Consider the following 56543-nt stretch of genomic DNA (forward strand, 5'->3'; position numbering starts at 1 on the left):
GCAAGGGCGACGACAACCGCGAGACGGGTGCCAACCGCAACCGGCAGTTCGATCAGGGCGGCTGGTTCGACTTCTATGGTGCAAATCTGCAGCGCACCTACGGCGCGCCGAAGTGCGTTGAAGTCTCCAAGCCTGTTGATCCGGCGGACGACGAAGACGAAACGCCAGCCAACACTGCAGCCACTCCAGCAGCGGCGACCGCGTCAACTGGCGACAGCGCTGACGGTCAGACCTTGCCAGCGCCTCAGCCTGAAAAGCCCGCCACATCTGCGCCTGCAGTCGAATGCAAGCCGGTGATCGTCGACCGCAAGCGCTGGGTTGATCACACCCTGCAACGTTTGCAGGCGTGGGGTTTCAACACCGTCGGCAACTGGAGCGAGCCCGCGCTGCAAAACCTCGAAAGCAGCAAGAAGGAACGCGTGCCCTACACACTGCCGCTGTCCATCGTTGGCGACTACGTCAGTATCAGCACCGGCTTGGATTGGTGGGGCGGCATGCCTGATCCGTTCGATCCGCGTTTTGCCATGGCCACCGAGCGGGCCGTCGCCATCGCTGCTCGCGACCATCGTGATGACCCGTACCTGATCGGTTACTTCGCCGATAACGAATTGGCCTGGGCTGCGCCGGGCAACGCTCCGAAGGATCGCTACGCATTGGCCTACGGCACGCTGAAGCTGACCACCGATGTGCCGGCCAAGCGTGCCTTCCTCAAGCAGTTGCGCGACAAGTACCGCAACGAAGAGGGGTTGTCCAAGGCGTGGGGTATTCACCTGGCAGCGTGGGAGTTGATGGAAGACCCGGGCTTCGAGCCGCCGCTGCCCAGCGCAGAGCACCCGGAGATCGAAAACGACTTCAGGTATTTTCAGCGTGTGTTCGCCGAGACCTATTTCAAAACCATTTCCGACGCGCTCAAGTGGCATGCGCCGAACCATCTCCTGCTCGGCGGGCGCTTTGGCGTCACCAGCCCTGAGGCGGTCGAAGCCTGCGCCAAGTTCTGCGACGTGCTGAGTTTCAACTTCTATACGCTCAAACCTCAGGACGGCGTGGACTTTGCAAAACTGCACGTCCTCGACAAGCCTGTGCTGGTCAGTGAGTTTCACTTTGGCTCTCGTGATCGCGGGCCGTTCTGGGGCGGGGTGCTCGAAGTGCCGCGTGAAGAAGATCGCGGCCCGGCGTATGCCAATTTCCTGAAGAGCGCGCTGGCCGAGCCTTCCATTGTCGGTGTGCACTGGTTCCAGTACCTGGATCAGCCTGTCACCGGCCGATTGCTCGACGGTGAAAACGGCCATCTCGGACTGGTAGGTATCACCGACGTGCCGTACTCGGGCTTCGTCGAGGCGGTGCGCAAGGCCAACGGACAGGTCGTGGACGTGATCGGCAAGCGCCCTTAACCGGACGGTTCCCAAAGCGCCCAATCGCTGGAACAATGTGCGCCATTTTTGCAGCCCGACCGGAGAGCCAGACCGTGCAGATTCAAGGCCATTTCGAGCTTCAGTTTGAGGCCGTTCGCGATGCATTCGCCGCGCTGTTCGACGATCCGCAGGAGCGTGGCGCTGCGCTGTGCGTGCAGATCGGCGGGGAGACGGTGCTGGATCTGTGGGCGGGCACGGCAGACAAGGATGGCGGCGAAGTCTGGCACAGCGACACCCTCGCCAATCTCTTCTCCTGCACCAAAACGTTTACTGCCGTCACGGCGTTACAGCTGGTGGGCGAGGGCAAGCTGAATCTCGATGAGCCCGTGGCGCGTCTCTGGCCCGAGTTCGCCGCCAACGGCAAACAATCCATCACGCTGCGCCAGTTGCTCTGCCATCAGGCCGGGCTTCCGGCGATCCGTGAAATATTGCCGGCTGAAGCGCTTTATGACTGGCAGGCCATGACGAGCGTATTGGCTGCCGAGGAACCTTGGTGGACGCCGGGGCAGGGCCACGGTTATGCCGCCATTACTTATGGCTGGCTGGTGGGCGAGATGATTCGTCGTGCTGACGGGCGTGGTCCGGGCGAGTCCATCGCTGCGCGTATTTCGCGGCCCTTGGGCCTGGATTTCCATGTCGGTTTGGCCAATGAAGAATTTCATCGTGTCGCCCACATTGCCAGGGGCAAGGGCAATGTGGGTGATGAGGCCGCGCAGCGCCTGTTGCAGACCACGATGCGCGAGCCTGCTTCCATGACGGCGCGGGCGTTCACCAACCCGCCCTCGATCATGACCAGCACCAACAAGCCGGAATGGCGGCGCATGCAGCAACCTGCCGCCAATGGCCATGGCAACGCCCGCAGTCTGGCTGGTTTTTACAGTGGCTTGCTGGATGGCAGTCTGCTGGACGGCGACCTGCTCAATGAACTGACCCGCGAGCACAGCATTGGGCAGGACAAGACGCTGCTCACCCAGACCCGCTTCGGTCTGGGCTGCATGCTCGATCAACCGACGGTGCCTAACGCCACGTTCGGGCTGGGCGCCAAGGCATTTGGCCATCCCGGCGCAGGCGGCTCGGTCGGCTTCGCTGATCCCGAGCGCGATGTGGCGTTTGGGTTTGTGACCAACACCCTCGGTCCCTACGTGCTCATGGATCCGCGCGCGCAGCAACTGGTGCGCGTGCTTGGTGAGTGTTTGCAATAACTATCGCCGTTAAGTGCTTGTTCTACCGACTGTCAGTTAAATCTGGATAACGGAGCCGTAGGGCGGTTTCTTTTTCCAAAACAGTCTTTATGCGTGTTATATGAGCGCTGCTTCGTTCATTTTCTGATCAATTATTCATGTGGGTCACCCATGTCAGCTAACAAAAGCCTCGCATTCGCCATCTGCCTCGCCGTCACCGGCTGTGCGCAAACCCCTCAGGATCAGTCGGCCAGCAATGACCACTGGTGGTCGTTCGGTTCAGGCAAGGGCGCCGATGCCGCTCCTGCAACCCCGGCGCCAAGCCCGGCGGCTGCACAAGTGGCCAAAGCTCAGACCGAAACCGGTACGCGCTGGTACTGGCCGTTCGGCTCTGACCATGGCGAAACCGAGAAGAAACCGGAAATCGCCGCCACTCAACCGGCTGCAGCCCCGGCCGTTGCCCAGGCCGGCGACGCCAACAAGTGGTGGTGGCCGTTCGGTGCAACCGACGCCAAAAAAGACGCCGCACCTGCTGTTCCCAAAGTCGACCCGAAAGTGACCCAGGCCTGGCTGGATCTGAACGAGCCGAAAGTCCGCGAAGCGATCAAGGACAGCCAGTTCCAGCTGGAGCGCCGTGACGACATCCTCGTGGTGACCGCGCCGGTCGACAGCACCTTCAATCCGAAGCGCCCGGAAATGCTCCTGCCGACCAATCTCGGCCCGATCAGCCGCATGGCCAAGATCGTTGAAGTCGACCCGCGCGCCGCCGTTCTGGTGCTGGGCCACAGCGATGTCGCCAGCGATTCCGATCTCAAGATCAGCCAGCAGCGCGCACAGTCGGTCGCGGCGATTTTCCGCCTCAGCGGCCTGCAGCGTAACCGTCTGAGCCTGCGTGGCATGGGCGCCGATATGCCCCGGGCAGCCAGCGATAGCGTGCCGGGTCGCGCACTCAACCGTCGTGTGGAAATCATCCTCACCCCGCAAGACACCATGGTTGCCCAGATGGCCAAGTACAACTTGCCGCCAGCACCGACCCTGCTGGCCGTGCAAACTGCCAACGCGCCGGCCCCTGCACCCGTTGCTGCACCGACCAAGGCTGCGGCGCCTGCCAAATCGGCCGCACCGGTGAAGAAAGCTGCGGCGACCAAGGCTTCCGCAGCCAAAGCGCCTGCGGCCAAAAAAGCACCGGTGAAGAAAGCTGCACCGGCGAAAGCCAAGGCAGCGCCTGCGAAAGCTGCGGCCAAAAAACCTGCGCCGGATGCTCAAGCCGGCAACTGAGGTTAAGATCGGGGTTCTGTTCACGGATCTCGATTAAGGAAGGCAGTGATGAGCCAGCGTCTGGCCGATATGCGTCGTAACTACGCCCGCGAAGGGTTGACCGAAGCCCAGTCTCCGGAAGAACCCTTCGCACTGTTTCATCGCTGGTTCAACGAAGCGGTCGAAACCGAGCAGGCGCCGGTCGAGGCCAACGCCATGACGCTGGCGACCGTCGACGCCGACGGCCGCCCGCACTGTCGGGTCCTGCTGCTCAAAGGTCTGGACGCTCAGGGATTCACGTTCTTTTCGAACTACGAGAGCGCCAAAGGCCAGCAGTTGAATGCACGTCCTTTTGCCGCCATGACGTTTTTCTGGCCCACGCTGGAACGTCAGGTGCGCATTGAAGGCCGCGTGGCCAAGGTCAGCCACGAAGAATCCGACGCCTATTTTCAGGTACGCCCCCTCGGCAGCCGCCTCGGTGCCTGGGCATCGCCGCAAAGCCGGGTGATTGCCGACCGTGAAGCGCTCGAGGGCTTGCTCAAAGCCACCGAGGCGCGTTTCATGGACGCACAGCCTGACTGTCCCGATCACTGGGGCGGCTATCGTCTGGTGCCCGATCGCATCGAATTCTGGCAGGGGCGTCCAAGCCGCCTGCATGACCGCCTGAACTATCGTTTAGTTGAAGATGAGTGGCAGCGCGAGCGCCTCGCGCCCTGATTGCCGGTCTTTGAACAGCCGGCTTCAGCGTCTCTGTCACACTTTTCTTTGAATCAATTTCCGGCGCTGTCGTCCACTGAGGTAGACGTCGGGGTGTTGCTGTATAACGCCTGAATAAACGTAAATTATCGGTACAGGGCCGTGACATCGATTGGCGTCGCAGAGTCTAATGGCTACCTGTTCCTATGGAGATAACTGTTATGCGCAAGTCTGTTTTGTTGGTTGCTTCGTTCACCGCCATGGCGCTGACGCTGGGCGGCTGTACTTCAAGCCTCACCGGCGACTCGTACTCGCGCGACGAAGCTCGTCAAGTGCAGACCGTACGCCTGGGTACCATCGAATCGCTGCGTCCGGTGAAGATTGAAGGCACCAAAACCCCGATCGGCGCGGGTGCCGGTGCCATCGTCGGTGGCGTGGGCGGCAGTGCCATCGGTGGCGGTCGCGGCAGCATCGTGACGGCCGTGATCGGTGCGGTCGCCGGTGGTCTGCTGGGCTCCGCGGCGGAAGGCGGCCTGACCCGTGCTCAAGGCGTCGAGATCACCGTGCGTGAAGACGACGGCACCATGCGCGCTTATGTGCAGGAAGTTCAGGAAAACGAGATCTTCCGTGTGGGTGAACGTGTTCGCATCATGACCGTCAACGGTACCAGTCGCGTCAGCCACTAAACGCCGATGCACGTCCTGAAGCGCTGCATGGCTCGAAGCCGAGTCTAGTGCCCGCTCATGAAAACGCCCCGATCATTCGGGGCGTTTTGCATTTCAGTACGCGCTGGCGGGGAGGGGAGTGCTGGGCTTAACCAGCAATGCCCAATATGTCGCGGGCCAGTGCTTCGGCGATGCGGATCCCGTCGACACCGGCCGACAGGATGCCGCCGGCATAGCCTGCGCCTTCGCCCGCCGGGAACAGACCCTTGACGTTCAGGCTTTGCAGGTCTTCGCCACGGGTGATGCGCAGGGGCGAGGAGGTGCGCGTTTCGATGCCGGTGAGGATCGCGTCGTGCTGCGAGAATCCTCTGATCTGCTTCTCGAACGCGGGCAGCGCCTCACGAATGGCTTCGATGGCGAAGGCGGGTAGCGCGTCGGCAAGGTCGGTCAGCTTTACGCCCGGCTTGTAGGAAGGTTCAACGGTGCCCAGCGCCGTTGACGCTTTCCCCGCGATGAAATCACCCACCAGCTGCGCCGGGGCTTCGTAGGTTTCGCCGCCCATGAGGTAGGCGTGGGACTCCAGACGCTCCTGCAGCTCGATGCCGGCCAGCGGGCTGCCCGGATAATCCTGCTCGGGCGTGATGCCCACGACAATGCCGGAGTTGGCGTTGCGCTCGTTGCGCGAGTACTGGCTCATGCCGTTGGTGACGACACGGTTGGGCTCCGAGGTTGCTGCCACTACGGTGCCCCCGGGGCACATGCAGAAGCTGTACACCGAACGGCCGTTCTTGGCGTGGTGCACCAGCTTGTAATCGGCAGCGCCAAGCTTCGGGTGACCGGCGTACTTGCCCAGTCGCGCGCGGTCGATCAAACCCTGAGGGTGCTCGATGCGGAAGCCGACCGAAAACGGCTTGGCCTCCATGAACACGCCGCGGCCGTGGAGCATGCGGAAGGTGTCCCGGGCGCTGTGGCCCAGCGCCAGAATCACGTGCCGGGAGTCGATGCGCTCGCCGCTGTCGAGCACAACGCCCTGCATCTGGCCGTCTTCGATCAGCACATCGGTGACGCGCTGCTGGAAACGCACTTCGCCGCCCAGCGCTTCGATCTGATGACGCATGTTCTCGACGACGCCGGTCAACCGGAAGGTGCCGATGTGCGGCTTGCTGACGTAGAGAATTTCTTCCGGCGCGCCGGCTTTGACGAACTCGTGCAAGACCTTGCGGCCAATGAATTTAGGGTCTTTGATCTGGCTATAGAGCTTGCCGTCAGAAAACGTTCCCGCGCCGCCCTCGCCGAACTGCACGTTGGACTCCGGGTTAAGCACGTTCTTGCGCCATAGGCCCCACGTGTCCTTGGTGCGCTGACGAACTTCCGTGCCGCGCTCCAGAATGATCGGCTTGAAGCCCATCTGCGCCAGCAACAGGCCGGCGAATATCCCGCACGGGCCGAAGCCGACAACCAGCGGACGCTGGTTCAGCTCGGCAGGGGCGTGGCCGACCATCTTGTAACTCACGTCCGGGGCCGGGCCGATGTGTTTGTCGTGACTCAGGCGCTGAAGCAGGGCGGCTTCGTCGCGCACCTGAAAGTCGACGGTGTAAATGAACTGCAGCTCAGTGGATTTCTTGCGCGCATCGTAGCTGCGCTTGAACAGGGTGAAATCCAGAAGCTCGTCGCTGCCGATGGCCAGGCGCTGCAGAAGTGCGGGGCGCAGTTCGTCGTCCGCATGGTCCAGCGGCAGTTTGAATTCGGTGATTCGTAACATTGAAAGATCCGGTTTCGGGCCGCAGGATCGGCCCGGCAGCACTACAAGAGCGCGCGATTATAAGCCACATTAGGCAGGGAGCGGTGGCCCGAGCGACGACATCTGCCACTCCATCAATCGTTACGCATCGCCCCGAAATACGCGCAGCCGCGCTGAACCTGGCCATTGACCCGCAGTTCGGCGGTCAGGTGCTGGACCGAGCCGTTTGACGGGTCCACACAGCGCAGCGGCGCGACGTAGAGCTCGACGTGTTGATTGTTGGCGTCGGTGATCAGGTTGAAGCGGCCCTCGGGCATCTGCTCTTCCATGTAGGGCACAGCGAACGGCTCTTTGCCTTCGCGCTCAAGCACCAGACCCTTGCCGCTGGCGTTCAGGTTCCATTTCGGACCGTTGCCGCTGGCATGAATGGTCAGGCGCTTGAAGTTGGGGTCCTCGCAGGCACCGCTCGGGCGCTCGACGCGGTAGAGCTGATAAATGTCAGCCTGACCGTCACTGCCCTGGGCCTTGCTCGCGACGAAGTTGCCGCGAACATCGGCGAACGCTTTGCCGTTCTTGTCCACCACCGAAGCGGCTTCCTGCAGGACGCCGGTGTTGCCCTTGTCGGTCACTGCATAGCGGCGCTGTTCATTGCACGGAGCGAAGAACAGTTTGCCGCCGTCACCGCTGAGGGTGCCCTGCATGCGGATCATGCCGGCCGTCGACACCTTGCTGTCATTCGACGACAGGGGCATCAACTGGCAGCCGGCAAACAGGGGCAACAAGGCAAACATCAGGGCGGAACGAGCAGCGGACATGGGACGGTCTCCAGACAAGTGCCGCCACGTTACTCAGCCTGCTCGCTCATCACAAGGGGTGATTAACCGACGCGATACGTCTGTCCGGTTTGTAGCCCTTCGACACTTTTTGCATACGCCAATGCGACATCCGCTGCCGGAACAGGCTTGAAGCCGCGGAAGTATGGCGCGTAGCTGTCCATGGCTTCGACCAGCACGTTGGGGCTGACCGAGTTGACGCGCATGCCGCGCGGCATCTCGATGGCGGCGGCGCGCACGAAGGCGTCGATGGCACCGTTGACCAGGCTGGCAGACGCCCCGGTGCGAATCGGATCGATGCTGGTGATGCCGGTGGTGAAGGTGAAGGACGCGCCGTCGTTGGCGAATTCCCGGCCGATCAGCAACAGATTGACCTGACCCATCAGCTTGTCGCGCAGGCCCAGGGCGAAGGAATCGCCCGTCATTTCGTCGAGCGGCGCGAAGGTGACATTGCCGGCCGCGCAAATCAATGCGTCGAAAGGGCCCGTCCGTTCGAATAGTTTGCGGATCGAGTCGCTGTCACTAATATCGACGTGCTCGTCTGCGCCGGTTCTGCCGATGCGAACGACCTCGTGGCGTGGCGCCAACTCTTTCTCGATCGCCGAGCCGATGGTGCCGCTGGCGCCAATCAATAGAATTTTCATGATGCGGTTTCCCCTGGTATGGATCAGGCGCTCAGTGTGAGTCGCCATTTCCCACGGATACAGGGGCTAAACGGCAATCCCGGTTTGTCAGAAAGGAAACAATCATGAGCGAAATGGACGACCTGGCCGCGTTCGCGATGCTGGTGGAGGCCAACAGCTTCACCCTGGCCGCGCAATGGCTGGACACCAGTACCAGCCAACTGTCCAAGCGCATCAGCAAACTGGAAAAAAACTTCGGCGTGACGCTGCTTCATCGTACCACCCGCAGCCTGACCCTGACCTCGGCGGGCGCCATTCTCCTGCCCGAGGCCCGCGCGCTGCTGGCCCAGCGCGACCGCGTCCGCGACGCCATGGCCTACCTGAGCGAAAGCCTGATCGGCACCGTGCGCCTGACCGTGCCGGTGTCATTGGGGGAAACCTTTTTCGAAGGCCTGCTCAGCGAATTCGCCCACACCTACCCCGATGTGCAGGTTGAGCTAGACCTCAACAACCACTTCCGCGACATGCGCCGTGATGGCTTTGATCTGGGCATACGCTCCAGCGTGGGCATTGACGAACGCCTGGTGGCCAAGCCGTTGCTGTCGCTACAGGAACTGACCTGCGCCAGCCCGAACTACCTCGCCAAACATGGCACCCCGCAAACGCCGGAAGAACTGCGCGTGCACCGATGCCTGCTCAACAGCCACCACAGCGGCCGTGAGTCGTGGGCTTACCACCAGAAACACGAACTGACCCGCGTCAACGTCCGCGGCACCTTCGCCAGCAACCACTACGGCCTCCTGAAAAAAGCCGCCCTCGTCGGCGCCGGCATCGCCCGCCTGCCGTCCTATATGGTGCATGAGGAACTGAAAGCCGGGCGGCTGCACTGGCTGCTGCGCGATTACCAGACGCCGGTTTCATCGCTGTACCTGGTCCATCCCTTTGAGGGACGACTGCCGAGAAGGGTGAAGGTCATGGCTGACTACCTGACCGAATGGTTCGAGCGCAGCACTGCGGTGCTGGAAGCGCTCTGACGGCGCGAAAACTGGCATCGCTGTTTGGGCGACAACAGAGCTAACGCAGAGCGTCAAGGGATGCATTAACGATCATCAACAGGTCGAGCGGGGGGCGATCAGGCAGGTTTTAACATTCAAAATTGATGGCGCAACCACAGGCCTCTTCCCGGCTAAAGCCGGTCCTACAAAGGCACCGCGTACCCCTGTAGGACCGGCTTTAGCCGGGAAGCTTTTGATCTTGATCTTCGGACGCGATTGACCAGACACCACAAAACGCGACTTTGGTGCAGGCTGAACGCAGGTTTCGCGCAGTGGGCCGAGCCGCATGGATGCGGCGAGAGCGCCGTCAGGACAGGGATGTCCGTTCGGCGCGGGCCCTCGGAGCGGGACCGGAGTGAAGGAACCCGACGAAGTCGGGCCCAACCGAGAGCAAGCCCCCTTGGTTACTTGGGGGGCTTTTTCCAAGTAACTCGCCGAAGGCGAAACGTCTGCCCTTAGGCAGACGCCCTTGATCTTGATTTAGATCCGGACCCATCACCCGCCGAGATAAGCATCCCGCACTTTCGGATCGACCAACAACTCCGCCCCCGACCCCTGCATCACCACCCGGCCATTCTCCAGAACATACGCACGATCAGCGATCTTCAACGCCTGATTCGCATTCTGCTCCACCAGAAACACCGTCACCCCATCCCGCCGCAACTGCTCAACAATCTCGAAAATCTGCTGAATAATAATCGGCGCCAGACCCAGCGAAGGCTCATCCAGCAACAACAACTTCGGCTTACTCATCAACGCACGCCCGATCGCCAGCATCTGCTGCTCGCCGCCGGACATCGTCCCGCCGCGCTGATTGAACCGCTCCTTCAAGCGCGGAAACAACTCAAGCACCTTATCCATCTGCACCTGATAATCGGCCTTGTCCGTAAAGAACCCGCCCATCGACAGATTCTCCTCCACCGTCAGACGCGCAAACACCCGACGGCCCTCCGGCACCACCGCAATACTCTTGCGCATGATCACCGACGACTCCAGACCCACCAGCTCCTCACCCATATAACGGATGCTGCCACTGTGTGCGCGCGGCGAACCGCACAGCGTCATCAACAGCGTCGACTTGCCCGCGCCATTGGCGCCGATCAGCGTGACAATCTCGCCCTGCTGCACATCGATGCTGACACCGTGCAAAGCCTGGATCTTGCCGTAGAACGTGGAAACGTTATCGAACTGCAGCATTTACGCTTCCCCCAGATAGGCTTTGATCACTTCAGGATTGTCACGGATCTGCTCGGGTGTGCCATCGGCCAGCGGCGTGCCCTGATTGATCACCACGATATGGTCGGAAATACTCATGACCAGCTTCATGTCGTGCTCGATCAACAACACCGTGGCGTTGTGCTCGTTGCGCAGCACGCCAATCAGCGCTTTCAGGTCTTCGGTTTCTTTCGGGTTCAGACCGGCTGCCGGCTCGTCGAGCATCAGAATGCGCGGGCGCGTCATCATGCAGCGGGCGATTTCCAGACGGCGCTGCTGACCGTAGGCCAGCGTGCCGGCAGGACGGTTGGCGAATTCCTTCAGATCGACCGCTTCCAGCCAGTGCTCGGCGTACTCCATCGCCTCGCGCTCGCTTTTGCGATACGCCGGGGTCTTGAACAGGCCGGAGAGGAAATTCGTGTTGAGGTGGCGGTGCTGGGCCACCAGCAGGTTTTCCACCGCCGTCATTTCCTTGAAAAGGCGCACATTCTGGAACGTTCGCACCACGCCTTTACGGGCGATTTCATGGCCAGCCAGGCCCTGGATCGGCTCGCCGTCCAGCAGAATCGTCCCGGAGGAGGGTTTGTAGAAGCCTGTCAGGCAGTTGAACACAGTGGTCTTGCCGGCGCCGTTCGGGCCGATCATCGACACCACCTGTTTCTCGTGGACGGTCAGACCGACGCCGTTGACGGCCAGGAGACCGCCGAAGCGCATGCACAAGCCGGACGCTTGCAGAAGTGGACGGCTCATCAGCGCTCCCCCTTGAGTTTCATGACGGGACGCTGCATCGGCAGGAAGCCCTGGGGACGCCAGATCATCATCAGCACCATCAAGGCGCCGAAGCCGAGCATCCGGTATTCGCTGAATTCGCGAAGCAGTTCAGGCAACAGAATCATCACGACGGCGGCGAGAATCACCCCCAGCTGCGAGCCCATGCCGCCCAGGACCACGATGGCGAGGATGATCGCCGACTCCAGAAAGGTGAACGACTCCGGCGTGATCAGACCCTGACGCGCGGCGAAGAAACTGCCGGCGAAACCGGCGAATGCAGCGCCGAGGGTGAAGGCCGACAGCTTGATGATGGTCGGATTCAGACCCAGCGCGCGGCAGGCGATTTCGTCTTCACGCAAGGCTTCCCAGGCGCGGCCGATGGGCATGCGGAGCAACCGGTTGATCACGAACAGCGCCAATAGCGCCAGCAGCAGGGCGATCAGGTAGAGGAAGATCACCTTGTTGATGGAGTTGTATTGCAGGCCGAAGTATTCGTGGAACGTCTGCATGCCTTCTGCTGCCTTGCGCTCGAACGACAGGCCGAACAGCGTTGGCTTTTCGATGTTGCTGATGCCGTTCGGGCCGCCGGTGATGTCGGTCAGGTTACGCAGGAACAGGCGAATGATTTCACCAAAACCCAGCGTCACGATGGCCAGATAGTCACCTCGCAGCCGCAGGACCGGGAAGCCCAGCAGGAAGCCGAAAGTCGCCGACGCCAGCCCCGCCAGTGGCAGACAGATCCAGAAGCCGAAGCCGAAATAGTGCTGCAGCAGGGCGTAGGTGTACGCGCCCACGGCGTAAAAGCCGACGTAGCCGAGGTCAAGCAGACCCGCCAGACCGACGACGATGTTCAGGCCCAGGCCGAGCATCACGTAGATCAGGATCAGGGTCGCGATGTCCACTGCGCCGCGCGAACCGAAGAACGGCCACACCAGTGCCGCGATTACCAGCGCGCCGAGGAACCAGCGCTGGGTCGAAGGCAGGGTCAGAAAGTTGCTGGTCTTGTCGGACATCAGCTGTTTCTGCGGACGCGAACGCCACATGGCGCTGATCTGTTCGTTGAACAGCACGCGCAGGAACATCAGAAACGCGGCGGCGAAAATCACCAGCACGGTGGTGGTGCTGGCGCCGACCACCGCAAGGTTGATCCCGACGATATCCAGTTTGAGCCCGAGGATCGGGTAAGCGACGGCCAGCACCAGCACTGCGCTGAAGAGGGCCGATTTGAGATTCCTGGTCATACTTTTTCAACCTCCGGACGGCCGAGCAGGCCGGTTGGCCGGAACAACAACACCAATACGAGAAGACCGAACGCCACCACATCCTTGTACTGGTCGCCGAAGATGTCGGCGCCAAAGGCTTCGGCGATGCCCAGCACCAGACCGCCGAGCATCGCGCCCGGGATACTGCCGATGCCGCCCAGTACCGCGGCGGTGAAGGCTTTGATGCCGACGAGGAAACCGGCGTTGGGGTTGATCACGCCGTACTGCATGCTCAGCAGGACCGCAGCGACCGCCGCCAAAGCCGCGCCGATGACAAAGGTCAGGGCGATGATGTTGTTGGTGTTGATCCCCAGCAGGTTGGCCATCTTGATGTCTTCGGCGCAGGCACGGCAGGCGCGACCCAGGCGAGAGCGGGAGATGAACCAGGTCAGACCAAGCATGGCCACCAGCGTGACGATGAAGATGAGGATCTGCATGTACGAGATCACCACTTCATGGGTGCTGCCGGGGCCGAAAACGAAGTTGCCGGGAATGAGGTTGGGGATCGATTTGTCTTTCGAGTCCTGCGACAACAGCACGGTGTTCTGCAGGAAAATCGACATGCCGATGGCGGAAATCAAGGGGATGAGGCGGTTGCTGCCGCGCAGCGGGCGATAGGCCACTCGCTCGATGGCGTAACCGTAGGCGCTGGTCACCACAATACTGGCGACGAAGGCTGCGGTAATCAGCAGGGGCAGGCTGTCCAGGCCAAGCATGGTCAAACCGGCCAGGGCGATAAACGCCACATACGACCCGATCATGTACACCTCGCCGTGGGCGAAGTTGATCATGCCGATGATGCCGTAAACCATGGTGTAGCCAATGGCAATCAAGGCGTAAGTGCTGCCAATGGTCAACCCATTAACCAGCTGTTGAAGAAAGTGATAGAGATCTATCGGCATTGCTGAGTGCTCCTAAAAACCTGCCTGGTGTTTCACTGGTGGTGTCTTTTTCCCGCTCGCGCGTCGTGATCTACGTCCGCGTCCGGCACGAGCCCAGTGGTTCACTGGTGCGGTTTCAAGATGTTCAGGGATCGGAATTCTTATGAAATTCGCTGCCCAGCTAAAACAAAGCCCACTGCGGTTGCAGTGGGCTTCGGGTAAGCATGAAGGCTGCGTTATTTCACAGGGGCTTCAGTCTTGGTGCCATCTTTGTGCCAGGTGTAAACGACGAATTTGAAGTCTTTCAGGTCACCCTTGGCGTCGAACGACAGATCGCCGGTAGGGGTCTTGAACGTACCGGCGTGGATGGCCGCTGCCACTTTGGCGGTGTCTTCGGACTTGGCGGTCTTGATCGCGTCGGCAATCACCTCGACAGCGGCGTAGGCCGGGAACACGAACGGACCGCTCGGGTCTTCTTTCTTCGCCTTGAACGCGGCGACCAGCTCATTGTTGGCCGGGTCCTGATCGAAGGATTTCGGCAGGGTGACCAGCAGACCTTCGGACGCGTCCTGAGCGATCTGCGAGATGGACGCATTGCCCACGCCTTCCGGACCCATGAAGCCGGCTTTCAGGCCTTTTTCTTGTGCCTGACGCAGGATCAGACCCAGTTCAGGGTGGTAGCCGCCGTAGTAGACGAAGTCAACGTTGGCTTGCTTCATCTTGGCGATCAGCGAGGAGAAGTCCTTGTCGCCGGCATTGATGCCTTCGAACAGCGCGACTTTCACGCCGTCTTTTTCCAGGGTCTGCTTGACGGCGGTGGCGATGCCTTCACCGTACTGCTGTTTGTCGTGGATGACCGCAACGATCTTCGGCTTGACCTGCTTGGAAATGTACTCGCCAGCGGCCGGGCCCTGGGCGCTGTCCAGGCCGATGGTGCGGAAGATCATTTTGTAACCGCGGGCGGTGATTTCCGGGCTGGTGGCCGCCGGGGTCACCATGATGATGCCTTCGTCTTCGTAGATGTCCGAAGCTGGCTGAGTGGAGCTGGAGCAGAGGTGACCGACCACGAACTTGACGCCGTCGTTGACCACTTTGTTGGCGATGGCGACCGCTTGTTTCGGGTCACAGGCATCATCGTAATCAACCGCTTCAAGCTTCTTGCCGTCGACGCCGCCTTTGGCGTTGATCTGGTCGATGGCCATCTTGGCGCCGCTGAACTGCATGTCGCCGTATTGGGCCACAGCACCGGTTTTCGGGCCGGCGATGCCGATCTTGATGGTGTCAGCTGCGAACGAGTGACTGGCAACCCCCGCCAGAACCAGTGCGGCAAACAGCTTGGAAATCTGATTAATACCCTTAGTCATGATGCTCCACTCTTGCGTTGTAGTTTTTATAATCCTGACGGCCGAAGCGGCAGGACCGGATTGAATCTCCAGGCCGCACCCCCAGCAACTGTACCGGAACAGTTTAGAGCGCCGGTCGAGCGCTTGAATAGCTGGCTGCGAGGGACAAAACCTGCGGATGTCGCTTAATCGACAGAAAGATACACAATCAGGCTGGTGGTTCCGCCTTGTCGGACGACGAACCGGTTGGCCTGCGTGAACTTCTCTGCAATCAATCACTTGAATCCGGGTTTGTCGGTACGAAAGGCGGCGCTATGATTGCGCCGATTTCCAATACGGTGAAAACCCATGACGCAAGAACCTAGCACCCTCTATGCCAAACTGCTTGGCGAAACCGCTTCGATTACCTGGAAAGAATTGCAACCGTTCTTTGCGAAGGGTGCCCTGTTGTGGGTCGAGCCGACGCTGGATTTGATCGCCGTGGCACAGGCATTTGCCGAGAACAGCGAGGCGCAAGTGGCGGCATGGGTTGCGAGTGGAGAAGTCGGCAAGGTCTCTGAATCAAAGGCTCTGGATCTTTTGGAGCGCGATCCGACGCTGTGGGCCGTGGTCGTTGCACCCTGGGTGCTGATCCACGAAAGGGCGTGACGCGCTTCTGTGCTCAAAAAGGGTGCGTCCAATGATGGCGAAGTGGGTAGGGCGGTAACTCCCCGTGTGTCCCCGGTAGCGAAATCGCTTACCTGACTGCTCACATAATCGGGCGCCTCGCGTCCTGCAGAGTCGGGATTGCTGCGTGATCGGGGCGGGTCTTACATGGGCCGGTATCAGCGGGGCGAATGTTCACAGACAGAGTGCCAAGGGGTGACTAGATTTCAGGCACACCGGAAACGTCAGCCGGGACAGCCTCCGCTAACAAGAAAGAGATCGCCCCATGGACCACTCAACTCAGGCAAGGAACGCTTGGCGCGTTCTGTTTCTGCTGTTTCTGGCCAACCTGTTTAATTTCTTCGACCGCACGATTCCCGCGATCATCATCGAGCCCATCCGCAAGGAATGGTCGCTGAGCGACTTTCAACTCGGCATCATCGGCACCGCCTTCACGCTGGTTTACGCCGTGGCCGGCCTGCCGTTGGGCCGCATGGCTGACAACGGCTCGCGGCGCAAGTTGATGGGTTGGGGCCTGGCGGTGTGGAGTGGGCTGACGGCGGTGAACGGTCTGGTCGGCAGCTTCTGGGGGTTTCTGCTGGTGCGCATGGGGGTGGGCATCGGCGAGGCCAGCTATGCACCTGCGGCCAACTCGTTGGTCGGCGACCTGTTCCCGGCCCACCGCCGGGCCCGTGCCATGGGCATTTTCATGCTCGGCCTGCCACTCGGGCTGCTGCTGGCATTCTTCACCATCGGCGCGATGGTCCAGGCGTTCGGCAGTTGGCGCGCGCCGTTCTTCATCGCCGCGGTGCCGGGGCTGGTGCTGGCGGTGTTCATGTTCTTCATTCGCGAACCGGCCCGGGGCGCCGCTGAAAGCGTGGCCATTTCCCAGGATAAAATCGACCGACCCATCCGCCGGGTGCTCTCGATTCCTACGTTTCGCTGGCTGGTGCTCGCCGGTCTGGCGTTCAACTTTGCCACCTACGCGTGCAACTCGTTCATGGTGCCTATGTTGCAGCGCTACTTTTTGCTGCCTTTGCAGGAAGCGGCAATGGCGACCGGCATGATCGTCGGCGTGACCGGGCTCGTTGGCCTGACGGTCGGCGGCTGGGTGGCGGACAAGCTGCACCAGCGCTGGAGCAGCGGCCGTCTGATGTTTGCCGCCCTGAGCATGGTGGTCGCGACGCTGTGTACCGGTTATGCGCTGCACGCCGGGCGCATCGAGATCGGCGTGTTCGTCGGGGTGTTCAGCCTCGGCTGGCTGTTCTCTTATAACTTCTACACCTGCGTTTACACCGCCATTCAGGACGTGGTGCAGCCCCGGCTCCGCGCCACGGCCATGGCGCTGTTTTTTGCCGGTCTGTATCTGCTGGGCGGCGGGTTGGGGCCGGTGGTGGTAGGGCTGCTGTCGGACCACTTCGCCCACTCGGCCATGTACGCCGCGCAGGTCGAACAGATGACCGAACCGTTCAAGGCGGTGGGGTTGCACGATGCGATGTACCTGATACCGGTGGCGCTGTTTTTCGTGTTGGTGTTTCTGGTGAAGGCGTCGACGTGTTTCAGCGCCGATGCGCAGCGGATGCGCGAGGGGATGGTGGCGGATGAGCCGGTGGGGCGGGGGGTGAAACCGTCGGTGGCTTGAAGCGAAAAGGGGACAGATTTATTTACGGTGAAGCGCTGTAAATAAATCAGTCCCCTTTTACGGCCCTAGTCTTGTTGGTTTAGCCGGCGACAAGCACCCGAATGGCTTCGAGGCGCAGCGCTGCTTTTTCCAGCATGGCCAGGCCTTGCTCACGTTGTTCACGCAATGCCGCCAGTTCGCTGTCGCGGACCGTCGGGTTGACCGCTTGCAGGGCCGTCAGACGCGCCAGTTCTTCTTCGGTGTCTGCCGCCAGACGTCGCTGTGCTTCCGCCACACGTTCAGCGTGCTTGGGCGCGATCTTGCTTTCGGCGGCGTTGATCTGCGGGTTCAGCACGTCACGCTGGGCCTGGATGAACTTGTTGGCGCTGGCCCGGGGCACGCTTTCCAGCTGACCGTTCAGGGTGGTGAAAGACACACGGCCCGACAGGTCGTTGCCGTTGCCATCCAGCAGGCAACGCAGTGCAGCCGGCGGCAGGTAGCGGCCCAACTGCAGCGAACGCGGCGCGACCACTTCACTGACGTAGAGCAACTCCAGCAGCACGGTGCCGGGTTTCAGCGCCTTGTTCTTGATCAATGCCACCGCGGTGTTGCCCATCGAGCCGGACAGCACCAGATCCATGCCGCCCTGCACCATCGGGTGTTCCCAGGTAATGAACTGCATGTCTTCGCGAGCCAGCGCCTGATTACGGTCGTAGGTGATGGTCACACCTTCGTCGTCGCCCAGCGGGAAGCTGGCGTCGAGCATCTTCTCGCTCGGCCGCAGAATCAACGCGTTCTCCGAATGGTCCTCGCTGTCGATGCCGAACGCGTCGAACAGGGTTTCCATGTAGATCGGCAGGGTGAACTGATCGTCCTGCTCAAGGATGGCTTCCACCAGCGCTTCGCCTTCGCCCGCGCCGCCGGAATTGAGCTCCAGCAGGCGGTCGCGGCCGGTGTGCAGTTCACTCTCCAGACGCTCGCGCTCAGTACGGGCTTCGTTCACCAGGGCCTGCCAGTCATCCTCGTCACCGCCATCGAGCTGCGGCAGCAGGCGCGGGCCGAACGTATGCTGCAGCGCATTGCCGGTCGGGCAGGTGTTGAGGAACGCGTTGAGGGCTTCGTGATACCACTGGAACAGCCGCTCTTGCGGGCTGGTTTCCAGATACGGCACGTGCAGCTCGATGATGTGCTTCTGGCCGATCCGGTCCAGACGACCGATACGCTGCTCCAGCAGATCCGGGTGCGCGGGCAGATCGAACAGCACCAGATGATGGGAGAACTGGAAGTTGCGGCCTTCACTGCCGATTTCCGAACAGATCAGCACTTGGGCGCCGAACTCTTCGTCGGCGAAGTAGGCCGCCGCGCGGTCACGCTCCAGGATGTTCATGCCTTCGTGGAAGACTGTCGCCGGGATGCCGGAGCGCACGCGCAGCGCGTCTTCCAGGTCCATCGCGGTTTCGGCGTGGGCGCAGATGACCAGCACCTTCACGCGCTTGAGCATTTTGAGCGTGTCGATCAGCCATTCAACCCGCGGATCGAAGCGCCACCAGCGTTCTTCTTCGCTGATCTCGCCTTGGGCCTGGAAGCTGACTTCCGGGTACAGGTCGGCGTGTTCGCCAATCGGCAGCTCGAGGTATTCGGCCGGGCAGGGCAGGGGGTACGGGTGCAGTTTGCGCTCCGGGAACCCTTGCACGGCGGCGCGGGTGTTGCGGAACAGCACGCGGCCTGTGCCGTGACGGTCAAGCAGTTCACGGATCAGACGGGCACTGGCTTCGGCATCGCCGGCGGCAACAGCGGTCAGCAGTGCCTCGGCTTCGGCGCCGAGGAAACCACGGATGGTCTCGTTGGCCTTGGGCGACAGCGTGCCTTTGTCCAGCAGCTCCTGAACGGCCTCGGCCACCGGGCGATAGTTTTCGCTCTCGGCGCGGAAGGCGTGCAGGTCATGAAAACGGTTTGGGTCCAGCAGGCGCAGACGGGCAAAGTGGCTGTCCTGACCCAGCTGCTCAGGGGTTGCCGTCAGCAGCAGAACCCCGGGAATCACTTCGGCCAGCTGCTCGACCAATGAGTATTCGCGGCTGGCCTTTTCTTCGTGCCAGACCAGGTGATGAGCCTCATCGACCACCAGCAGGTCCCAGCCCGCCGCAAACAAAGCGTCCTGGGCCTTCTCGTCTTCAACCAGCCATTCCAGTGACACCAGCGCCAGCTGGGTGTCTTCGAACGGATTGCTGGCATCGCTTTCGATGAAGCGTTCGGCATCGAACAGCGCGACCTGCAGGTTGAAGCGGCGGCGCATTTCGACCAGCCACTGGTGCTGCAGGTTTTCCGGCACCAGGATCAGCACCCGGTTAGCGCGGCCCGACAGCAACTGGCGGTGGATGACCAGACCGGCTTCGATGGTTTTACCCAGCCCCACTTCGTCCGCCAGCAAAACCCGCGGCGCGATACGGTCGGCGACTTCACGAGCGATGTGCAACTGGTGCGCGATCGGTTGCGCACGCACGCCGCCCAGGCCCCACAGCGAGGATTGCAGCTGGCGGCTGGTGTGTTCGAGGGTGTGATAGCGCAGGGAGAACCACGGGAGTGGGTCGATCTGCCCGGCAAACAGGCGGTCGGTGGCCAGGCGGAACTGGATGAAGTTCGACAGCTGGGTTTCCGGCAGGGTCACCGGCTGGTTTTGCGCGTTGAGGCCGTGGTAGACCAGCAGGCCGTCGACGTCGTCGACTTCGCGGACGGTCATCTTCCAGTTTTCGAAGTGGGTGATGGTGTCACCCGGCGAGAAGCGCACCCGCGTCAGCGGCGCATTGCGCAAAGCATACTGGCGCGTGTCGCCAGTGGCCGGATAGAGCACGGTCAACAAGCGGCCGTCCTGTGCCAGAACGGTGCCCAAACCCAGCTCGGCTTCGCTGTCGCTAATCCAGCGTTGCCCCGGTTGATACTGCTGCGACATGCTGCCTGACTCCCGCCTTGAAAAAGCCGACTATGTTAACGGAACAAGGCGCCCAGGCCAAAGCCACATTGTAAAAACCCCCGGATATAGTGGGGGGCGTGGCTGAACGGGCACTTGCTGCGAAAAACATAGTCGAAACTCGCGCTTGAATCGGCTCAAGTCGACGAAACGGCAGCCGACAGCTTGATAACAGGAGACCATTACCATGCTGCCACCGCTGATCCCATTGAGCGCGGCCCCCGTGACTTCGCAGCTGGACCCGGTCAAACCCACCCCGGACATCCCGCCGGTGACGCCGATTCAAAAGAGTTCGAGCGAAACCAATATCGACATGGGCGAACGTGACCGTGAGCAGGCCGAATTGCTGCTGCGCGAAGAACAACGCCGCCATCAACGCCGCCGCAGCGACCGGCGCGTGGCAGACCGTCACCCCGATCTGCAAGAAGGCCCGGCCATTCCCGGGGATTTCCTCAATGCCGACGACACTGTGCCGGTGGTCCCGATCATCGACGACGAGCCACGCCAGGGCCTGTGGGTCGACCTGAAGGTCTGAGGCGCTGGTCAGCGCCGCTGCGATTGCGCATTATTGGCGGCAACAGGTATTCACGAGCGATACGCCATGAGCGATGACGACAAACTGGTAGACCTGAGTGCCGAACGCGCCAAGCGTGTTCACGACCTCAATGACAAACGGCTGAACGAAGTCCGAAGCGCGTTTGAACAGGCCATGCCGTTGGGCAAGGGCAAGAAGAAAGCCAAGAGCAAACCGAAAAAACGCTGACCACGCCTCCCGTTCGGCCCCCGCCTGCCGTCTGCTGTTTGCGATTCACGCCGGCATTGACCTGAGTCAATTTCTCCCGCTACCCCTCTGGTTACTCTGCGCCTGTCAAAGGCTGAAGCAGAGGGCACGCGCATGTTTCTCGACCACGCAGTGATAGCCGGCGTCATGGCGGTGGGGCTGATGATGGTGATTTATTCAAGCGTCGGACTGTTCATCTGGAAAGACTCACCCCCGCGCGGCAGACGCTGAGTTTTCTATACAAAGAGCACGCAAGGCATTTTGGGCAACTTCGGTTGCCCATTTTTTTTGCGCGGTGGCTGTGCGTGCTGATTGCTGCGCCGGGAGGATGCTGGCGGCGGCTCAACCCACGGTGATGGGCGGCAGATCGGCCAGGGTCACGGTCTGCAGCTTGCGTGGCGCAAGGATCTCGGCCTCGCCATCCACCACCAGTTCATCGTTCTGATTGAACACGCGAGTGGCGATGCGCACGCGGAATTTTGGCAGTTTCTCGAGGATCTCCAGGCGCACGGTCAGGGTGTCGCCGATCTTCACCGGCTTCTGGAAGGTCATCTGCTGACCCAGGTAAATAGTGCCCGGGCCAGGCAGTTCACAGGCCACTGCCGCGCTGATCAATGCGCCGCTGAACATGCCGTGGGCGATGCGATCCTTGAACATGCTCTTGGCCGCGAACTCAGCGTCCAGGTGCACCGGGTTGCGGTCGCCGGACATCTCGGCGAACAGCTGGATGTGACGCTCCTCGACGGTTTTGCTGTAGCTGGCGGTCTGGCCGACTTCAAGGGATTCGTACGGCGTGTTGGTGACTTGGGTCATGGGGTGTCCTGTGACAGTTGGGAAAGATGAACCACCGGGGTCATTCGCTGCGGCGCGGCCTTGGCTGCTGTAGCGCCTGTTCAAGCCAGGCAAGCAGGTCATGGGTGACCTCTTCACGATTGATCTCCAGGAAAATCTCGTGACGCGCCTGCGGGTAGACCTTCAGCGTAACAAACGGGTGGTCGGTGCCGCTCAGAGCGTCGGCCAGATGCGTGAGACGCTTGCCATCGCTCACCGGATCACATTCGCCACCGATAATCAGGATTGGCAGTCCGGAATCGATCTGCGCCAGGTTCGAACGCTTGCTGATCTGTTGCAGGCCGCCAAGCAGGTCCATCCACAACTGATTGGTGCAGCGAAAGCCACACATCGGGTCATGGCTGTACGCGTCGACCTCGGCCGGGTCGCGGTTGAGCCAGTCATAGCAGGTGCGTACGGGCTTGAATCGTTTGTTGAACGAGCCGAACGACAGGTGCTCGATCAACGCGCTGCGACCTGCCGGCCCTTGGCGCCAGCGTTCAAAACGAGCAACCAGCGCCGCCGAGCGGTAGAAGGCGACCGGATGGTAATTCGAGCCGCTGAGAATCGCCCCTTGCACACTGGCGCTGTGGTGTAACAAATACCCCTGGGCGATGTAACTGCCCATGCTGTGACCGAGCAGGAACACCGGCACGCCCGGATGGCGCACCGCAATCGACGCTTTCAGCGTGGCGAGGTCGCCGACCACTTTGTTCCAGCCGTCCTGATCGGCGAAATGACCCAAAGTGCCATGGGAGGCCGAATGGCCGTGGCCACGCTGATCGGCGGCATACAAGGCGAAGCCTGCCCGCATCAGTGCCCCGCCGAGTCTGTCATAGCGCGCGCCGTGCTCAGCCATCCCGTGGGAAAGCATGACCACCGCCCGGGCATTGCCCATCGGCCTCCAGGTCCGCACATAGAGACGACTGTGATCTTGAGCGTCCAGCCAAAAAGCTTCGTGTTCCATCGCGTTTTCCTGGCCCCTGTAAAAAGTTGTCTCAAAAAACGCAGTGGCGAGCGCTTTGCTTGAGTGTATAGCGGTAGCCGGATGGCAGGCTGGTTACCCGCAAGATTCACACCGGTGATGACGTGGCGACGACTATTTGCCTTCTATGCCATAGCTGCTAACGTCCGGCAAACGCCCGTTTAAATACCACGGGGCCAGTACACTCAGGTAAGAGGATAAAAACAACATGCAACCTGAATTCTGGAACGACAAGCGGCCCGCTGGCGTTCTTTCTGAGGTGGACCTGCAGGCGTACACATCGGTGATCGAAGTGTTCGAGCGCAGTTGCCGCCAGTACGCCGATCGGCCGGCCTACAGCAACATGGGTGTCACCCTGAGTTACGCAGAGCTTGAGCGCCAATCGGCGTCGTTCGCCGGTTACCTGCAACAGCAGACTGACCTCAAACCCGGCGACCGCATCGCCGTGCAGATGCCCAACCTCATCCAGTACCCCATCGCCGTGTTCGGTGCCATGCGCGCCGGCCTGATCGTCGTCAACACCAATCCGCTGTACACCGCCCGGGAGATGCGCCATCAGTTCAAGGATTCCGGCGCCCGCGCACTGGTCTATCTCAACGTCTTCGGCAAGAACGTGCAGGAAGTGCTCGCGGACACCGATATTCAGTACCTCATCGAAGTGAAGATGGGCGACATGCAGTCGGCGGCCAAAGGCTGGCTGATCAACACCGTGGTCGAAAAGGTCAAGAAGCTGGTGCCCGCGTACCACTTGCCCCAGGCCATCCCGTTCAAACGTGTGCTCAAGCTGGGCAAGGGCGATCGTCTGCAACGGGTGCCAATGGCGCTGGATGACGTCGCTGTGCTGCAGTACACCGGCGGCACCACCGGTTCGCCGAAAGGCGCGATGCTGACCCACGGCAATCTGGTCGCCAACATGCAGCAGGTCTATGCCTGCATGCAGCAGCACGGGCCCGACGGGCGGCCGATCTTCAAGCAGGGCAGCGAGATCATGGTGGCGCCGCTGCCGCTTTATCACATCTATGCGTTCACCTGTAATTGCATGTGCATGATGGTCAGCGGCAATCACAACCTGCTGATCACCAACCCGCGGGACATCAGCGGCTTCATCAAAGAGCTGAAGAAGTGGAAGTTCTCGGCGATGCTTGGCCTCAACACGCTGTTCGTGGCGCTGATGGACCATCCCGAATTCAAGAATCTGGATTTCTCGACGTTGCGCCTGACCAATTCCGGCGGTACCGCGCTGGTCAAAGCCACCGCCGAGCGCTGGCTGCAATTGACCGGCTGCCCGATCGTCGAGGGCTATGGCCTGACCGAAACCTCTCCCGTCGCCACCGCCAACCCCTATGGCACTCAGTCCAGGCTGGGGACGGTGGGCATGCCGGTGCCGGGCACCACGGCGAAGGTCATCAGCGACGACGGTGCCGAGCTGCCTGTGGGTGAGCGCGGCGAGCTGTGCCTCAAGGGGCCGCAGATCATGCTCGGTTACTGGAACAAGCCAGAGGCCACCGCCGAAGTGCTGGACAGCGAAGGCTGGCTGAAAACCGGGGACATCGCGGTGATCGACCCGGACGGGTTCATTCGTATCGTGGACCGCAAGAAGGACCTGATCATCGTTTCGGGCTTCAACGTCTACCCGAACGAGATCGAGGACGTGGTCTCGCGGCATCCGAAAGTCGCGAACTGTGCGGTGATCGGCGTTCCGGACGACCGTTCGGGCGAAGCTGTGAAGCTGTTCGTGGTGCCGAGGGATGCCACGCTGACCAGCGAGGAGTTGAAGGCATACTGCAAGGAGAACTTCACCGGCTACAAGATTCCCAAGCAGATCGTGCTGCGTGAGTCGTTGCCGATGACGCCTGTGGGGAAAATCCTGCGGCGCGAGCTGCGGGATATCGCCTGATCCGGCATCGCTTCTTTCCCCTGAGCTTTACCCCCACAAAACGGCGTGATGATCACGCCGTTTTTTTTGCCCGGTGTTTGGCTGCAGGGTTTGAGGGGGCCGCATAAATGAACATCACCGTAGGATATTTCCGACATTTAGGTTCATTGCTCTAAACGTGACCGTGGCCTATTCAAGAGTCAGGTATGTGACTGGAGAGCCCGCTTTTGGCTCTAGGCGGCTTTTGGCAAAGCTGATACGCTCGCCCCGCTTTTTGTGCCAACGGTCAACAAAAAGCGGTTACTACAATATTCCAAACACAAGAAATCATCGCATCAAGCGGTGTGTAGAAACGCTGTTGCTGAGGAGTCGGCTTTTATGCTCGAAAACTTCTGGAAGGATAAATATCCGACAGGTATCGCTGCCGATATCGATCCGGATCAGTATCCGAACGTACAGGCCGTATTGAAACAGTCCTGCGAGCGTTTCGCCAACAAACCTGCGTTCAGCAACCTGGGCAAGACCCTCACCTACGGCGAAATGTACGCGCTGTCCGGTGCCTTTGCGGCGTATCTGCAACAGCACACCGACCTGCAACCGGGCGATCGCATCGCCGTGCAGTTGCCCAACGTGCTGCAGTACCCGGTCGCGGTGTTCGGTGCCATTCGTGCCGGGCTCATCGTGGTCAACACCAACCCGCTGTACACCGCGCGGGAAATGGAACACCAATTCAACGACTCCGGCGCCAAGGCGCTGGTTTGCCTGGCGAACATGGCGCACCTGGCCGAGAAGGTCGTGCCCAAGACCGGCGTCAAGCACATCATCGTCACCGAAGTCGCCGACCTGCTGCCGCCCCTCAAGCGCCTGCTGGTCAACAGCGTCATCAAGTACGTGAAGAAGATGGTCCCGCCGTTTCACCTGCCCAAGGCGGTCAAATTCAACGCCGTGCTGGCCAAGGGGCACGGTCAGCCGGTGCGGGATGTTTCGCCGACCGGCGACGACGTCGCGGTGCTGCAATACACCGGCGGCACCACCGGCGTGGCCAAGGGCGCGATGCTCACCCACCGCAACCTGATCGCCAACATGCTGCAATGCCGGGCGCTGATGGCGGCCAACCTCAATGAAGGCACGGAGATTCTGATCACGCCGTTGCCGCTGTACCACATCTATGCGTTCACCTTTCACTGCATGGCGATGATGCTGAGCGGCAACCACAACGTGCTGATCAGCAACCCCCGTGATTTGTCGGCGATGGTGAAAGAGCTGTCGAAGTGGAAGTTTTCCGGCTTCGTCGGGCTCAACACGCTGTTCGTCGCGCTGTGCAATAACGCCGACTTCCGCCACCTGGATTTCTCCTCGCTCAAGCTCACCCTGTCGGGCGGCATGGCTTTGCAAACCGCGGCGGCCGAGCGCTGGAAAGAGGTGACCGGCTGCTCGATCTGCGAAGGGTACGGCATGACCGAGACCAGCCCGGTGGCGTCGGTCAACCCGTTCCAGAAGATCCAGATGGGCACCATCGGCATTCCCGTGCCTTCGACCCTGTGCAAGACCATTAATGACGCTGGCGAAGAGCTGCCGGTCGGCGAAGTGGGCGAGCTGTGCATCAAGGGGCCGCAGGTGATGAAAGGCTACTGGCAAAATCAGGCCGCCACCGACGAGATGCTCGATGCGGACGGTTGGTTGAAGACCGGTGACATCGCAATCATCCAGCCGGATGGCTACATGCGCATCGTTGATCGCAAGAAGGACATGATTCTGGTCTCCGGTTTCAACGTGTACCCGAACGAACTGGAAGATGTGCTGGCGACCCTGCCCGGCGTCCTGCAGTGCGCGGCCATCGGTATCCCGGACGAAAAATCCGGCGAGGCGATCAAGCTGTTCGTGGTGTGCAAACCGGGCACGACCCTGAGCAAGGATCAAGTCATGCAGCACATGCGCGCCAACGTCACGGCTTATAAAGTGCCGCGTAGCGTGGAATTCCGCGACGCCCTGCCGACCACCAACGTCGGCAAGATCCTGCGCCGCGAACTGCGTGACGAAGAACTGAAAAAGCTGGCGCTTAAGAAGCCGGCCTGAGTCAGCCCTGACACCAACAGACCCCGCCAGCGTGGTCGGCCTAACGGCCTCGGGTTTCGCCTTCGGCGAGTTACTTGGAAAAGCACCCCCCTCTCGGTTTTAAAGAGCAGCCAAGGGTGCTTGCTCTCGGTTGGGCCCCTCGTTCCTCGGGGTTCCTTCACTCCGGTCCCGCTCCGTGGGCCCGCGCCGAACGGACATCCATGTCCTGACGGCGCTCTCGCCGCATCCATGCGGCTCGGCCCACTCCGCGAGACCTACGTTCAGCCTGCACCAAGGTCGCGATAGGTGTCGTCTGGATTTTCTCCGCATGAAGATCAAAAGCAGATCACAAGCTTCCCGGCTAAAGCCGGTCCCACAGACCTACTGCGCATCCACTGTAGGACTGGCTTTAGCCGGGAAGAGGCCGGTGTGATCGCCACGTATTTCACTGAATGCACGCGCTGCTCTTAGTGGGACTGGCTTTAGCCGGGAAGAGGCCCGCATGACCGCCATTAATTTTTTGGCATAAACCCTCCATGTGGGAGCCGTCACGACCTCGTGGGAGCGATCGGGGTGGCGCTCCACATTGCGCGCGAGGACTTACACCCTGCCCGTGAATGCCTTTGCGCCACAGACCTGCCTCCACCCCACCAAATCTGCGACAATCCGCGCCCTGCATTCAGATAGAAAGATTCCGCGCCCTGATGACCGACGATTCGACCTCCATCGACCAACTCTTCAAAAATCTCGACCACGCGATGATCAGCGATCGTCATCGCTTGCGCCGGCAATTGCATGAGCTGCGCAAGAAACCGGACGAGACGAAGCTGGCGCAGTGGGTCGAGCGCGTGCAGGCATCGTGCGCCCGTGTGCTGAGTCGCGCGCAAAGCGTGCCGACCCTGCGCTACGACGAAAACCTGCCGATCGCCGCCAAGCGCGACGAGATCAAGAAAGCGATCCTTGAACATCAGGTGTTGATCATCGCCGGCGAAACCGGCTCGGGCAAAACCACTCAGCTGCCGAAAATCTGTCTGGAAATCGGTCGCGGGCAGCACGGACTGATCGGCCACACCCAGCCACGTCGCATCGCAGCACGGAGCGTCGGCAGCCGGGTCGCCGAAGAAGTCGGCACGCCGCTGGGCGGGTTAGTGGGTTATCAGGTGCGCTTCGAAGACCAGAGCGACGAAAACACCCTGATCAAGCTGATGACCGACGGCATCCTGCTCGCCGAAACCCAGCACGACCGCTTTCTTGAGCGCTACGACACGATCATCGTCGACGAAGCCCACGAACGCAGCCTGAACATCGACTTCCTGCTCGGTTATCTGAAAACCCTGCTGCCCCGTCGCCCGGACCTGAAAGTCATCATCACCTCGGCGACCATCGACCTCGAACGCTTCTCGGAGCATTTCGACAAGGCGCCAGTCATCGAGGTCTCGGGCCGGACTTTCCCGGTGGAGACCTGGTACCGGCCGATGACCGCCCAGCAGGACGAAGAGGGCAACAGCATCGAGGAAGACCTGACCGTCGATCAGGCGATTCTCGCCGCGCTGGACGAGTTGGCCGCTTTCGAACGCAGCGAGCGCAAGTCCCCCGGCGATGTGCTGGTGTTTCTGCCCGGCGAGCGGGAAATCCGTGACGCCGCCGAGATGCTGCGCAAGGCGCAACTCAAGCACACCGAAATCCTGCCGCTGTACGCGCGCCTGTCGCCGGCCGAGCAGCAACGAATTTTCCAGTCTCACCCGGGCCGTCGCGTGGTGCTGGCGACCAACGTTGCCGAAACCTCGCTGACCGTGCCGGGCATCCGCTACGTCATCGACACCGGCACCGCGCGCATCAGCCGCTACAGCTACCGCGCCAAAGTGCAGCGCCTGCCCATCGAAGCGATTTCCCAGGCCAGCGCCAACCAGCGCAAGGGCCGTTGCGGTCGGGTCGAGCCGGGCCTTTGCGTGCGGCTGTACAGCGAAGAAGATTTTCTGTCGCGGCCTGAATTCACCGACCCGGAGATTCTGCGCACCAACCTGGCGGCGGTGATCCTGCAGATGCTCCACCTGCGGCTGGGCCAGATCACCGATTTCCCGTTCATCGAGCCGCCCGACGGCAAGGCGATCAGCGACGGCTTCAACCTGTTGCAGGAGCTGTCGGCGGTCGACCGCGAGAACAACCTGACGCCGATGGGCCGACAACTGGCGCGCTTGCCGGTGGACCCGCGCATGGGCCGCATGTTGCTCGAAGCGGCGAAGCAGGGCAGCTTGCAGGAAGTACTGATCGTTGCCAGCGCAATGTCGATTCAGGACCCCCGTGAGCGTCCGCCGGAGCGTCAACAGGCCGCAGACCAAGCCCACGCGCAATGGAAAGATCAGGACTCCGACTTCGCCGGGCTGGTCAATCTATGGCGCGGTTTCGAAGAACAGCGCCAGGCCCTGACCGCCAGCCCTCTGCGTAACTGGTGCCGCCGTAATTTCCTCAATTACTTGCGCCTGCGCGAGTGGCGTGATTCCCATCGTCAATTGAGCCTGATCTGCCGCGACCTGCAGCTGACGGTCAATAAAGAGCCGGCCGATTTTCCGAAATTCCACAAGGCGGTGCTCTCGGGCCTGCTCAGCCAGGTCGGTCAGAAGACCGAAGACGGCGACTACATGGGCGCGCGTCAGCGGCGTTTCTGGGTGCATCCGTCTTCGGGGCTGGGCCGCAAGCGCCCGCAATGGATCATGGGCGCCGAGCTGGTCGAGACCACCAAGCTGTATGCACGCATGGTGGCGAAGATCGAACCGGACTGGATCGAACCCCTTGCCGGGCACTTGATCAAGAAAAACCACTTTGAACCCCATTGGGAAAAGAAGCGCGGCCAGGTCGTCGCCTTCGAGCAGATCACGCTGTTCGGCCTCATCGTGGTTGGGCGTCGGCCCGTGCATTTCGGGCCGATTGATCCGGTCGTGTCCCGCGAGTTCTTCATCCGCGAAGGGCTGGTGCGCGGCGAAATCCAGTCCCGGGCCAAATGCCTCTCAGCCAATGCCAAATTGCTGGAGCAGCTCGACGAACTGGAAGCCAAGGCGCGTCGCCGAGACATCCTGGCCGACGAAGAAACCCTGTATCGGTATTACGACGAACGCTTGCCGGCGGAGATTCACCAGACCGCGACGTTCGACGCCTGGTACCGGATGGAGAGCCAGAAGAACCCGCAGTTGCTGATCATGCGCGAGGAAGATGTGCTCGCCCGTGAAGCCAGCGAGGTCACGGCCAATCAGTACCCGGACACTTTGCGCCTGGGCGAACTGACCCTGTCGCTGACCTATCACTTCGAGCCCAACCACCCCCGTGACGGCGTGACCCTGCGGGTGCCGGCGCCGCTGTTGCTGTCGTTACCGGCCGAGCGCCTGGAGTGGTTGGTGCCAGGGCTGCTGGAAACCAAATGCGTGGCGCTGGTGCGCAACCTGCCCAAGGCGCTGCGCAAGAATTTCGTGCCGGTGCCGGACTTCGTCAAAGCCGCGTTGCAGCGGATGGTCTTCGCCGAAGGCTCGCTGCCCCAGTCGTTGGGCCGCGAGCTGTTGCGCATGACCGGCGTGCGGGTGACCGACGAAGCCTGGGCCGAAGCGGCGCAGCAGGTGGAAAGCCACCTGAAAATGAACCTTGAAGTGGTCGACGCCAACGGCAAGTTCCTCGGTGAAGGCCGTGAGCTGGATGAGCTGACCGCCCGTTTCGCCGAGGCCGGACAGGCTGCACTCGCAGTGCCGCACTCGGCGAAAGGTCAGCAGCCGGTCGAGGCCAAGGGCTTCGCAAAGGTGGCCGAGAAGACTCAGCAGAAGATCGCCGGGCTGTCGATGACGGTGTATCCGGCGCTGGTGGAAGAGGGCGGCGCGGTTAAAGAAGGGCGTTTCTCGACCCAGGCCGAGGCCGAATACCAGCACCGCCGAGCCCTGCAACGGCTGTTGTTGCAGCAACTGGCCGAGCCGGCCAAGTTTCTGCGCAGCAAGTTGCCGGGACAGACCGAGCTGGCCTTGCTGTACCGCGACTTGGGTCGGGTCGATGCATTGATCGAAGACATCCTGCTGGCGAGTCTCGACAGCTGCATTCTCGAGGGCGAAACGACGTTGCCCCGAGACGGCGCCGGCCTCCTGTCCCTGGCCGAGCGCAAGCGTGGTGGCCTGACCGAGCATGCCGAGCGGCTGGCGAGGCTGACGCTGGAGATTCTCAAGCTGTGGCATGGCTTGCAGAAGCGCTTCAAGGGCAAGATCGATCTCGCCCAGGCCGTGGCGCTGAACGACATCAAAGGTCAGCTAAGCAAGCTGGTCTATCCCGGTTTCATCCGCGAAACCCCGGCGGTGTGGCTCAAGGAACTGCCGCGTTACCTCAAGGCCATCGAAATGCGCCTCGAAAAACTTGGTAGCCAGGCGCAGAAGGACAGGGTCTGGAGCATCGAACTGGGCAATCTCTGGGCGCAGTACCAGGCCCGCGCCGACAAACACGCCCAGGAAGGCAAGCGCGATCCGGAGCTGGTGGTGTATCGCTGGTGGCTGGAGGAATACCGCGTTTCGCTGTTCGCGCAGCAACTGGGCACCAAAGTGCCGATCTCGGACAAGCGCCTGAACAAGCAGTGGACTCAGGTCGAGGGGTGATCCCCTCGGCCCGCAGTGCCGATTACATTACCCGATAGCGCGAAATGGCGGCCGTTATGGCAAACTTCGCGGCTAAACTTCATAGCGTCATAAAACATCCGTCGTCCGCCAAGCGGGTTGCTGCCCCGTTGCATTGGGACCTTCGTCCCAGATCGCCAACGCCCCCGCTTGTGCTGGCTGTTCAGCTGCTGCCGTCAATGAGCTGCTTTTATCTCGAGAGGAACGACCGTGTACGAAGTCGTGATCAGTGGCACCGGGCTTTTCACCCCCGCCAACAGTATTTCCAACGATGAGCTGGTGCAGTCTTTCAACACCTACGTTGCCCAGTTCAACGCCGAAAATGCCGCCGCGATCGAAGCGGGAGAGGTCCAGGCACTGACGGAATCCAACGCGGCGTTCATCGAAAAAGCCAGCGGCATCAAAAGCCGTTACGTGATGGACAAGGACGGCATTCTCGACCCCCAGCGCATGAAGCCGCGCCTGCCCGAGCGCTCCAATGACGAGTGGTCGATCCTCTGCGAGATGGGCGTTGCCGCGGCCAATCAGGCCCTGCAGCGTGCCGGCAAGACTCCCGCTGACATCGACGGCGTGATCGTCGCCTGTTCCAACCTACAGCGCGCGTATCCGGCGATCTCCATCGAAATCCAGGCGGCGCTGGGCGTTGAGGGCTTCGGCTTTGACATGAACGTGGCGTGCTCCTCGGCCACGTTCGGCATCCAGACCGCATGCAACAGCGTCAAGCTGGGCCAGGCCCGCGCGCTGTTGGTCATCAGCCCTGAGATCTGCACCGCTCACCTTAATTTCCGCGACCGTGACAGCCACTTCATCTTCGGTGATGCGGCCACAGCGGTAGTGGTCGAGCGTGCTGACCTGGCAACCTCCCAGCACCAGTTCGACATCGTTGGCACCAAGCTGCTGACGACGTTCTCCAATAACATCCGCAACAACTTCGGTTTCCTCAATCGCACGGCGGAAGAGGGCCAAGGCAAGCAGGACAAGCAGGACAAGCAGGACAAGCTGTTCGTGCAGGAAGGCCGCAAGGTGTTCCGCGACGTCTGCCCGATGGTCGCCGAACTGGTGGCCGCGCACCTGGACGAGAACCAGTTGAACGTCAGCGACGTGCAACGCTTCTGGCTGCATCAGGCCAACCTCAGCATGAACCACCTGATCGTGAAGAAACTGCTGGGCCGCGACGCCACTGTCGAAGAAGCGCCGGTGATCCTCGATCGCTACGCCAACACCAGCTCGGCAGGTTCGGTGATCGCGTTTCACGAACATCAGGACGACCTGCCAAGCGGCGCGCTGGGCGTACTCAGTTCGTTCGGCGCGGGGTATTCGATTGGTAGCGTGATCTTGCGCAAGAAGTGATGCGCGCGGCATGACCGCGGTTGATGACGTAGGAGCGTGGCTTGTCCCGCGATCTGGCGCGCAGCGGCAGCAACACAATGAATGCGGTGTGTCAGCAAGAATGGCGTGGCGAGGTTTAACGACTGCTGCGCAGCCGATCGCGGGACAAGCCACGCTCCTACAGAGTTCGGCGTATGGCATCGCAACAAAAAAGCCCGGCGTCGCTCTGTCGGAACGGATGATGGGGATCCGACAGGGCAACGGCGGGCTTGAGTTTTTTAGCAGCTTCAAACGGCAGCAGCACGCCGCTTCAGGCTTTTAGCTTTTAACGTGTCGCTTGCAGCTTGCAGCTCGCTTTCTTAAAACTTCGCCAGTACGTCCAGTTGCAGCGTGTTGGCATCCTGATCACGCGGCAGCGCAGAGGTCGCGAAGTCCGCTTTGGTCAGGAAGTACGTCGCGCCGACGGCGAAGTTCTTGTCGATGTCGTAGGAAATGGCCAGCTTGTGACCGCGTGAACCGGTGGTGCCGTTGGCGAAATCGGAGTCGGTGAAAGCACCCACCACAGCGTTACGCTGCGTGTCGCGGTAGTTGTAGTCCAGACCGAAACCGAACACCTTGGTTTTCACACCCGCCAGCCAGGCGGTGTCTTCGTCGCTGTTGGTGGCGCTGTTGACCACGTACTGACCGTACAGGCCGACCGGTACGACAAAGCCGGTCAGGTCCAGTTGACCGAAGCCTTCGTACAGGCGGAAGTCAGTGGTGTTGTTGCCGTTGATGCTCAAGCCACAGAACGTTGTGCTGGTGCTGGCAGCGGCCGGATTACAGTCGTTGGAGTTTTCGTAGTTGTAGACCGAACCGCCGACCGTCATCTTCACGTTGTCGGTGATGGCGACCCGCGTACCCAACTGAGCCGCGTTCAGGCGCAGGTCGTTCTTGAACTGCGTACCTTCGCCGCTGATGTTGTCCTTGAGGGTGTAGGTACCGGCGCTGCCGAACAGCTCGAAGCCCTTGTTGATCGGCAGGCTGTAAGTGGCGGCCAGACCTTCAGGGTTGATGTCGTTGTCCCAGATCACGTCGCCTTCGCTGACCCATGGCTGAGCCATCTTGCCGCCGATGACGTGCAGGTTCTGGATTGCGGTCGGGTGGTAGTCGATGAAGCCCTGATCCAGCCACAGGTCTTTCTTGGTGAAGTAGTCGTTCTGGTCAACGTTGGTGGAGTTGGCCTTGTTGTCACCACCGGTGGCGATACGGATTCCGGTGCTGACTTGCGGGTTGATCTCGCTGTAGGCGCCGAGACGCACACGGATACGCTGCCGGTTTTTGTCCTGGCTGTTGTTCTGGTCGTCGATCTTGACCGTCTCTTGCCGAACGCGAACGTCACCTTTGAATTGAGTCTTCGCTGCCCATGCCACTTTCTGCTCGAAGGCAGACAGTTCGGAAGACTTGGCCGTGGTGGCGGCGGCGATCTGGTCGGACGTGGCTTTCTGAGCCTGTTGCTGAGCCAACTGGTCTTTGGTCAGCTCGGTTTGCAGTTCGGCATACTGGGCAGGTGAAATCGAGCCGTTGGCCTTGAGCATGTCGAGCAGTTTCGCGTCGACTGCGGCGCTGGCCGGAACGCTCATGGCCAGCAGCACACCACCACACAGGGCTGCCGCAGTTTTCGTGGAAGCAAGACGCATATCAATCTCCGTAACTGAGAAGGGATGACCGGATCATCCAGGGATCAGCCGACCAAAGGCGGGCGGAAGAAAATTGGCGTTCTTAGAACCTCTGGCTCTAAAAACTGGCGCCAGTATTGCCAGCGTTTATGACGATACGGTGGCAAAGTGATGTCGTGTGGGTGACATGTGAAAATTTCGTTGGACCTGCGGGCTAGAGCGGTGCCGCGAGTAATTTCATGTGCAGAACAGATGAATAGGTGATACTGCGCCCACGTTGGCGCGACCTGGAGTGGTGGGATGTCGTTACACCGATTGGATAAGCTTTCTGACCTTGCGCCTGAACAGTGGGACGCCCTGATACCTGGCGATTCACCGTTTTTGCGCCATGCCTTTCTCAGTTCGCTGGAAGACAGCGGCAGCCTCGGGCCGCGTTCCGGCTGGCGCGCCGAGCACTTGCTGCACTACGAGGGTGAGCGACTCATCGCTGCGCTGCCGGCGTACCGCAAGTGGCACTCTTATGGCGAGTACGTGTTCGATCACGCCTGGGCGGACGCCTGTCGTCGCGCCGGGCTGGCCTATTACCCCAAGCTGCTGGTGGCGGTGCCGTTCAGTCCAGTGAGCGGGCCCCGGCTGTTGGCGAAGACCCCCGAAGACGGCCGTGAACTGCTCGCTTGCCTGCCGGGCTATGCCCAGGGCGAGGAGCTGTCCAGCGTTCACGTCAACTTCACCGACCCGGTCGCCGATGCGTTGCTCGCCGAACAACCCGGCTGGCTGCAGCGCATTGGCTGTCAGTACCACTGGCAGAACCGCGGCTATCGGGATTTTCAGGATTTTCTCGACGCCTTGAGCTCACGCAAGCGTAAGCAAATGCGCAAGGAGCGCGAGCAAGTGGCGGGGCAGGGTTTTGACTTCGACTGGCTCGAAGGGCATGAACTGAGCGAGGCTCATTGGGATTTCGTCTACGCCTGCTATTCCAATACCTACGAAGTGCGTGGGCAAACGCCTTACCTAACGCGGGAGTTCTTCAGTCTGGTTGCCGAGCGCATGCCCGACGCGATTCGTGTGGTGCTGGCGCGGCAGGGTTCGCGCCCGGTGGCGATGGCATTCAGCCTGGTCGGCGGCGACAGTTTTTACGGTCGCTACTGGGGCTGTTTGGCCGAGTTCGATCGATTGCACTTCGAGACGTGTTTCTATCAGGGCATGGATTACGCGATCGCCCACGGCTTCAAGCGCTTCGACGCGGGCGCCCAAGGGGAGCACAAATTGATCCGCGGCTTCGAGCCGGTCATCACTCACTCGTGGCATTACCTGGCGCACCCGGGATTGCGCGAGGCGGTGGCGGATTTTCTGACCCAGGAACGGGCGGGGATTCTGGCGTACGCCGAAGAAGCGCGCGGGGCGTTGCCGTATCGGCAGGTGTAGTTGAATCGCGGGTGTCAGCGTAGCGGAGACAATGGGAGCGACTGGGTCGCTCCCACTGAGTGACGGCGACAGGTCAATCCATCCCGACAAATCCGCCCGTCTGATGCGCCCACAGCCGCGCATACAAGCCTTTGTGGGCCAGCAGCTCGCCATGGGTCCCGCTTTCCGCAATCACGCCGTTTTCCAGGACGATCAGGCGATCCATCCGCGCGATGGTCGACAGCCGGTGGGCAATCGCAATCACCGTCTTGCCCTGCATCAATGTTTCCAGACTTTCCTGAATCGCCGCTTCCACTTCCGAATCCAGCGCTGACGTCGCTTCGTCCATGATCAAAATCGGCGCGTCCTTGAGCAGCACGCGGGTGATGGCGATACGCTGACGCTGACCACCGGACAGTTTCACGCCGCGCTCGCCCACATGGGCGTCTAGCCCGGTGCGGCCCTCGGAGTCCGTGAGCAGCGGGATGAACTCGTCGGCGCGGGCCTTGCGCATGGCCTCCCACAGTTCGGCGTCGGTCGCATCCGGTTTTCCGTACAGCAAGTTATCGCGGATGGAGCGGTGCAGCAGCGACGTGTCCTGGGTGATCATGCCAATGTGCGAACGCAGGCTTTCCTGAGCGACGTGGGAAATGTCCTGATCGTCGATCAGGATGCGGCCGCCTTGTACGTCATACAGACGAAGCAGCAGATTCACCAAGGTCGATTTACCCGCGCCCGACGGTCCGATCAACCCGATTTTCTCGCCCGGCTTGATATCCAGGTTCAGGCCGTGAATCACGCCCTTGCCCTTGCCGTACTGGAAGTTGAGGTCTTCGAATTTCACCTCACCACGGCTGACCGCCAGCTTCGGTGCAGCGTCCCGGTCGGTGATGCCCACCGGTTGCGCGATGCTCTGCAAACCGTCCTGCACCATGCCGATGTTTTCGAAAATGCCGTTGACCACCCACATGATCCAGCCGGACATATTGACGATCCGAATCGCCAGACCGGTCGCCAGCGCAATCGCGCCCACGGATATCAACGACTGGGTCCACAGCCACAATGCCAGGCCTGTGGTCGTCACAATCAGAATGCCGTTGAGGCTGGTGATCACGGTGTCCATTTCAGTGATCACGCGACCTGCCAGCTGGGTCTTTTCTGTTTGTTCGCTGATGGCCTCGCGGGCGTACTGCTGCTCCGAGTTGGTGTGCGCGAACAGCTTGAGCGTTGCGATGTTGGTGTAGCCATCGACGATGCGGCCCATCAGCTTGGAGCGCGCATCGGAGGAAATGACCGAGCGAGCCTTCACCCGAGGCACGAAGTACCACAGCGCCAGAATGAACGCGAAGATCCAGCTCAGCAGTGGAATCATCAGGCGCCAGTCGGCTTCGGCGAACAGCACCAGCGCGCTGATCGAATAGATCAGCACGTGCCACAACGCGTCCACCGACTGCACCGCCGAATCACGCAGCGCGTTGCCGGTCTGGACGATGCGTTGGGCGATGCGCCCGGCGAAGTCGTTCTGGAAGAAATTCAGGCTCTGCTTGAGCACGTAACTGTGGTTCTGCCAGTTGATCATGCTGGTCATGCCGGGGCTGATGGTCTGATGCACCAGCAGGTCATGCAGGGCAACGAAGATCGGGCGCAGCACCAGCGCGACGATGACCATCCACGTCAGCTCGAACGCATGTTCGCGGAAGAAATTCGGGTTGGGCGTGCCTTGGGCCAGATCAATGATGCGGCTCAGGTAGCTGAACAGCGACACTTCGATCAGCGCGCCGATCAGTCCGACCACCAGCAGCGCGGCAAAGCTGGGCCACACCTGACGCAGGTAATACAGGTAGAACGAGGCTACGGTGTTGGGCGGGGCGGCGGAAGGGGCTTCGCGGAAGATATCGATCAGCTGTTCAAAACGGCGATAGAGCATTGGCAATGACGCCCACGCTTGAGCGGGCTCTCCTTTGGATGGCGATTGGATACAGCGGCTTGAGAGCAGCCCGGAGACAGTCTTGCGATCAGACCACATGGAAACGCGATTGCTCACGCTGAATCAAGGGGCCTTGTCCTTAAAATGCAAAAGCCGGGCAGGCGCCCGGCTTTTACGCTTGCGACAGGCTTAGTTCACGCGCTTGGCCGTCTTGATCAGGATCGGGTCAAGGGGCACGTTCTGCATGCCGCCCTTGTTGCCGGCTTGCGCATTGACGATCTGGTCAACGACGTCCATGCCCTTGACGACTTTGCCGAACACCGCGTAGCCATAGTCACGGGCGCCGTGGTCGAGCATCGCGTTGTCCTTCACGTTGATGAAGAACTGGCTGGTGGCCGAATTCACGTCCGAGGTCCGCGCCATGGCGACGGTGCCGCGCACGTTGTGCAGGCCGTTATCGGCTTCGTTCTTGATCGGGTCGTTGGTCGGCTTCTGTTGCATCTGCGCCGTGAACCCGCCGCCCTGAGCCATGAAGCCCGGGATCACACGGTGGAAAATGGTGTTGTTGTAGAAGCTGCTGTCGACGTACTTGAGGAAGTTCTGGGTGCTGACGGGCGCCTTGTCCTGGTTCAGCTCGATTTCCACATCGCCGAAGCTGGTGGTCAGCACAACATGAGGCGCCGGAGCGGCCATCAAATTGCCGGCGAACAACACGGCAGCGGCGGAGAGGGCGATTTTCTTCAGCATGGGCAGAGTCCTGAAATTGATGTCGACTGCGAAAAAACAGGACGTAAGGGAAGCACGTTTGCCGGGATTTGGACAGTGGGCGTGTGGCGCGCCCTGTTTTAGTGGGACCGGCTTTAGCCGGGAAGGGGCCGGTTTAATCACCCCCAATCCTGCGGTGTAATCTCTGACGCTTTCCCGGCTAAAGCCGGTCCCACAGGGTAATGCGGTGCATTCGTAGGACCGGCTTCAGCCGGGAAGAGGCCAGTGTGAACACCCTCAAATTTGCGGTGTGACCCCCGATGCATTCCCCATGGACTGAGGGGACTGATTTATTTACAGCGCTTCACCGTAAATTAATCTGTCCCCGGATAGAGCCCTATTCAAAGCATCTGCTGCGGCCCCGGGAAGGGCGCGTCCAGCGGCGCGGTATCAAAACTCTGAATCAGCTCAATCAGGATCTGCGTCGCAGGCCCGAGCGGTTTGTCCTTGCTGGAATACAGATAAAACGTCGGATGCCGACTGCCGCCTTTATCCAGCGGCAGAATCTTCAGCACCCCTTCCTGAATCTCCCGCTCAATGATATGCCGTGGCAGCCAGGCAAAGCCCAACCCGCTGCTGACGAACGCAGCCGCAGTGGCCAGGCTTCCGACCGTCCAGCGCTGTTCGGCGCCGAGCCAGCCGACGTCCCGCGGTTGATTGCGCCCGGAGTCACGAATCACTACCTGCAGCTGGCTTTCGAGGTCCTGGAAATTCAGCTCACGTTGCAACTGATGCAACGGGTGCCCGGGATGGGCGACGGCGACGAACTCCACCTTGCTCATCTCATTGCCCAGATACCCCGGAATACTGAACCCGCTGATGGCGAGATCGGCGACACCTTCCAGCAACACTTCCTCCACTCCCGACAGCACTTCCTCACGCAGCCGCACCCGACATCCGCGGCTCTGCGGCATGAAGGCTGTCAGCGCCCGCACCAGTCGGGCGTTCGGGTAGGCGGCGTCTACCACCACACGCACCTCGGCCTCCCAGCCCTGTTCCATGTGGTGGGCCAGGTCTTCCAGCTGGCTGGCGTTCTTCACCAACTGCCGCGAGCGCCGCAGCAATACCTCACCGGCCTCGGTCAGCACGGCTTTGCGGCCGTCGATGCGCAACAGCGGAACGCCGAGCTGGTCCTGCATTCTGGCGACGGTGTAGCTCACCGACGACTGCGAGCGGTGCAGCGCTTCGGCGGCCTGAGCAAAGCCGCCATGGTCGACAACGGCTTGCAGCGTGCGCCATTGATCAAGGGTCACGCGGGGCGCTTTCATCTCTCGCTCCTGTTGTCCTAAGCTGGCGGTCCCTGAATGGAGACTGCCCCATGAAAAGAATCTGTTGTGTGCTGCTGGCGATGCTGCCGCTGAGCGCGTTCGCCTACCCGATCGACGTCGAGAAAGACATCAAGGGCGTGCAGGTCGACTACAACAGTCATGACGTCGCCTACGACATCGGCAATATCACCCTGAATAACTTTGGCGACGTCCCCGCCAAGTGCAGCGTGGTCTTCCGCAACGGGCCGGAAGCCCCACGCACGCGCCGGGTCCAGGTCGCGCCGAAGAGCAGCACCGAAGTGACCGCCAAGTTCACCCGCGACATCGTCAAGCTGCGCATCTCCCTGAGCTGCGAGCCTCTGTAACCCACGTCTCAGCGTCGACCGAGCGTACTTCGGCTTCGGCGATAAAACAAATTCTTAGATGGGTTCGGGTCGATAGTCGGCTTCTTTGATCGAGACGCCGGCCGCTGACAGGGCAGGGTGATGAGCGCTCACGTGCTGGAGTGACATCCAACGCGCCTCTTAATCGCCCGTTAATCCCGCCGCCCGATGATGCTCGCGTTCATCGACACTCCATTGGCACTCGTTCGCTCCTGAGTGCATTGCCCGATCGACCCGCAGGACTGCGCCGGGTTGATCGGGTTTTTTCTTTTAGGGTTAGGCATCGCCGCAAACGGTGGCCCAGCCGACCTGTTCAATAGACACGCCGTGGCCAACCCGCTAAGGTCGCCGCCTTCAAAAAAGGGGCAACCATGGGCTATCTACTTTTCGTGACGCTGATTCAGGCGTTTTCCTTCAGCCTGATCGGCGTTTATCTGGCCGGGCACGTCGACAGCTACTTCGCTGTTATGCTGCGGGTTGTCCTGGCCGGATTAGTGTTCATCCCGCTGACGCGCTGGCGTCGAGTCGAGCCGTCATTCATGCGCGGCATGCTGTTGATCGGCGCGCTTCAGTTCGGCGTCACCTACGTCTGCCTATACCTGAGCTTTCGCGTGCTGACGGTTCCCGAAGTGCTGCTGTTTACCATCCTGACGCCGCTCCACGTCACGCTGATCGAGGACGCCCTCAATCGGCGCTTCAATCCGTGGGGCCTGCTGGCGGCGTTGGTCGCGGTGCTCGGCGCGGTGATCATCCGTTACGACCGGGTCGATCCGAATTTCCTCGGCGGCTTCCTGTTGCTGCAGGTAGCAAACTTCACTTACGCGGCGGGCCAGGTGCTCTACAAACACCTGGTCGCCCGCCACCCCAGCGATCTGCCGCACTACCGCCGCTTCGGTTATTTCTACCTCGGCGCCCTGGCTGTGGCGTTGCCGGCGTTTCTGCTGTTCAGCAATCCGCAGCATCTGCCGGATGCGCCTCAACAGTGGGTGGTGCTGCTGTTCCTCGGCCTGTGTTCCACCGCGCTCGGCATGTACTGGTGGAACAAAGGTGCGTGCCTGGTCAACGGCGCCACACTGGCGGTGATGAATAACCTGCATGTGCCGGTGGGGCTGCTGATCAATCTATTGATCTGGGGGCAGAATGAGGACTTGGGCAAGCTGTTTTTAGGCGGGCTGGTGATTGTTTCATCGGTGTGGATCAGTCGCCGCGGTGTTGTTCAACGCCGGGCTGTTCTCTGAAACAGCCGGGTTAGACGCCCGCGTTACCGACATCAGCGAGGGTGATGTTAGATATCTTCATGGGTGGTTTTTCATGTTGGGATCAACCGAATAGATTGGCCCCAACGAAACGACTTAAACCACTTACCATCAACTACGCGGAGATCTACATCATGAAAAAGTCCATCGCCTTCAGTTTCGCCTTGTCCATCCTGGCTACGGGTTCTGCATTCGCCAGCCCACAGCACATTAACCAACGCGCTATCGTCAACGCTTCCAGCGCTACCGTTCTGGACAGCAAAGTCGCCAGCAAAGAGGCGGTCAAGCCTTTCGCCACTAAGACTTCCGGCACCGTGACCGTTGCTGAAAACCGCAAAGAGTTCGGTTCCAGCTACCAGCGTGATCGTTAATTCTTTGGGTGTTTGAATACCCGAAACATAAAAGCCCGGCATATGCCGGGCTTTTTGCTCTTTCATTTTCTTTTATTCATGAACGCGTCTGCTATCGGCGGGCGCTTGAGCACGATTCTCCAGACTGTAATCTCGCATCACGTCAGCAATGCGCAGGTGGTAATCATAGAATACTTGCCTACGCCCCGTAAGTTGCGCGGCACGATGCAACTCAAGGCCGCGCCACCGTTCAATGGCTTCCTCATCACGCCAAAATGACAGCGACAGAACTTTTCCTGGCTCACTCAGGCTCTGATAACGCTGCACTGAAATGAACCCATCCAAACCTTCCAGCAATGGCTTCAGTTCAGCCGCAAGATCAAGATACCGCTGGTATTGCTCCTCATTTGGCCACGCTTCAAAAATAACGGCGATCATTGTTGAGTATCCCGGCTGCGATGGAAATGAGGAATTCGAGCATTAAGCGAGGGCAAGTAGCGCCATTGATGAGCGCGGACAGCGGTGGTGGGCTGTCTACGCAATAGCTCTGAAACCGCTTCAGAGGCAATACGCAAAGCGAGTTGCTGACCTGGGCATTCATGTCTGCCTGAGCCAAAGCTGAATATTCGACGGTGTGACCGTGTGAGCAAAAAGTTGTCAGGATCCGGGTTTGCGCAAGGATCCCTGTTCGCCGAAGCCAGCAACAAAAGAACCGTATCCCCGGCCTTCAGGACGCTGCCTTCGATTACACACTGCTCGGCGACGAACCGCCGGGTGTTTTGTATGGGGGAGTCGTGGCGCGCCGCCTCGGCTACCCACTCTGCAACACGCGGCGGTTGTTGAGGGGGGGCAAACAGGTCGGGGTTACGATGAATCGCTATGAGGGTGTTGCCGATCAAGCCTGCGGTGGCTTCGCAGGTCTGTGACAACAGGCCGATCAGATTAGCGATCAATGCGTCTCTGTCTCTCCAGCCCGTCACGTCACATTCCCTCAACACGTGGCTCATGAAGCGACTTCTTTCATCCTCGCAAAGCAGCAACTCTGCGAACAGTTGACTCAACCGAGTCGCTCCGGCATCGGCCTCATCCAGCTTGGTCTTGTCGCTTAAGGGGGAAAGGCAGCCCACAAAATTCTGGGTCAGGGTCACAACTTCACGTAACTGGGTGAAAGGTATGCCCATCAAGGTTGCCATGACGGATACGGGCAACGTCCACATCAACTCATTGAGGGCGTCGACCGGGGCATTGAGGGACTCGAACACCTGCGACACAATTTCTGCGATGTTTTCGTCATGCACAGAAGCCAAAGTGGGCGCGATGGCCATTCTTGGACACTGGTGTTCAGCTCCCTCGTTCATGCGCATGAGACGACCGAAAACACGACCCGCGGCGCCCTGTGCAATTGCGAGAGGAACCGGCTCATCAAGAGGACGGACTCGACAGTCCGAATGTTCCAGAATGGCCTCTACGGCACTGGCATCACTGGCGATCCACAGGCGTAGATCTGCATCGAACAACAGCCCCTTTCGTTGCCTTAAACCTGCGTAATAAATATAAGGGTCGGTATGGCTGGCTGCTTCAAACGGCGTCATTTCTGAAAGTCCTGTTCACAAAGAACGGCTAATATCTGGCACTGCGCACGTTAACGATTCGTTCAGGAACGAAATATGGACTCCCCAGGCAATGACACCGCCATTTCAAGGATCGCCGGCGCAATCGCCGAACCAGCAAGGACGAAGATGCTCTGTTCGTTGATGGATGGGCATGCACGTACCAGCACAGAAATGGCTGTCATCGGCGACGTAAGTGCCTCTACTGCAAGCGCGCATTTGGCAAGGCTCAAAGAGGACGGGCTGCTGAAGCTGCACACGCAGGGCAGGCATCGATATTACAGTCTGGCGGACGCAGACGTGGCCAGAGCGATAGAGGCCCTCATGGTGATCAGTCATAAGCCGTACACCAGGTTTGTCCCGAATACCCCGGGTCGACTGCAAATCGCACGCACCTGTTATGACCACATGGCGGGCTCATTGGCCGTAAAACTGCACGATCGTTTCCTCGAGTCAGGCTGGCTGACCATGTCAGCTGCTGACGACGGTAATTATCAACTTACTGTCAGCGGCGAAAAAGCGATGGTCGACTTAGGGCTTGACGTGGAGAGCATCAGGGCACAACGACGTCGCTTCGCCTGCTCATGCCTGGATTGGAGCATGCGCCGCCCGCATCTCGCTGGAGCACTGGGTGCTGCCTTTCTGCACATTGTGACCAGCCGCAAATGGGTTATCCAGGACCTTGACAGCAGGACGCTCGCGTTGACACCCAAGGGAGCGAAAGAGTTTTCCGTTCGATTCGGGGTCAGCACTGAAAACAATGCGCCATAGCTGCACTTGTGCGTCAAATGCTGCCCGGTTGCTGCACACTCTCATTCGACGACATCTTCGCCAACCCCATCCGCAAATCCGCGCCACTCGGCTGCTGATAAACCCCCAGCCCAAACTCCGGCAGCACCGCCAGCAGATAATCGAAAATATCCCCCTGAATCCGCTCGTAGTCGCCCCAACTGGTGGTGCGGGTGAAGCAGTAGATTTCCAGCGGCACACCCTGCGCCGTGGTTTCCATCTGGCGGACCATGCAGGTCATGTCCGGGTGGATGTCGGCGTGGCTTTTCAAATACGCCAGCGCGTAGGCGCGAAACGTGCCGATGTTGGTGATGCGGCGGCGATTGGCTGACATTTCGGCGACGTTGCCTTGCGCCTCGTTCCACGCCCTGAGCTCGGATTTCTTGCGGCCCATGTAATCCGTCAGCAAGCGAACCTGTGTCAGCTTCTGTTCTTCTTCATCGGAGACGAACCGCACGCCGCTGGCGTCGATGAACAGGCTGCGCTTGATCCTGCGCCCGCCGGACTGCTGCATGCCGCGCCAGTTCTTGAACGACTCGGACATCAGGCGCCAGGTGGGGATCGAGACAATGGTCTTGTCGAAATTCTGCACTTTGACAGTGTGCAGGGTGATGTCCACCACGTCGCCGTCGGCGCCGACCTGTGGCATTTCGATCCAGTCGCCGACGCGCAGCATGTCGTTGCTGGTCAGCTGCACGCTGGCAACGAAGGACAGCAGGGTGTCTTTATAGACCAGCAGAATCACCGCCGACATCGCGCCAAGTCCGGAAAGCAGCAACAACGGCGATCGGTCGATCAACGTGGCGACGATGATGATCCCGGCGAACACGTACAGGATCATTTTCGTCAGCTGCACGTAGCCCTTGATTGAGCGGGTGCGGGCGTGTTCGGTGCGCGCGTAGATGTCCAGCAACGCGTTGAGCAGCGCGCCGACGGTGAGCATGAGGAAGAGGATGGTGAACGCCAGCGCGATATTGCCGAGCACATGATTGGCGGGATTGCTGAGGTTCGGGACCAGGTTGAGCCCGAATTGAATGACCACCGAGGGCGTGACCTGGGCCAGTCGATGGAAGACTTTGTTATGCAGGAAGTCATTGAGCCAGAACAGCGATGGCTGGCGACTCAGGGCTTTCATGGCGTAGAGGATCACCCACCGCGCCAGCCGCCCGAGGGCGAAAGCAGCGACGAGCAGTAACAGCAATCCGGTGATCGTGCGCAGCATTGGCTGGTTTTCCAGCAGCGTCCAGATTTCCTGGGCGCGTAGCCAAAGCGAGTGGGTGTCCATGGGCGCTGGATCTCCTGATCAGAAATGGGGGGCGCGATTAGAGCATTGATAGGGAAGCGAGGGCAGGGTAGGCCAAATCCGGTAACAAAATAGGCCCTTTGAGCTAAAGAGACTCGGCGAATCCGGCTTAAACCGGTACCCTATGCGACTGTTTTTTTGTATTACGCCGAGGTAACACCCGTGTTCTCCCAATTCGCCCTGCACGAACGCCTGCTAAAAGCCGTGGCCGAACTCAATTTCGTCGAGCCTACGCCTGTGCAAACAGCGGCCATTCCGCTGGCGCTGGAAGGACACGATCTACGGGTGACGGCGCAGACCGGCAGCGGCAAGACTGCCGCGTTCGTATTACCGATGCTCAATCGCCTGATGGGCCCGGCCAAGGTTCGCGTCGACATCCGCGCCGTGATCCTGCTGCCGACCCGCGAGCTGGCCCAGCAGACGCTCAAGGAAGTGGAGCGTTTCTCCCAGTTCACGTTCATCAAGGCCGGCCTGATCACCGGCGGCGAAGACTTCAAGGTCCAGGCCGCGATGCTGCGCAAGGTCCCGGACATCCTGATCGGCACGCCGGGCCGCCTGCTGGAGCAACTCAACGCCGGCAACCTCGACCTCAAGCAGGTTGAGTTGCTGGTTCTCGACGAAGCCGACCGCATGCTCGACATGGGCTTTGCCGAAGACGTCGAGCGTCTGGCCGGCGAGTGTGCCAATCGTGAGCAGACCATGCTGTTCTCGGCCACCACCGGTGGTTCGGGCCTGCGCGAGATGATCGGCAAAGTCCTGAAAGACCCGCAGCATCTGCAGGTCAACAGTGTCAGCGAACTGGCTCCGGGCACTCGTCAGCAGATCATCACCGCCGACCACAACGTACACAAAGAGCAGGTCCTCAACTGGCTGCTGGCCAATGAGACCTACCAGAAAGCCATCATCTTCACCAACACGCGCGCCATGGCCGACCGCATTTACGGTCGTCTCGTGGCGCTCGAGTACAAGGCGTTCGTGCTGCACGGCGACAAAGACCAGAAGGATCGCAAGCTGGCGATCGATCGTCTGAAGCAGGGCGGCGTGAAGATCCTGGTGGCGACCGATGTCGCGGCCCGTGGGCTGGACGTCGACGGCCTGGACATGGTCATCAACTTCGACATGCCGCGCACCGGCGACGACTACGTTCACCGCATTGGCCGCACTGGCCGTGCCGGCGGCGAAGGGCTGGCGATCTCGCTGATCACCCACGGTGACTGGAACCTGATGTCCAGCATCGAGCGCTACCTGAAGCAGAAGTTCGAGCGCCGCACGATCAAGGAAGTCAAAGGCACCTACACCGGGCCGAAGAAGGTCAAGGCATCGGGCAAGGCTGTCGGCGTCAAGAAGAAAAAAACCGATGGCAAAGGTGACAAGAAGGGCGACAAAAAGAAAGCCGTCGCCAAGGGCCCGACCAGACGCAAGTCGGTAAATCGTCCGAAGGCCGAGCCTTTGGTCAGCCAGGACGGGATGGCGCCGCTGAAAAAGCGCGTCACGCGTCCACCAGTCGCTGAATAACCCCCTTCTGCCTCCCGGCCAGCCCGCTGAACGGCTGGCCCTTTGCTGGGTCACAACCACTGAGCACCAAGCCCGATGACCGGACGTCACGGGTATTGCCCTGTTGGCCCACTGGAGGTTGAAACATGTCTAAACGATACGACTGGGACCTGATCGAGCGTCTGCTGCACCACGTACAAAACAGCGTCGCAATCGAGGATGCATCAGAAACGCATGCCGCAGAATTGAGAGCGCTGTTGCTCGAACGTGGATTCATTGCCGCCCACACCAGCGGTGCAGGCGGGAATGGCGAAGGCGCCAGCCTTACCCCACGAGGCGCAAGCCTGCTGGCGATGATCGACAGCAGCATTCCGGGCAATGACCATCCGCGTCAGGTCTTGAACGATCAGGCCGATGCGCTGGATGAGGCGACCTTTGATGAGGTGGCCTCCAAGGCGCAAATCGCCTGATGCTGAAAGCGTCCTGATTAGGACGCTTTTTTCATGCTCTTGTAGCAACTTAAATCCGTGAAGTCCTTGCGCACGTCGGCGATCTTCGCCAGCAACTTCTGCCGTTGATCACCCGTACTTTGCGCCATCAGGTCCGCAATCAGAAAAATCGCTGCCTGCTCGGTATGGTCATAGGCTGCTCGGTATTCGGGCGTCCAGAAGGTCTGGCGGTCCTGCAGGAGGCTGGCAATCTTCTGATCGAAATCGGCGGCATTGCGCTGTTTCACGGCCGCCAGCAGCAGCGACTGCCAGTGCGCGCGGTTGTCGATCCACAGCCGGTTCTGCTCGCCCAGCGAGGTCGACCATTGCATCACCCGCGCCTGCTGCGCGGCATTCAGTTTGCCCATCCACGGCGTCAGACGTTTCTCCATGCGTTGAGCGCGTTCACTGATCTGCTTGTCCAGCGGCTGGTCGACGAACTCATCCTCATGCTTGCGCAGGTCCTTGGCGAACGCCGCCTGCATTTCGCCCACTTGCTGATCGTCCAGCTGACGCAGCAGTTCGACCGCCGAGGGCGTGATTTCTTTGGAGAGGGTAGCGATGGCTTGCCGTGCTTCAGATGTGCGTGCTTTGAGCTGCTCTTGATTGACCTGATTGTTTTCGACCATCCCTTGCAGACGGTCCAGCCAGTCGAGGTAACCGGGAATCTGGGTGGTGCAGTGCCAGCTCAAGTGCTCTTTCAAGCGCTCATCGAGCCAGTCCTTCTGCGACGCATTCATGTCCAGGTAGTCGTTGAGCGACCAAGGGATGATGAAGTCCAGATGTCGATACGTCAGACCAATCTGACTGCACCCCGCCAGCAGCGTCAGGCTCAGCCACAGCGAAATAAAGGTCTTCAACACAATGCCCATGACAGCTCCTTGCCGGTTCGTCTCCCCGTTATAGAGCCAGTCAGGTCACAGCGGTTCAACCCATCAGAAAAACGAGCGGACGACCTTCAGCGTGACGGTGCTTTCGCACTGCGTGTTGTGCCCGCTGTAGGCGCTGCAATCGGCGCCGGTCAGGCTCGAACCGCTGTACATCAGGTTCATGTCCATGCCCAGCACCGGGCGCGATACGTTGAAGGACCAGTCGCTGTAGGCATTGACCACACCGCCGCCGTCGATGATCGTGGGTGAGTCGAGCTGGTGGTTGCCGTACTGCATGCGCAGGTCCAAGCCCAGCGGAATCATGTCGCCGAGGTCTAGGAACAGGGTGCTGTCCTGGCGACCGGCGTCAGTGCTGAAGGCGGTGCCGATACGGCTGTCGAAAATGCGGAAGCCGGCGTACAGCTCGTGGCTGTCGAGCTGATCGGTGTTCGGGTAGCTGTAGCGAATCACGCCAAGCTCATAACCGAGGGTTTTGTCGAAGGGCTTCTTGAACCCCATGTAGGAGTCGACTTCCAGCGAGGTATCGGGCGCGAGCCCGGTGCTGGGTGACCATTGCCCGAAGTAGAAGCCGCTTTCGTGGGTCAGGTCGAGTCCGCCATGGAATTTGGAATCGGCACCGCTCGGCGTCACCAGGCCCTGGGCCATGGTGCGGCTGGGGGTGGTGCCGAGCTTGAGGCTGAAGTCGCCCAGTTCCCGCTCGATGACCTGAGCGCTGGCGGCGTGATGCATGAAGGCGGCGCAGGCAAACACCGCACCGGTCCAACGGTTGAAACAGCGAGCATAAGGCATGCTTCACTCCTTTCAGGTTTCGGAGGAGTGGGTCGAAGGTATCTATGCTGACGGCGAATGGCCCGACAAGAACCGCGATCTAGAGCGTCGCAAGGATACCGCCGATTGGCGATATCTCGCGACCATTGGTCGATTCGATGCAGATGGTCTGAACGTTGCGATCAGTTCGCGGTGGAAATCAGCTGGTTGACGACGATCAACGCCTGGGGGAAAGAAGGATAACCGCTTGTGGCGACATCCAGTTTTTCGTACCTGGCGCGATAGGCGCGGGCCTTGTCCTGATCCTCCGTTCCGGCCCGTTGCGCCTGCAGGGCGATGGCCAGCGGGTAGTTGCGGTCGGCGGAGTCATCGAGCTTGGCATCAACCTGTTTCGGGCTGGCGTTCTGACGCAAGAGCAGGATCGCTTGATAAAACTCCGCCTCGCCGGACGTGTCTTCGCGCGCCGCCCGTTCCAGCAGGGCGCTGGCGAGCTCGTCGTTTTCAGCGCGGCGCTCGTTGATCAGCAGCTTGGCCTGGAGCATGTCGTTCTGGTACAGCAGATAGTCGGCGCGGCATGGGCTGCCCGCCACCGAGGTGTCACATCCGTGGGTCGCACAACCGGTCAGCCCGAGGCTTAGCAGGGCGCCGATGATCATCCGTTTGTTCATATCGGTTTCCGCAGAGACTTCAGCAGTTCAGGGCATCGTCCGTTCTGTTGCCATATCATGCGCGGCGCCATTGACAGGCAGCTCGGTGCGTCATGTGACAAGAGAGTAAAGCAGAGCTTTGTGCAGCGAGGAGCGATGGACCTGGCGCCTTGTGATCAAAGCGCCTGGATGTCGACCGCGGAGGCGGGAGAAAATTTACTTTTTGCCGAGGGAGATCTGCTTGGATGGGCCGAAGGTCTGGCCGCTGACACCTTTGGCGATCTGCTGGATCTCGCCACCGGATTTCAAGAAAGCTGCAATTTGCGCGTTGATCGAATCGCTGGTCTCAACGGCAGGAGCTGGCTTGGCTTTCGAGTTGGATGCTTTTACACGCATGGCTGCAATTGACCTATATAAATTTAATACGGCCGGCCATCCTATCGGAATTGGCCGGAAATTGCTTGGGTATTATCCGATGAGGGGAGGGCTGTTGCTCGCGCGGTGGTGCAGACATATTCTTCGACATTAGCCGCTAACTGACTGTTTTAATTGCGATGTTCAATCGGGCGTTCCGTGGTGTTCGACCAGCCTTCATGGCTGCTGCCAGATTCAACGACCTGACGAATGGCTTGAGCCCGGCACCGTCTGCGCGGTGACGTTCATCAACCCCTTGATTTTCAAAGCAGGCAGCCGACGCCAGAGGCCGATCCGTAACGCCCGCCGGAATTCGGGTAGAATGCCGCCCACGTAACGAGGGTATCTGCACATGGCTTTAGTCGGGCGCTACAACAGTTTGCAAGTGGTGAAACACACCAACTTCGGTTTATTTCTGGACGGGGCACAAGATGGCGAAATTCTGCTGCCCAATCGATATATCCCCAAAGATATTCCCAGCGAAGATGAAGACTGGCTCAACGTCTTTATTTATCTGGACAGCGATGACAAGTTAATCGCGACCACGGAAAAACCCAAGGTTCAGGTGGGTGAATTTGCCAGCCTCAAAGTGGTTGAAGTCAACAGCATCGGCATCTTTCTGGATTGGGGGCTGCCCAAAGATCTGCTGCTGCCGTACTCGGAAGAAAAGCAGCCGCTGAAGGCCGGCGATTACTGCGTGGTGCATGTCTACCTCGACAAGCACACGCGCCGCATCACCGCGACCACGCGTCTGGATCGGTATCTGGACAAGGTGCCCGCCAACTATGCAGTCGGGCAGGAAGTGGACTTGCTGGTGGCGGAAGAAACCGCGATGGGTTTCAAGGCGATCATCAACAATAAGCACTGGGGCTTGATTCACAAGAACGAGGTGTTCAAGTTCCTGCGTTCGGGCAAACAGGAAAAAGGCTTCATCAAGGAAGTGCGCAGCGACGGCAACATCAGCCTGAGCCTGCAGCCAGTGGGCGAACAGCTTGCCAGCAGCCTCAACGCGCAGATCCTCGGCAAGTTGCGTGACAACAACGGCGTATTGCCTGTCAGCGACAAGAGCGATCCGCAGGTCATCAGCAACCTGTTCGGCGTCAGCAAGGGCAACTTCAAGAAAGCGATCGGCGCACTGTACAAGCAGGGCCAGATCGTCATTCACGCCGACCGTATCGAATTGGTCTGACGTGATACTCGAGTGCAGCGCCGGGTGATCGGCGCTGCACTCGTCAGATCAACGCGGGTTGATCATTTCTGCACGAAGCTGGCGAAGCTCAGGTTCGCGCCATTCGGGCGCATGTCCTTCAAGTACGAATCCTTGTCAGCCGAGAGCTCCAGGCTCACGGTGGACTTGCGCTTGCCTTCATTGCGAACCACCACCGCGTCTTTTTGATCGCGCAGGAACTTGGTCGTCACCTTCAGGTGAATCAACTCATCCGTGCTAGGCGTGTGCAGAAGCAGATGCAGCCACTCGTACTGACCCACTGCCAGACGGCTCATGGGCAAATCAAACCACCAGATATTGCGCTTGGGGTCGAGCACGGCGAAGTGCGTGTTATTGGTGCCGAGCACGGCGCCGCCGAGCTGTTCATTACGGCGCGCAATGGCCTGCTGCTTATCGAGTTTCATAACATTCCTGGATCACGGTCTCGTCAACCTGGCCCGACGCCCTGAGCGCCGCCGGTTCGGTCGCGCATTCTCCGGGGTTCTCGGGGAAACATAAAGGCAAAATTGGCCGGCGCGATTCGCGGTCTTCGACAGGGACGCGGAGCGCCCCGGGCTGCATTCCCACGCGGAGCGTGGGAACGATCAAATGTCAGCGCCTGAACGGGCCTCTTCCCGGCTAAAGCCGGTCCTACAAAAGCGCCGCGTAACTGCGTAGGACCGGCTTTAGCCGGGAAGCTGTGGATATGCTTAACGCGGCGTCGCGAATTAATTGAACCTCTGATTCACCGATCCGGTCAGTTCTAGTGTCGAGTTAATGACATCCTATTTCCACCCTGGAGTGAACCCTATGAGCAGCACCGGCGATAAAGTCAAAGGCATGGCTAACGAAGCAGTAGGCAACGTCAAGCAGGGCGTCGGCAAAGTGACCGACAACGACAAACTGCGTGCCGAAGGCAAAGCGCAAGAAATCAAGGGCGAAGCCCAACAGACTGTTGGCGAAGCCAAAGACGCTGTGAAAAAAGGCGTCGACAAGGTCTAAATCCCTTGCGCCCTGAGCCCAATGGCTCCAGGCGACCTGATTTGCGACACCGTAACGGCCATCCTCTGATGGCCGTTATCATTTGCGTCACCGACCGCCTGAAACACATCAAATGTAGCCAACACCCCGGGCACCCTGTAAAAAGCCAGCCCGTTCGGGTAACTGACGGAATTTCAACGCCATTGCCCGCTCGTATGCATACCGCTTGTAGATACGCTTGAATCAATAATCGTGCTTCGGCTACATCTGTGTCGCGAAAGGAGACGCCATGATATTCCCGGACTTGCGCCAGCTCAGCATCAAGACAGTGTTGGTCAGAACGGTCAAAGAGTTTCTCGATGACGAGATGTCGACCTACGCCTCGGCACTGGCCTACCAGATGCTGTTTTCGCTGTTCCCGTTCCTGCTCTTCCTCATTGCCCTGATCGGCTTCCTGCACCTGCCGGACTTTTTCAGCTGGCTGCGACTGCAATCGGAACTGGTCCTGCCGCCCCAGGCCCTTGACCAGGTCAACCCGGTCATTGACCAGCTGCAACAGTCCAAGGGCGGTTTGCTGTCGATCGGTATCGTCATCGCGCTATGGACCGCCTCGGCTGGCGTGCGGCTGATGATGAGCGCCATGAACGCCGCGTATGACGTGGTCGAAGCGCGCCCGGCCTGGAAGCGCATCCCGCTGTCGGTGTTCTACACCATCGGCATCGCTGGCATGTTGCTCACGGTTGCCGCGCTGATGGTCACCGGCCCGGTGGTCATGAACTGGCTCGCCGCGCAGATTGGCATGGAAGATTTCATCGTCACGCTGTGGACGGTTCTGCGCTGGCCGCTGATCATCATCCTGCTGATGGTCGCGGTGGCGATCATGTATTACGTCATGCCCGATGTTAAGCAGAGCTTCCGCTTCATTACCCCGGGCTCGGTGCTCGCGGTCGTGGTGTGGATCGTCGCATCGCTGGGCTTCGCCTACTACGTCAAAACCTTCGCCGACTACAACGCGATGTACGGCAGCATCGGTGCGATCATCGTGTTGCTGCTGTATTTCTACATTTCGGCGGCGGTGTTATTGCTGGGCGCTGAGATGAACGCGGTGATCGAGCACATGTCCGCTGAAGGCAAGGAGAAGGGTGAGAAGGAAGAAGGCGAGCGCGATGGCACGGCCGACTTTAATACGGTGCACCTCAAGCAGCACGTCTCGGGTCTCGGCCGCGATCACACCCATGACCATGACTACACGCCAACGCCGCCGGTGCTGAAGACCGACAAGTTCTGATGACGCTCAAGGCAGACGGCGCCCGCTGATGGCGCCTCTGCCCGTTGCAGAGGGCCCGCAATGATTCGCGAAATTCTGAAAATGGGCGACGAGCGCTTGCTGCGCATCGCGCCACCTGTCCCCGAGTCGATGTTCGGCTCCCGTGAGCTGAAGACACTCATCGAGGACATGTTCGAAACCATGGAAAGCGTCGGCGGTGTCGGCCTGGCCGCGCCGCAGATCGGCATTGACCTGCAGCTGGTGATCTTCGGTTTCGAGAGCAGCGATCGTTATCCGGATGCCGAGGCGGTCCCCCAGACCATCCTCCTCAATCCGCTGATCACCCCGCTGGAGCAAACCCTGGAAGAGGGTTGGGAAGGCTGCCTGTCGGTGCCGGGCCTTCGTGGCGTGGTCGATCGCTACGAGCACATCCGCTACGAGGGTTTCGACCCGGACGGCAAGCTCATTCAGCGTGAAGCCCGCGGTTTTCATGCGCGGGTCGTCCAGCACGAGTGTGATCACCTGATAGGCCGTCTGTATCCGTCACGCATTACCGACTTCAGCCGCTTTGGATTCATCGAAGTGCTGTTCCCGGGGATGGACCCGAACGCGGACGAATGATGACTTCGGGATTCAACAAGATCCTGGGGCAGATGAGTACCTGTGTGTGAGTGAGCTCGCTCACGAAGAGGCCGGTACATCCGCTAAACATCCGGCGGCTGAGCGAGCGCTTTCGTGAGCAAGCTCACTCCCACAGGTTTTGCAGCGGCATCGTAAACAACCTCGCTTCCACAGGTTGTTCAGCGTTATCAGGGCGAGCACATTCGGCTGAGATTCTCGGCAGCTCATATTATTTCGCTGGCTTGATGAACCGCATGGTCATGCGGTCGGACTCGCCGATCGCCAGAAACCTCGCCTTGTCCTGCTCACCTTTGACCAACGCCGGCGGCAGCGTCCAGACGCCGTCGGGGTAGTCTTTGGTGTCCTTGGGGTTGGCATTGATTTCGCTCTGGCCAGCCAGCGTGAAGCCCGCGTTCTGCGCCAGTTCGATTACGTAATCCGTCGGCAGGTATCCGTTTTGTGCGTTGTCCCTGGCCGTGGTGCCGGGTTTGGCCCGGTGGTCGACCACGCCCAGCGTCCCGCCCGGTTTCAATACCTCGTAAAACGCTTTGAACGTCGCCGCTTCGTTGCCGGCGTCGACCCAGTTGTGCACGTTGCGGAAGGTCAGCACCGTGTCGGCTGAGCCGGGCTTACCGAAGACCGGCACCCGGGGCGGGTAGGCCACGACCTCGACCTTGCCGTAGTGCGCTGGGTCGGCCGCGTATTTCTGCTTCAGGCTGTCGGCGGATTTTTTCGCGTCATCGCGGGTGGCGGGGTCGACGATGGCTGCCACGTAATGGCCTTTATCTCTGAGCAGCGGCGCCAGCAGTTCGCTGTACCAGCCGTTGCCCGGCGTGATTTCGATAATCGTCTGATCAGGGCGCAGGTCAAAAAATGTCAGGGTTTGCTCGGGGTGACGGTATTGATCGCGGGCCGTATTTTGCGGCACGCGCCAGTCGCCGCTGAGGACGGTCGCGAACTGCTCGTGGCTGACGGTGGATTCAGGTGCAGCGGTTGCCGCCGCTGCCAGGCCCGTCGCCGAAAGTGCCGCGAGAGAGAAAACCATAAGCGCCGGGTTCATGTGCATCCTGCTTGATCGAGAAATGACCGGCGAGGCTAGCACGCGAGGCCGGGCCTCGGATGGCACGTTTGGTTTGATCCACCGCAGGAAAGGTTCTAAGCCTGCCAGCAGCATCCGCCGATCAATCGGCACATCGAACAAGCGAGATCAACGATTTGGTCTGTCGATAACGCGCCAGCCGTGCGGCCAGTTCCTGAGGCAGATCCGCAACCCCCGTGAAGCCGAGTCGCTGATAGAACCCGCCGAGTTCAGGCTCACAGAACAACCAGACATTGCCTTCAACCGACGTCAGCGCGGCCGCGATCAAGCTCGCCGCGACACCTCTCCCGCGCTCGGCTGGCGCGATAAACAGCCCGGTCAACCAGTGCCCGCCAGCGACCGGCGTCAGGCACAGGGCGCCGATAATGCCCGGCTGGCGCGCCACCCACACCTGCGCCTCGCCCCTGGCGCGCATGGACGATCGATGGGCGCGGTAGAACTTCTCCAGCAACGGGCGCTGCACGTCGGGAAGGGTTGAAAACTGGATGTCGGGCATGTGCGGCAGGCGTCGGCTTGAGGGTGGATTCAGCGCATCGTTCTACCGTCATAACCAATCGATCTACAAGTTTTTCCTGCGTCGTTGCACAACCGGTTATCAGCCCGAATGCAGGAACCGGCAATGCCCCACTACCTGGACGACGCGCAGCGCGAAGAGATCAAGCGCCTGCGCGCAAGCTTTACAGGCCGCACGGAATGGCCGACCTGGTTACTGCTGATCGGCGTATTCGCAGGCTGGCCGACGTTGCTGGTTGCCAGCCCGCAGCTGGGCGTTTGGCCGACCACGCTGTTGATGGTCCCGATGCTGGTGCTGTGGATGTCGGTGCAACATGAGGTGCTGCACGGCCACCCGACGCGTTCGTTGCGACTGAACAAGGTGCTCGGTTACGCGCCATTCGCGGTCTGGTACCCGTACACGCTGTATCGCGACACCCATATGCAGCACCACTGCGATGAAGACCTCACCGTTCCCGGTCGCGACCCGGAAAGCCGCTACCTAAGCCAGTTGGAATGGAAGCAGACCGGCATGCTGATGCGTGCGCTGCGCTGGCTCGACAAGACACCGCTCGGGCGTCTGGTGTTTGGCGTGCCGTTGGCGCTGAGCAGTCTGATCGTCGGCGAAACCCGTCGATTGCTGCGTGGCGAGCGTCAGGCCTGGGCGATGTGGTCGACCCATGGTGGATTGCTGGTGCTGATGTTTTTATTCATCGAGCATTACGCCGCGATCTCGGCCCTGCATTACGTGATTTTTTGCAGCGTGCCGGCGCTGGCGGTGTCGATGATTCGCTCCTATTACGAG

At 60.3% G+C, this 56543-nt stretch carries 52 protein-coding genes (2 of these 52 cut by a window edge); 27 read left to right on the top strand and 25 right to left on the bottom strand.

Annotated elements, in window-relative coordinates:
• The 5 genes from BBI10_RS24725 to BBI10_RS24745 all read left to right on the top strand — a co-directional run.
• Positions 1–1391, top strand: the 3' portion of a protein-coding gene (locus BBI10_RS24725) for a beta-galactosidase (RefSeq protein WP_065992605.1). It extends 988 nt beyond the left edge of the window; only the last 1391 of its 2379 coding nucleotides appear in the window; its start codon lies off the left edge, out of view; it ends in the stop codon at positions 1389–1391.
• 74 nt (positions 1392–1465) lie between these two features.
• Complete coding sequence (locus tag BBI10_RS24730; protein ID WP_065993207.1) at positions 1466–2614, top strand: serine hydrolase domain-containing protein; 1149 nt, start codon at positions 1466–1468, stop codon at positions 2612–2614.
• Between the two features lie 150 nt (positions 2615–2764).
• Positions 2765–3871, top strand: a complete 1107-nt coding sequence (locus BBI10_RS24735; protein ID WP_065992609.1) for an OmpA family protein — start codon at positions 2765–2767, stop codon at positions 3869–3871.
• Between the two features lie 48 nt (positions 3872–3919).
• The gene (gene pdxH / locus BBI10_RS24740; protein WP_065992611.1) at positions 3920–4567 is read left to right on the top strand and encodes a pyridoxamine 5'-phosphate oxidase; all 648 of its coding nucleotides are present in this window, start codon (positions 3920–3922) and stop codon (positions 4565–4567) included.
• Between the two features lie 200 nt (positions 4568–4767).
• On the top strand, positions 4768–5232 hold the full coding sequence (locus BBI10_RS24745) for a glycine zipper 2TM domain-containing protein (protein WP_037012225.1): 465 nt from the start codon (positions 4768–4770) through the stop codon (positions 5230–5232).
• Between the two features lie 127 nt (positions 5233–5359).
• Here the strand turns inward: BBI10_RS24745 and BBI10_RS24750 are convergent, their stop codons facing one another.
• From BBI10_RS24750 to BBI10_RS24760, 3 genes are all read right to left on the bottom strand, one after another.
• Complete coding sequence (locus BBI10_RS24750) at positions 5360–6973, bottom strand: NAD(P)/FAD-dependent oxidoreductase (protein WP_065992613.1); 1614 nt, start codon at positions 6971–6973, stop codon at positions 5360–5362.
• A 113-nt stretch (positions 6974–7086) separates the two neighbouring features.
• Positions 7087–7767 (bottom strand): hypothetical protein, encoded by a 681-nt coding sequence (locus BBI10_RS24755; protein WP_065992615.1) that lies wholly within the window; start codon positions 7765–7767, stop codon positions 7087–7089.
• Between the two features lie 62 nt (positions 7768–7829).
• Positions 7830–8429, bottom strand: coding sequence for a short chain dehydrogenase (locus BBI10_RS24760; protein WP_065992617.1), 600 nt, complete (start codon positions 8427–8429; stop codon positions 7830–7832).
• A gap of 104 nt (positions 8430–8533) precedes the next feature.
• On the opposite strand from BBI10_RS24760, the gene BBI10_RS24765 reads away from it, so the two are divergent.
• Positions 8534–9442, top strand: a complete 909-nt coding sequence (locus BBI10_RS24765; RefSeq protein ID WP_065992619.1) for a LysR family transcriptional regulator — start codon at positions 8534–8536, stop codon at positions 9440–9442.
• Between the two features lie 516 nt (positions 9443–9958).
• Here the strand turns inward: BBI10_RS24765 and BBI10_RS24770 are convergent.
• The 5 genes from BBI10_RS24770 to BBI10_RS24790 form a co-directional block, all read right to left on the bottom strand.
• Complete coding sequence (locus BBI10_RS24770) at positions 9959–10660, bottom strand: ABC transporter ATP-binding protein (protein ID WP_065992624.1); 702 nt, start codon at positions 10658–10660, stop codon at positions 9959–9961.
• Positions 10661–11428 (bottom strand): high-affinity branched-chain amino acid ABC transporter ATP-binding protein LivG, encoded by a 768-nt coding sequence (gene livG / locus BBI10_RS24775; protein ID WP_065992627.1) that lies wholly within the window; start codon positions 11426–11428, stop codon positions 10661–10663.
• Positions 11428–12690: a high-affinity branched-chain amino acid ABC transporter permease LivM gene (locus BBI10_RS24780; RefSeq protein WP_065992632.1), complete on the bottom strand. Its 1263-nt coding sequence runs from the start codon at positions 12688–12690 to the stop codon at positions 11428–11430. The genes livG and BBI10_RS24780 overlap by 1 nt, the downstream gene beginning before the upstream one ends.
• Entirely contained in the window at positions 12687–13613 is a 927-nt protein-coding gene (livH, locus tag BBI10_RS24785) for a high-affinity branched-chain amino acid ABC transporter permease LivH (RefSeq protein WP_065992637.1), read from the bottom strand. The genes BBI10_RS24780 and livH overlap by 4 nt, the downstream gene beginning before the upstream one ends.
• A 215-nt stretch (positions 13614–13828) precedes the next feature.
• A complete protein-coding gene (locus BBI10_RS24790) occupies positions 13829–14956 on the bottom strand; it encodes a branched-chain amino acid ABC transporter substrate-binding protein (protein WP_065992639.1) in 1128 nt (375 codons plus the stop codon).
• A 327-nt stretch (positions 14957–15283) separates the two neighbouring features.
• Between BBI10_RS24790 and BBI10_RS24795 the strand changes: the two genes are divergently transcribed.
• Positions 15284–15583 carry a DUF2288 domain-containing protein gene (locus BBI10_RS24795; RefSeq protein WP_065992641.1) on the top strand — a complete coding sequence of 100 codons (300 nt, stop codon included), beginning with the start codon at positions 15284–15286 and terminating at the stop codon, positions 15581–15583.
• A gap of 283 nt (positions 15584–15866) precedes the next feature.
• Entirely contained in the window at positions 15867–17222 is a 1356-nt protein-coding gene (locus tag BBI10_RS24800; RefSeq protein WP_065992643.1) for a spinster family MFS transporter, read from the top strand.
• A gap of 79 nt (positions 17223–17301) precedes the next feature.
• Here BBI10_RS24800 and rapA read toward each other — a convergent pair whose 3' ends face one another.
• Positions 17302–20148 (bottom strand): RNA polymerase-associated protein RapA, encoded by a 2847-nt coding sequence (gene rapA / locus BBI10_RS24805; protein ID WP_065992644.1) that lies wholly within the window; start codon positions 20146–20148, stop codon positions 17302–17304.
• A gap of 205 nt (positions 20149–20353) precedes the next feature.
• Here rapA and BBI10_RS24810 point away from each other — a divergent pair, with 205 nt between their 5' ends.
• The 3 genes from BBI10_RS24810 (at position 20354) to ccoM (ending at position 21178) form a co-directional block, all read left to right on the top strand.
• The gene (locus BBI10_RS24810) at positions 20354–20701 is read left to right on the top strand and encodes an aspartate-semialdehyde dehydrogenase (RefSeq protein WP_065992645.1); all 348 of its coding nucleotides are present in this window, start codon (positions 20354–20356) and stop codon (positions 20699–20701) included.
• A 66-nt stretch (positions 20702–20767) separates the two neighbouring features.
• A complete protein-coding gene (locus BBI10_RS27655) occupies positions 20768–20929 on the top strand; it encodes a hypothetical protein (protein WP_167355831.1) in 162 nt (53 codons plus the stop codon).
• Positions 20930–21061: 132 nt separating this feature from the next.
• A complete protein-coding gene (gene ccoM, locus BBI10_RS28275; RefSeq protein WP_279615270.1) occupies positions 21062–21178 on the top strand; it encodes a cytochrome c oxidase subunit CcoM in 117 nt (38 codons plus the stop codon).
• A 111-nt stretch (positions 21179–21289) separates the two neighbouring features.
• Here the strand turns inward: ccoM and BBI10_RS24815 are convergent, their stop codons facing one another.
• Complete coding sequence (locus tag BBI10_RS24815; RefSeq protein WP_065992646.1) at positions 21290–21760, bottom strand: MaoC family dehydratase; 471 nt, start codon at positions 21758–21760, stop codon at positions 21290–21292.
• A 40-nt stretch (positions 21761–21800) separates the two neighbouring features.
• The gene (locus tag BBI10_RS24820) at positions 21801–22745 is read right to left on the bottom strand and encodes an alpha/beta hydrolase (protein ID WP_065992648.1); all 945 of its coding nucleotides are present in this window, start codon (positions 22743–22745) and stop codon (positions 21801–21803) included.
• A 226-nt stretch (positions 22746–22971) separates the two neighbouring features.
• On the opposite strand from BBI10_RS24820, the gene fadD2 reads away from it, so the two are divergent.
• The 4 genes from fadD2 (at position 22972) to BBI10_RS24840 (ending at position 32678) form a co-directional block, all read left to right on the top strand.
• On the top strand, positions 22972–24660 hold the full coding sequence (fadD2, locus tag BBI10_RS24825) for a long-chain-fatty-acid--CoA ligase FadD2 (protein WP_065992650.1): 1689 nt from the start codon (positions 22972–22974) through the stop codon (positions 24658–24660).
• A 357-nt stretch (positions 24661–25017) separates the two neighbouring features.
• The gene (fadD1, locus tag BBI10_RS24830; RefSeq protein ID WP_065992652.1) at positions 25018–26715 is read left to right on the top strand and encodes a long-chain-fatty-acid--CoA ligase FadD1; all 1698 of its coding nucleotides are present in this window, start codon (positions 25018–25020) and stop codon (positions 26713–26715) included.
• 683 nt (positions 26716–27398) lie between these two features.
• Positions 27399–31310 (top strand): ATP-dependent RNA helicase HrpA, encoded by a 3912-nt coding sequence (gene hrpA / locus BBI10_RS24835; protein WP_065992657.1) that lies wholly within the window; start codon positions 27399–27401, stop codon positions 31308–31310.
• 228 nt (positions 31311–31538) lie between these two features.
• Positions 31539–32678: a beta-ketoacyl-ACP synthase III gene (locus BBI10_RS24840; RefSeq protein WP_065992659.1), complete on the top strand. Its 1140-nt coding sequence runs from the start codon at positions 31539–31541 to the stop codon at positions 32676–32678.
• A gap of 338 nt (positions 32679–33016) precedes the next feature.
• Here the strand turns inward: BBI10_RS24840 and BBI10_RS24850 are convergent, their stop codons facing one another.
• Positions 33017–34336 carry a putative porin gene (locus BBI10_RS24850; protein ID WP_065992663.1) on the bottom strand — a complete coding sequence of 440 codons (1320 nt, stop codon included), beginning with the start codon at positions 34334–34336 and terminating at the stop codon, positions 33017–33019.
• 279 nt (positions 34337–34615) lie between these two features.
• Between BBI10_RS24850 and BBI10_RS24855 the strand changes: the two genes are divergently transcribed.
• Positions 34616–35740, top strand: a complete 1125-nt coding sequence (locus tag BBI10_RS24855) for a GNAT family N-acetyltransferase (protein ID WP_065992666.1) — start codon at positions 34616–34618, stop codon at positions 35738–35740.
• A 73-nt stretch (positions 35741–35813) separates the two neighbouring features.
• On the opposite strand, the gene BBI10_RS24860 is transcribed toward BBI10_RS24855, so the two are convergent.
• The 3 genes from BBI10_RS24860 to BBI10_RS24870 form a co-directional block, all read right to left on the bottom strand.
• Positions 35814–37646, bottom strand: a complete 1833-nt coding sequence (locus tag BBI10_RS24860; protein WP_065992668.1) for an ABC transporter ATP-binding protein — start codon at positions 37644–37646, stop codon at positions 35814–35816.
• A gap of 189 nt (positions 37647–37835) precedes the next feature.
• The gene (locus tag BBI10_RS24865) at positions 37836–38393 is read right to left on the bottom strand and encodes a peptidylprolyl isomerase (protein WP_065992670.1); all 558 of its coding nucleotides are present in this window, start codon (positions 38391–38393) and stop codon (positions 37836–37838) included.
• A 359-nt stretch (positions 38394–38752) separates the two neighbouring features.
• Positions 38753–39679, bottom strand: a complete 927-nt coding sequence (locus tag BBI10_RS24870; protein WP_065992672.1) for a LysR family transcriptional regulator — start codon at positions 39677–39679, stop codon at positions 38753–38755.
• Positions 39680–39729: 50 nt separating this feature from the next.
• Here BBI10_RS24870 and BBI10_RS24875 point away from each other — a divergent pair, with 50 nt between their 5' ends.
• The 3 genes from BBI10_RS24875 (at position 39730) to BBI10_RS24885 (ending at position 41689) form a co-directional block, all read left to right on the top strand.
• Complete coding sequence (locus BBI10_RS24875; protein WP_065992674.1) at positions 39730–40044, top strand: 3-phosphoglycerate kinase; 315 nt, start codon at positions 39730–39732, stop codon at positions 40042–40044.
• 389 nt (positions 40045–40433) lie between these two features.
• Positions 40434–41300 (top strand): carboxylate/amino acid/amine transporter, encoded by an 867-nt coding sequence (locus tag BBI10_RS24880; protein WP_065992676.1) that lies wholly within the window; start codon positions 40434–40436, stop codon positions 41298–41300.
• 152 nt (positions 41301–41452) lie between these two features.
• Complete coding sequence (locus tag BBI10_RS24885; protein ID WP_065992678.1) at positions 41453–41689, top strand: hypothetical protein; 237 nt, start codon at positions 41453–41455, stop codon at positions 41687–41689.
• A gap of 72 nt (positions 41690–41761) precedes the next feature.
• On the opposite strand, the gene BBI10_RS24890 is transcribed toward BBI10_RS24885, so the two are convergent.
• Entirely contained in the window at positions 41762–42106 is a 345-nt protein-coding gene (locus BBI10_RS24890) for an antibiotic biosynthesis monooxygenase family protein (RefSeq protein WP_065992680.1), read from the bottom strand.
• Complete coding sequence (locus BBI10_RS24895) at positions 42103–43260, bottom strand: cytochrome P450 (protein WP_065992682.1); 1158 nt, start codon at positions 43258–43260, stop codon at positions 42103–42105. The genes BBI10_RS24890 and BBI10_RS24895 overlap by 4 nt, the downstream gene beginning before the upstream one ends.
• Before the next feature lie 75 nt (positions 43261–43335).
• Between BBI10_RS24895 and BBI10_RS24900 the strand changes: the two genes are divergently transcribed.
• A complete protein-coding gene (locus tag BBI10_RS24900; protein WP_065992684.1) occupies positions 43336–44049 on the top strand; it encodes an ArsR/SmtB family transcription factor in 714 nt (237 codons plus the stop codon).
• A gap of 13 nt (positions 44050–44062) precedes the next feature.
• Here the strand turns inward: BBI10_RS24900 and BBI10_RS24905 are convergent, their stop codons facing one another.
• Complete coding sequence (locus BBI10_RS24905) at positions 44063–45352, bottom strand: mechanosensitive ion channel family protein (protein ID WP_065992686.1); 1290 nt, start codon at positions 45350–45352, stop codon at positions 44063–44065.
• 180 nt (positions 45353–45532) lie between these two features.
• Here BBI10_RS24905 and BBI10_RS24910 point away from each other — a divergent pair, with 180 nt between their 5' ends.
• Entirely contained in the window at positions 45533–46885 is a 1353-nt protein-coding gene (locus tag BBI10_RS24910; RefSeq protein WP_065992688.1) for a DEAD/DEAH box helicase, read from the top strand.
• Positions 46886–47010: 125 nt separating this feature from the next.
• Positions 47011–47334 carry a hypothetical protein gene (locus tag BBI10_RS24915; RefSeq protein WP_065992690.1) on the top strand — a complete coding sequence of 108 codons (324 nt, stop codon included), beginning with the start codon at positions 47011–47013 and terminating at the stop codon, positions 47332–47334.
• A 17-nt stretch (positions 47335–47351) separates the two neighbouring features.
• Here BBI10_RS24915 and BBI10_RS24920 read toward each other — a convergent pair whose 3' ends face one another.
• The 4 genes from BBI10_RS24920 to BBI10_RS24935 all read right to left on the bottom strand — a co-directional run bounded on the left by BBI10_RS24920 (position 47352) and on the right by BBI10_RS24935 (position 50053).
• Complete coding sequence (locus BBI10_RS24920; protein WP_065992692.1) at positions 47352–48224, bottom strand: DUF6279 family lipoprotein; 873 nt, start codon at positions 48222–48224, stop codon at positions 47352–47354.
• Between the two features lie 63 nt (positions 48225–48287).
• A complete protein-coding gene (locus BBI10_RS24925; protein ID WP_083233260.1) occupies positions 48288–49031 on the bottom strand; it encodes a TorF family putative porin in 744 nt (247 codons plus the stop codon).
• Between the two features lie 161 nt (positions 49032–49192).
• Positions 49193–49678, bottom strand: coding sequence for a hypothetical protein (locus tag BBI10_RS24930; RefSeq protein ID WP_065992694.1), 486 nt, complete (start codon positions 49676–49678; stop codon positions 49193–49195).
• A gap of 195 nt (positions 49679–49873) precedes the next feature.
• Complete coding sequence (locus BBI10_RS24935; protein WP_037012170.1) at positions 49874–50053, bottom strand: hypothetical protein; 180 nt, start codon at positions 50051–50053, stop codon at positions 49874–49876.
• Between the two features lie 370 nt (positions 50054–50423).
• Between BBI10_RS24935 and BBI10_RS24940 the strand changes: the two genes are divergently transcribed.
• On the top strand, positions 50424–51260 hold the full coding sequence (locus BBI10_RS24940) for a CvfB family protein (protein WP_065992696.1): 837 nt from the start codon (positions 50424–50426) through the stop codon (positions 51258–51260).
• Positions 51261–51322: 62 nt separating this feature from the next.
• On the opposite strand, the gene BBI10_RS24945 is transcribed toward BBI10_RS24940, so the two are convergent.
• On the bottom strand, positions 51323–51703 hold the full coding sequence (locus BBI10_RS24945) for a hypothetical protein (RefSeq protein WP_065992698.1): 381 nt from the start codon (positions 51701–51703) through the stop codon (positions 51323–51325).
• A gap of 385 nt (positions 51704–52088) precedes the next feature.
• On the opposite strand from BBI10_RS24945, the gene BBI10_RS24950 reads away from it, so the two are divergent.
• The 3 genes from BBI10_RS24950 (at position 52089) to def (ending at position 54147) form a co-directional block, all read left to right on the top strand.
• Positions 52089–52280 (top strand): CsbD family protein, encoded by a 192-nt coding sequence (locus BBI10_RS24950; protein ID WP_065992700.1) that lies wholly within the window; start codon positions 52089–52091, stop codon positions 52278–52280.
• 268 nt (positions 52281–52548) lie between these two features.
• Positions 52549–53547 carry a YihY/virulence factor BrkB family protein gene (locus BBI10_RS24955; RefSeq protein ID WP_065992702.1) on the top strand — a complete coding sequence of 333 codons (999 nt, stop codon included), beginning with the start codon at positions 52549–52551 and terminating at the stop codon, positions 53545–53547.
• 60 nt (positions 53548–53607) lie between these two features.
• Positions 53608–54147, top strand: coding sequence for a peptide deformylase (gene def / locus BBI10_RS24960; protein WP_065992704.1), 540 nt, complete (start codon positions 53608–53610; stop codon positions 54145–54147).
• A gap of 229 nt (positions 54148–54376) precedes the next feature.
• Here def and BBI10_RS24965 read toward each other — a convergent pair whose 3' ends face one another.
• Both BBI10_RS24965 and BBI10_RS24970 read right to left on the bottom strand, forming a co-directional pair.
• Positions 54377–55207 (bottom strand): class I SAM-dependent methyltransferase, encoded by an 831-nt coding sequence (locus tag BBI10_RS24965; RefSeq protein ID WP_065992706.1) that lies wholly within the window; start codon positions 55205–55207, stop codon positions 54377–54379.
• 121 nt (positions 55208–55328) lie between these two features.
• Positions 55329–55742 (bottom strand): GNAT family N-acetyltransferase, encoded by a 414-nt coding sequence (locus tag BBI10_RS24970; RefSeq protein ID WP_065992708.1) that lies wholly within the window; start codon positions 55740–55742, stop codon positions 55329–55331.
• A gap of 123 nt (positions 55743–55865) precedes the next feature.
• On the opposite strand from BBI10_RS24970, the gene BBI10_RS24975 reads away from it, so the two are divergent.
• Positions 55866–56543: the 5' portion of a fatty acid desaturase gene (locus BBI10_RS24975; RefSeq protein WP_065992710.1), read on the top strand. Its footprint extends 264 nt past the window's final position; 678 of the gene's 942 nt are visible here — the first part of the coding sequence; its start codon is at positions 55866–55868; its stop codon lies beyond the right edge, outside the window.

This window comes from Pseudomonas graminis (genome assembly GCF_001705435.1).
In the GTDB taxonomy this organism is placed as follows: Bacteria; Pseudomonadota; Gammaproteobacteria; order Pseudomonadales; family Pseudomonadaceae; genus Aquipseudomonas; species Aquipseudomonas graminis_B.

Bases quoted from the DNA above. Each gene is read 5' to 3' on its own strand.
- BBI10_RS24900 (WP_065992684.1), top strand. From the start codon at position 43,336: ATGGACTCCCCAGGCAATGACACCGCCATTTCAAGGATCGCCGGCGCA.
- BBI10_RS24935 (WP_037012170.1), bottom strand. From the start codon at position 50,053: ATGCGTGTAAAAGCATCCAACTCGAAAGCCAAGCCAGCTCCTGCCGTT.
- BBI10_RS24780 (WP_065992632.1), bottom strand. From the start codon at position 12,690: ATGACCAGGAATCTCAAATCGGCCCTCTTCAGCGCAGTGCTGGTGCTG.
- BBI10_RS24915 (WP_065992690.1), top strand. From the start codon at position 47,011: ATGTCTAAACGATACGACTGGGACCTGATCGAGCGTCTGCTGCACCAC.
- BBI10_RS24885 (WP_065992678.1), top strand. From the start codon at position 41,453: ATGAAAAAGTCCATCGCCTTCAGTTTCGCCTTGTCCATCCTGGCTACG.
- livH (WP_065992637.1), bottom strand. From the start codon at position 13,613: ATGCCGATAGATCTCTATCACTTTCTTCAACAGCTGGTTAATGGGTTG.
- BBI10_RS24855 (WP_065992666.1), top strand. From the start codon at position 34,616: ATGTCGTTACACCGATTGGATAAGCTTTCTGACCTTGCGCCTGAACAG.
- BBI10_RS24945 (WP_065992698.1), bottom strand. From the start codon at position 51,703: ATGAAACTCGATAAGCAGCAGGCCATTGCGCGCCGTAATGAACAGCTC.
- BBI10_RS24735 (WP_065992609.1), top strand. From the start codon at position 2,765: ATGTCAGCTAACAAAAGCCTCGCATTCGCCATCTGCCTCGCCGTCACC.
- BBI10_RS24865 (WP_065992670.1), bottom strand. From the start codon at position 38,393: ATGCTGAAGAAAATCGCCCTCTCCGCCGCTGCCGTGTTGTTCGCCGGC.
- BBI10_RS24800 (WP_065992643.1), top strand. From the start codon at position 15,867: ATGGACCACTCAACTCAGGCAAGGAACGCTTGGCGCGTTCTGTTTCTG.
- BBI10_RS24875 (WP_065992674.1), top strand. From the start codon at position 39,730: ATGAAAAGAATCTGTTGTGTGCTGCTGGCGATGCTGCCGCTGAGCGCG.
- BBI10_RS24860 (WP_065992668.1), bottom strand. From the start codon at position 37,646: ATGCTCTATCGCCGTTTTGAACAGCTGATCGATATCTTCCGCGAAGCC.
- BBI10_RS24770 (WP_065992624.1), bottom strand. From the start codon at position 10,660: ATGCTGCAGTTCGATAACGTTTCCACGTTCTACGGCAAGATCCAGGCT.
- BBI10_RS24895 (WP_065992682.1), bottom strand. From the start codon at position 43,260: ATGACGCCGTTTGAAGCAGCCAGCCATACCGACCCTTATATTTATTAC.
- BBI10_RS24905 (WP_065992686.1), bottom strand. From the start codon at position 45,352: ATGGACACCCACTCGCTTTGGCTACGCGCCCAGGAAATCTGGACGCTG.
- BBI10_RS24815 (WP_065992646.1), bottom strand. From the start codon at position 21,760: ATGACCCAAGTCACCAACACGCCGTACGAATCCCTTGAAGTCGGCCAG.
- pdxH (WP_065992611.1), top strand. From the start codon at position 3,920: ATGAGCCAGCGTCTGGCCGATATGCGTCGTAACTACGCCCGCGAAGGG.
- BBI10_RS24850 (WP_065992663.1), bottom strand. From the start codon at position 34,336: ATGCGTCTTGCTTCCACGAAAACTGCGGCAGCCCTGTGTGGTGGTGTG.
- BBI10_RS24760 (WP_065992617.1), bottom strand. From the start codon at position 8,429: ATGAAAATTCTATTGATTGGCGCCAGCGGCACCATCGGCTCGGCGATC.
- def (WP_065992704.1), top strand. From the start codon at position 53,608: ATGATTCGCGAAATTCTGAAAATGGGCGACGAGCGCTTGCTGCGCATC.
- BBI10_RS24930 (WP_065992694.1), bottom strand. From the start codon at position 49,678: ATGAACAAACGGATGATCATCGGCGCCCTGCTAAGCCTCGGGCTGACC.
- BBI10_RS24870 (WP_065992672.1), bottom strand. From the start codon at position 39,679: ATGAAAGCGCCCCGCGTGACCCTTGATCAATGGCGCACGCTGCAAGCC.
- fadD2 (WP_065992650.1), top strand. From the start codon at position 22,972: ATGCAACCTGAATTCTGGAACGACAAGCGGCCCGCTGGCGTTCTTTCT.
- BBI10_RS24745 (WP_037012225.1), top strand. From the start codon at position 4,768: ATGCGCAAGTCTGTTTTGTTGGTTGCTTCGTTCACCGCCATGGCGCTG.
- fadD1 (WP_065992652.1), top strand. From the start codon at position 25,018: ATGCTCGAAAACTTCTGGAAGGATAAATATCCGACAGGTATCGCTGCC.
- BBI10_RS24810 (WP_065992645.1), top strand. From the start codon at position 20,354: ATGCTGCCACCGCTGATCCCATTGAGCGCGGCCCCCGTGACTTCGCAG.
- BBI10_RS24955 (WP_065992702.1), top strand. From the start codon at position 52,549: ATGATATTCCCGGACTTGCGCCAGCTCAGCATCAAGACAGTGTTGGTC.
- BBI10_RS24890 (WP_065992680.1), bottom strand. From the start codon at position 42,106: ATGATCGCCGTTATTTTTGAAGCGTGGCCAAATGAGGAGCAATACCAG.
- rapA (WP_065992644.1), bottom strand. From the start codon at position 20,148: ATGTCGCAGCAGTATCAACCGGGGCAACGCTGGATTAGCGACAGCGAA.
- BBI10_RS24925 (WP_083233260.1), bottom strand. From the start codon at position 49,031: ATGCCTTATGCTCGCTGTTTCAACCGTTGGACCGGTGCGGTGTTTGCC.
- BBI10_RS24790 (WP_065992639.1), bottom strand. From the start codon at position 14,956: ATGACTAAGGGTATTAATCAGATTTCCAAGCTGTTTGCCGCACTGGTT.
- BBI10_RS24750 (WP_065992613.1), bottom strand. From the start codon at position 6,973: ATGTTACGAATCACCGAATTCAAACTGCCGCTGGACCATGCGGACGAC.
- BBI10_RS24950 (WP_065992700.1), top strand. From the start codon at position 52,089: ATGAGCAGCACCGGCGATAAAGTCAAAGGCATGGCTAACGAAGCAGTA.
- BBI10_RS24920 (WP_065992692.1), bottom strand. From the start codon at position 48,224: ATGGGCATTGTGTTGAAGACCTTTATTTCGCTGTGGCTGAGCCTGACG.
- BBI10_RS24880 (WP_065992676.1), top strand. From the start codon at position 40,434: ATGGGCTATCTACTTTTCGTGACGCTGATTCAGGCGTTTTCCTTCAGC.
- BBI10_RS24755 (WP_065992615.1), bottom strand. From the start codon at position 7,767: ATGTCCGCTGCTCGTTCCGCCCTGATGTTTGCCTTGTTGCCCCTGTTT.
- ccoM (WP_279615270.1), top strand. From the start codon at position 21,062: ATGTTTCTCGACCACGCAGTGATAGCCGGCGTCATGGCGGTGGGGCTG.
- BBI10_RS24795 (WP_065992641.1), top strand. From the start codon at position 15,284: ATGACGCAAGAACCTAGCACCCTCTATGCCAAACTGCTTGGCGAAACC.
- BBI10_RS24820 (WP_065992648.1), bottom strand. From the start codon at position 22,745: ATGGAACACGAAGCTTTTTGGCTGGACGCTCAAGATCACAGTCGTCTC.
- BBI10_RS24965 (WP_065992706.1), bottom strand. From the start codon at position 55,207: ATGAACCCGGCGCTTATGGTTTTCTCTCTCGCGGCACTTTCGGCGACG.
- BBI10_RS24765 (WP_065992619.1), top strand. From the start codon at position 8,534: ATGAGCGAAATGGACGACCTGGCCGCGTTCGCGATGCTGGTGGAGGCC.
- hrpA (WP_065992657.1), top strand. From the start codon at position 27,399: ATGACCGACGATTCGACCTCCATCGACCAACTCTTCAAAAATCTCGAC.
- BBI10_RS24970 (WP_065992708.1), bottom strand. From the start codon at position 55,742: ATGCCCGACATCCAGTTTTCAACCCTTCCCGACGTGCAGCGCCCGTTG.
- BBI10_RS24940 (WP_065992696.1), top strand. From the start codon at position 50,424: ATGGCTTTAGTCGGGCGCTACAACAGTTTGCAAGTGGTGAAACACACC.
- BBI10_RS27655 (WP_167355831.1), top strand. From the start codon at position 20,768: ATGAGCGATGACGACAAACTGGTAGACCTGAGTGCCGAACGCGCCAAG.
- livG (WP_065992627.1), bottom strand. From the start codon at position 11,428: ATGAGCCGTCCACTTCTGCAAGCGTCCGGCTTGTGCATGCGCTTCGGC.